A 57671-nucleotide genomic window follows, 5' to 3' on the forward strand; every position below is an offset into this window, starting at 1 on the left:
CTAATCTCAATTTCTTTCCGGAGCTCTCCCGAACAGTTCAACACAACCTGGAAAGCAGGAAACGGGATTTATTGCTTAATGAGGTTAAGTAATCAATCACTTGCTTTTTTGATTATCACACTAATATGGCCGTCTGCTTCCATATAGGCGGCTTTTACTTCATTAAGATCTTCAACACCTCTTTTATGCAAGTTTTCCATCAATTCCTCCAGGGTATACCCAGGGATAAGATGGATCCACGGATGAGCAATTCATGCAGTGGCGATTCAAGCTGAAAGAGTTCACCTAGAGTGCTTACAACATGCTTCATTATTTTCATGGTTAGAATAGGCTATAACGTTCGTGTCGTAGAACTGTTTAAAGCGTTTTAGAAGAAAAATTTTTAAATTCGAACCGCTGAGATTTAAGGAAAATTGTATGGAGGAGTTGTTGAGGGATATTTTAGCTTGTACTTTTTGCAAAGAGCATCTGCAGGCAGGTGTCAGACCAGTCGTCCAGATTGGAAAGTCATCAAAAGTCATCATTATCGGTCAGGCTCCTGGAAGGCGGGTTCATGAGACCGGTATTCCCTGGAACGACGCGAGTGGTAAGACGCTCAGACAATGGCTGAATGTTGATACGGCCACATTTTATAACCCTGAGATGTTTTCCATCATGCCTATGGGCTTTTGCTATCCGGGTAAAGGGAAGTCAGGCGACCTGCCACCCATGCCACAATGCGCAGGCTTATGGCATACCAAAATCCTCGAAATTTTTACTTCAGCCCCCCTTGTTTTACTTATCGGCCAGTATGCCCAGCGTTATTATCTTGGTACCAAATACAAAGGCAACCTGACAGACACTGTACGTTCCTTTCGCGAATACTACCCCGACTTTTTCCCCTTGCCACATCCTTCACCCCGTAATCAGAACTGGGTAAAGGTAAACCCCTGGTTTGTGCAAGATGTCATTCCTGAGCTCAGAGAAAAGCTGAACTCGCTGGGAGTAACAAGGCTTCCGGAGGATGTGCCTGCCCTTACTTCGCAAAAATAAATCTTGTTATTGCGAAATTCGGGCAGTCTCAAGTATTTAGCTGCCGAAGCGCTGTATGCGATATTGAAAAGTTAGCATAAAATAGCGGGCAAGGCGGTTGGTCTGAGAATCTACGATGACATTATCAAAGACGTCCCTGGAGATAGCTGTATTTTGGTTAAGCAGGTCATAACCCTGAAGACGGATGTTTCCTCTGTTTTGTTTTAGGAATCGATATTCCAGAAACAAGTTCAGCAGGGTGGGGTTGGTACTGTTCGCATTAAAACCGGTGTTCACGGTCTTCGAAAAATCGTAGCCCAGGGTCAGATCCTTTCTGAAATAAGTCCTTCCCGTCAAACCAACACGGTAGGTCTTCGTATAGCGGTCAGACAGCGATCCAGCGCTGTATTGAGTCTGATTGTAAGAGAATGAAGTACTTAGTTCCGCGTTTGTTTTATCCTTAATATCCAGCCTGAACCTAAGTCCCTGGTTGATGTTCAGGTTCTTGCCAACGATCCGGTCATTGTTGGTGAAGGCGATATTATTACTAAAGTTCGATCCTCCGGAATAGGTGATCGTATATTGCCTCTCTGAGAACGGAAGGGATATCGAATAATTAGCCCGGGCATTATAGAAGCCGTCGGTATTTATATAAGATGAAATTTGTTTAATGCTGTCGGGGATGACTACCTTAGTCGTAACAATCTTATCGTTAGTCTGACTCATATCAACCCTCGCATCCATCACATAGCCATTTTTCCAGTCATTTTGCTTGTATTCCATCCCGAAGTTATTCGTGAACTCAGGTTTTAGGTCAGGGTTACCTGTAATAACATTCTGGATATTGGAGTTGTCAGTGATTGGCTGCAGTTGTCTAAATCCCGGCTGGTTACTTCTTCCGTAATAACGCATTGTAAACGACTGCTCTTTCGAAAACTTATAAACCATTCTTGCGCTGGGTACCCAGTTTAGCGTTTCTTTTTTGGTTTTGATATCTCTGCTGAGATCCTGACCATTTAAAACAGACGGCATCACCGCTATCCCGGCGAAGTAATTGAGTTTTGGAGCGATGTGCCGATAGGTTAATCCTGCCCTGTTGGTGACGAACTGATAATTGTAATTATTGCTGAGGTTTGTATTCAGGGTTTCTTCCTCTGTTAAAGGATCAATGTCCCGCGTATCCCTTACGGTTTTAGTCGATGTCCGGTTCCATTGATAGTTAAACTCAAGCATCCCTTTCGCACTTATTGGCTCGATGTAGGCTACTCGCAAGCGGGTGTTGGTGTTGCGATTGTCATTGTTGCGGTACTGGTACTGTTGTTCAATAGAACGGTTATTCAATGAGTCGGTGTTTGTGTAGTCGTTTCGTATATCCGAAAGGTGGTCGCCCGTAGAGGTGTTTACTATGGCACTCGCACTCAGATTGCGACCCTTTTTTCTAAACTTATGATGGTAATATAGTTCGTTATCGGAGTTAAAAGAAGATGAAGACGTGTTGTCGATCCGTTCACGTACCGAATTGGCTAACAGTAATTCCGTCAGCGTAGAGCCGGAACTGATCGTATTTCCGGTATTGTACGATACCCGCGGCTTGAATTTGAAATAATTCATGCTGTCGGGTCTGAATTCCAGGTTCCATGAGAAGTCCTGCTCAGTGGTCTTGTTGTTGTTATCACTACGGTCATTCTCGTATCGCGTGTAACTGTCAAAGGCACTCTCTGTAACCGTCCTCTCTAGCGAATGGTTGTCATTTCTCTGGAATCTGTAACTACCATAACTTTCCAATTTTTCCCCCCAATTGTCGCGATAATGGATTCGGGCAGATGTACGGTCTGTAGTCCCTTTTGATCGGTTGGAAATATTGTTGTTTGTCGCGTCGAAAGAGATCTGCTGATCGCCGTTAAAGCGATTCGCTCTGGCGCGCCCGACATAACGGTCCATAGATCCGAGTCCTCCTTCAGCGCGACCAAAATAGCCTATCTTCTTGTCTTCCCGGGTATTGATGTTCAGGATCTTTTGTGGTTCGCCACTTTTTATGCCGGTTAAATTTGCCTCTTCTCCGTAGTCATCTACCAGCTGGATATTTTTTACGATATCTGCGGGCAGGTTTTGCAACGCAGCAGCGGCCTCATCACCAAAAAAATCTTTGCCGTTAAGGCGGATCTTGGTAACCGGCTCTCCCTGTGCTTTTACATTCCCTTCGTTGTCCACTTCCATGCCAGGTAAGCGCTTAACCATTTCATCAACTGCATCGCCTTCTCTTACGGGATATGCCCGCGCGTCATATTGTACGGTATCTTCCTTCACCACTACGGGTGTGATGATATTGATTACCACTTCATTCAACTGATTGTTCGCATCCTTTAATCGGATAGGAGCGAGGGTCGTAGACACAGTTTTTGGATCTACGGTATACTGCTTGCTGAACGTTTGGAAGCTGATGGAACTTACTGTGATACTAAACTTTGGAGACTTTACCGATGGAAAGCGAAAAGCTCCCTCCAGATTGGTGGCGGTTGAAAGGGTATCGAGGCTGGAAACGAGCCTAACAGAAGATCCTGGTAGGGTGATCCCTGCGGAGTCTTGTACTACACCCGTAATTACCCGGGCGGACTGAGCGGTCGCAGAAAGCTGTGCAATAAATATTATTACACAATAGAGGAGAGCTTTTTTCATTATTGGTTAGGGCAAAAAGCAAATAACCAGTCGCTCTCGCGGCTGGTTATTCTATCATTGATTAAACTAAAACTTTAAATTTTGACTGGCTTCACTTTAGCAACCTCTACCAGGCTGTTCAGATAAGCCTCAATATTGGTGTAGCCATCGTTCCGGTATTTGGCAGCATCGCTTGCATCTTTCGGATTCAGGCCATTTTGCTTTTCCCAGGCATCTGGAATACCATCTTTGTCGGCATCCTGATAAGGTTTACCCTTGTATTCCGGGTAGCCACCCACCTGACTGATGTCGGTAATGATACCACCCTTGTAAGAGTCCTTAGGTAGTCTGCGGTGTTTGAAATCCGTTTCTGGCAATTTCACATTCTTCAGCGCATTGATTTTGCCGGTTCTAACCTGCTCTACAACCCGTACGTCTACCGGATCACGCTTTGGTAATGTAGCACCGGCGTTGGCCAGTACATAGCTGTAAGCTTCTTGCGTAGGAAGGATCGTGATGGGCGCCATAGGGAAAGGCTTGTCTACCTTCATAGCAGCAAAGTAAGGCTGTGATTGTTCGTAAGACATCAGGTTACCTTTTTTATCTTCTACCTGTATACCACCGTCCCAATTATTGTCGGTCACCTTCTTGTTGCCTTCGATGATATTGCCTGTAACGTGTGCTCTTCCGAATACTACGTACGGAAGCTTGCTACGACCCGACTCCGGTTTAAGGATTCTGTAGCTGATAGGCTGATCAAGCGGAGTAAGGGGTCCTGGCTTATAGTAGTTATTGATGATGTTGTACAGAGCAGTATAATCACCACCGTCGGTTGAACGGTGTACCCAGTTGAACATCACGTTGTTGGCGAAATTGAAGATGCCGTTCCAGCCAATAGATGGGTTACGTGCTGCATTATTTGCCCAAAGGTTACGCATAAATGTCGCGTTCTCTCCACCCAGGGTACTGCCAAAGGCGTGGTTCCAGGTATCGAGGGCTTCAGAGAAAATGGAGTTCTGGATAGTCAGGTTTACTGTCGCCAGCTTATCTTCTTTCTTGCCTGTGCTGTCATTATACATATGGCGGTACATGGACATATTCTCATCCAGCCCCCAGCTCGCCGACACGTGGTCGATCATGATATTCCCGATTGGGTTACCTCCGATAGCGTCATCCCTGCGACCTACGTAAGTTTCTCCGCGGCGGAAACGCATGAAGCGAATTACCACGTCGTGAGTATTAATCCAAACAGACTCTCCGGCCACACAAACGCCGTCACCTGGAGCAGACTGTCCTGCAATCGTAATATAAGGAGCACGGATGATCAGCGGTGTTTTCAGGCGAATGATGCCGGAAACGTTAAAAACGATCGTACGTGCGCCACCTACCTCACAAGCTTCGCGAAGCGTACCAGGACCGTTATCGGCCAGGCTGGTCACTACAATAACCTTACCTCCACGACCACCGAAAGAATAGGCACCTCCACCTTCCGCACCCGGGAAAGCAGGGATTTCTGCCTGAGGCAGATCAGTTGGCCTGCCAGCCCATGGTACATAAGGCTTACCTTCTTTAGCTTCTTTTTCAATAACCGGAAGTGCCTTCTGCCAGGCCTCATCTGACTGCTTGCGGGCAGCCTCCATCATATCGTTGGTAGCTTTCTGTACGTCCTGCGGGATTTGAGGGTACTGGGCAAAGCCCGGCGTGTTAACGCTGAAAGCAGCTGCAATGGTCAATGCCAAAACTGCCTTTAATGTTGTGTGTTGTTTGGTCCTTTTCATTCAATAACAGGGTGTAATTTCCATAAAAAGACGATTTGAAACCCACAATACAAATAGATTACGGACATAGCTGGATATTTTCATGCCCGAACTGGAAAATACAGGGATGAAAAGGATTCACTGATCCAGCCAGATCTTAAACAGAGGGGTTCGCTGACTACTTACGATAACCTCGTCTTCCAGGGGCGGATGGAGAATTAGTTTCATTCTTCCCTTGAAATAAGGGTGGATTTCTCGGGCGGCATCAATATGGATAATGAGTTTCCGATTTACATGGAAAAATATTGCCGGATCCAGAAAATTAATCAACTCATCCAAAGCATAGTCAATAGGGAAGCTACCTCCGTCTTTGGTCACTAAGAGTGTTAGCTTGTTATGTGAATGAAAATATGCGATATCCTCTGTTTTGACCGCTTTGATCCGGTTACCTATCTTCACCATAAAGCGCGATTTGTAGGATGTTTCGCGCTTTTTAATAAGTCCCATCAGGTCATTTACCTGAGCGCTGATCTCTGTGCCTGTTCCTTGTGATCGGTGCAGTTCTTTCATTTTTTCCAGACTCTTCTCGAGTTTTGCTTGCTGAACAGGTTTAAGCAGATAATCAATGCTGTTGAGTTCGAAGGCTTTTAGGGCATATTCATCGTAGGCCGTGCAGAAGATAACTGGACATTTAACCGGCACCTGCTCAAATATCTCGAAGCAGAGACCGTCAGCTAAATGAATGTCAAGCAGAATAAGGTCAGGCAGTTTGTGCGACTTTAACCATTCTACTGTACCTTCAACGGAGCTCATCACCCCGAGGATCCTAATCTCGGGATCATATTCCTTTAAAAGGCTGATGAGTCTTTCTGCTGCGGGGTTCTCATCTTCTATAATTAAAACGTCCATGTATCTTATTCTTCTATTTCCAGCAGGGGTAAACTTACTACAAAAAAAGAATCATCCTGATGGATTTTTAAATTCAAAGCCGACAAATATGCGTACCGTTTCCTGATATTTTCCAGACCCATCTTACCGCGTTTAACACTTGTCCCTGCACGTGGAGCATAAGAATTACGCACGGTCAGCCAGGTTTTATTTTCTACGAAAATGGCTATATGTAAGGGCTTTTCAAGCGAAAGCTTGTTATGCTTTAGCGCATTTTCAATCAGCAGCTGAATGGAGAGTGGGGGAACAAAAAATGAATCCGTAAGTTCAGCGGGTACGTTGATATCAATGCGCAACTGGTCTTCAAATCGTTTTTTCAACAGATATACGTACGCATCTACAAAAGCCAGTTCTTCACCTACTGTAACGAGCTCTTCTTTGTTAAACTCCAGCACGTAGCGGTAAACATCGGCAAACTTATCCAGGAAATGTTGCGCGGTGCGCGGATCTTTCTCTATCAATGACGAAAGTACATTCAGATTATTGAACAGAAAATGAGGATCCAGTTGCATCCTCAGCGAATTCAATTGAGTCCGGAGATTTTCTTCCTGCAATTTGTTCGACTGGGCGTGCGCGATTTTCCATTGCTGCATGAAATACACGCTGAAGTTAACGAGCAGCACGGGAATCAGAAAAAGCAGTCCATATACATTCAAAACCACAAATTGCGACAAATCAGGTGAGGTCAGTGTAGTTTGAATCTTGAAAAGGTAGTAAGAGCCGTTGATGCACAATAGCGAATATACGCAGCTGATCAGCAGCTGTAAAAAGAAGCGCTTGGAGGGATGATTAAGCCAGGAGATTTTTGAATTCAGAAAATCGAAGATCCACTTGTTGCCGTACCACAGAAGGATTACCACAGTAAAGATCCACAAAAAGGCAGCGAGATAGGTGAGCTGTACATCTGATTGGTACAGATTATAGCCGCTCCACATGAGCAGAAGCGCCACCGTTATCAGTAAATAGATTACTATATTGCTTTTCTGCCCAAACGCCTTCTTCATTATCTGAATTGTACTTTATTTATCTCTTCCCAGGGAAGATACTGGTACTTCGAGTTTTTCAACCATATAATCAGTCCCCAGTTCAAAGCGGAAACGTCATTTTCGTTATTCAGGGTTAAAGATCGCTGATCTTTTAGAATAACGTTGGACTGTTTTTCATTCTGCGGCGTTATACCGGAAATATTGCTGAAAGGTATTTTATAGTGTATGCGGTTCCTTGTTCCCTCAAGCATCTCAAAATTCCATTCTTCATCCATGTCAAAGGTACAATTGCCCTTCAAAATACGACCTTCTGAACCAAACGCCTGTGCGTAGATTCTTCTTGGCCGGGCAAACGAATTATAGTTAATCGCTTCAGCCTCCCGCTGATGAAAGTCTGCAGATTGAAACGCTGACCATTGCACTATCACCTGGCCGCCTTCAGGATCTGCAATAACGATCCCCCGATTGGAGGCGTTCACATCGCGACTGTCTTTTAAAAAGACTTGTTTTCCTGAAAGAAGTGTTATAACGGCCCCCTGATCTTTCTTAGAGATTTTTTTTATCTGGCTGAAGTTAATTCCGACAGTTCGGTCAGACCTCTTCCCATAGACGGCAGCTGAGGAGGCAAACTTTGACTTGTCCCACTTAATTAAGCCGCTAACCGGCCCATTCACTGTCTGAACGGTACCGTACAAAGGTTTGCCTTTCCAGGGAAGAGTGCTTTCACCCGTTTCCCTGAAGTTAATCCGGCTGATGTCTTTCCATGCAATCTTTTGCGCCTTGCTACTATACACAAGAATATCCTTACCCAGATCGCTGATTTCCGATCCTCCGCTAACCCGAATTTTCGATCCGCTCTTGAAGAATATCTGAGCATTCTGGCTACCTGTAACATGGATGGAAACTATGTCGCCAAAGCGGCATAGCGTTTCCTGACGCCTTTTCGGGAGTTTATCCGTCCAGAGGTTCATGAACTCCCAGTTTATCCCATCGGTATTATCTCTGCTGCCTGGAAGCTTGTCCAGCTGATACTTTTTTAAGTATTTAAGCGCCAGTACATCTGTTTTTGAAACCTGTAAAACGTCCGTCCAGAAGATCTGGCCGCTGCTCCATCGGATAACTCCAGTGACCGTCGTCTTATTTTTTAAGACCACATCAGCATAAATGTAGCTCGCGTCTTGTGCACGTGCAGAGTCAAGGCAAGTATACCAGGTGATTAAAAAAACGAATAGCTTGAAGTGAATATTCATTTGCCTCACTTAATTGGAAAGTTGAAATGTATCACTTTGTTCGTTGCTAATCAACCATTGTAGAATGAAAAGAGATATTGTGATTCTCAACCGGGATATTATTGGGCTGAGATCTCAAGTTCTTGCAGGGTTTATCACCGCTCAGGTCGAGTTCGTTTCAATGCAAGCTTAACCCGCTCCTGAATTATACGGGATTCTTGGCGCTATAATGTCGACATAAGTCCGACTTGTGTTAGTGTAGGTCGGACTTATGTCGCGATTATAAGGGTTGAAATAGGGTGTGATTTAACAGAGGGTGTTTGCTATTTGCTATCTTTGCGCCTTTGTAACTACTATGAAGAGATTTTTGATGCTGGTTTTGCTTTTAAGCTCGCCACCACTATTGCATTTAACAAATTCTGTAAAAGCCGGTACGGTCGTCGCCGGCAGTCCGGTCGAAAATATTTCAGACGCAGCACGTTTGCAATCAAAAATCATCGAATTTGCACGTTCCCTAACTGGTGTCAAATATAAGTATGCATCGGCTAATCCCAAGACCGGGTTTGACTGCTCTGGATTTATCCACTATGTTTTCAGGAATTTTCAAATTGCTGTGCCGCGCAGCTCAGCCGCCTTTGCAAAAGCGGGCAGGACGATTGATCTAAAAAGCGCGCTCCCCGGCGACTTGATCTTGTTCACCGGCACGAATCCTAAAATCAGGAATATTGGACATATTGGAATGGTTGTGTCCGACCCCGGCGAAACGCTTCGTTTTATACATTCTACGTCAGGTAAAGCGTATGGAGTGACGGAGACCGCACTCAACGAGAAATATCTCAAGAGATACATAAAGGTCGTCAGGGTGATTGCTCCTGCTGAATCCTGATCTTTTTCCATTTGCGGATTCTTATAGTTGCATTAGTGTAAGGAGACGACGTGTTGAATTGAATCATTCTTCCGAGCGGCCATTGTTTATACCACGATTTGACATACAGCTGTTCATTGGTTTTGCTCTCGATAAGCAGCTGAACGCACTCTACGGTTTCATCAAGTTTCCTGCATAGCGTAAGATAATCGTCAGCTTCGTGATCAGTGTAGAATTTTTGAGCTAGAAGACCCAGTTGATTCCATTTGTAGCCAGTCTCCGGTAAATGCACAGTTTCTCTCTTGTCTGTTTTGTCAATCCACTTTAACACCAGCTGTCCCCAACCATTCAGATAGGCCACCAGATTGTTCAAGCTCATCTTTGTTCCTTTAACATGGCCGTCAAGCTCTGGCAAATCACTGATTGGAGCGAGATCTTGACCTAACTCGGTTCTGAGTTGTGCATAGTTTTTTCGAATAGCATCCTGAAGGGAGTGTTTATTTCGTGGTATCATCGTATAATATGAAACATCATCCGCTGTATAAGGGTTTTCGTGGATATTTAAGAAATTATTGCGAAACGATACAAAATTGTGGGGGAAATGATATTTTTGAATAACATAACTACTTCTATGACCATGAAAATAATTATCGGATGCGGCCTGCTACTTCTCAGTCATGTATCCACGCAGGCGCAAGTATGGAAAAAAATGCAGCGAACGCTGGAGGATAAGGCGAATAAAAAAATCGAGGAAGTTCTCGATGGAAAAAGCTCAAAAACTGTGAACCAGAGCGCAGGTGATCCTTCTGCTCAGAACGTGCCTGTAGTAGATGAAGTGTATGCATTCACTCCTGGTAGTGCCGTTATATTTGAATCGGACTTCAAGACGGATGCTTCGGGAAGAATGGCAAAGAAGTGGAAATCAAGTGGCTCCGGAAGTATCGTATCCATTCCGGATATTCCAGGTAAATGGCTGGCTCTCTCAGAAAAGTCAACATACAAAATCGACAGTTTGTTCAATACCCCCGGCGCCTTCACCATAGAATTCGACCTGATTACCAGAAGTGCAGAAGCTGCAGATATCGGCAGTATGTCTTTTGGATTCGCCAGAGACAACTCTGTTAAAAATCATCTGACAGATGCTTATAACGGAAATGCTATTGCCAACATTCAGCTACATTTTCATAACAGGGAAGTGACCAGCTCAAGCAGTGATACGAAAGTCTTTAACAACCTGAAGTATCCATTCGCTAATTATGCAAACGCCTTAATACACGTTGCGATCGAAGTGGAGGGAGAAAATATGAGCGTATATATCAACAAGTCAAAGGTCCTCGACACAAAGATGTTTAAAACCAATGTGCCTAAATTCTTCTACCTGACCGCTCCGTTTTCTTATGATCAGCAATCGAAAGTGTACTTTGGAAACTTTGTTATGGCGCAAAAGTGATGAAACCTATTGGGAAAGCTTTAACTTTACTGTAGTGGTCTTATTCCGCTCCACCACTATGTTGTTCAATGTTTTTTGTGTGAGAAGGTTGTTGGCCCCGTCGTAAGCAACTATAGTGGCATTCACCGATGTTGCGTTAGCTGAGTTTGTAAAGACAAAGTTTTCATAGCTCCGGTCTATATAGGTCTGCTTGGGTACGCTTACCCCGTTAACGCTTTCAAACGATGTTAGGTAGTTCTTTAAAATTGACAGACTGATGTCCTTTTTTTGGGCGAGGTTGTCGCTTTTTGGATAGAATAAGGTATATCCGTTAACCAGCATCTCTATTCTTTCAAAATGAGCTGTCGTATCGTCTTCGATAATCACTTTGAATTTACCACCAGGGCGTCTTAATGCGACGTCGATTTGGGTGTCCTTATCTTTAACTTCAAATTCTTGTGAGCTATAGAACAGATCGCACACTTCCCTTGGGATAGAATGGGCGAGGTATGGGTTCCCCTGGTCGTCTCCGAAGTAAATTTGAGCAGAATGTCCATTGCTCTTTTCCCGTCTGCCTAAAAAAACTACGGTGTACGTTCCTGATGGAAGACTGATAGTAGGAATTTTAAAACCAATAGCTGACTGGTCCGCCTCCATATTTTGATTCGCAAGCCTGGTGCCTCTTGAATTGTACAGGTAATATTCCAGTTTGTCAAAATAGTCGGAAAGCTTCGCTACAGTTTTGGGGTCAGCAGCAGGCGGAAGGCTCGTGGACGATGGTTCGAGGATATTTTGGTCTGATATCGACATCGTAAATTTCACACCATGGAAGTCCTTAGTCGGATCTCCTTCGAACTTAGTTTTTTTGCAGGATGTCAAGACCAGGAAAAGGCCAATAACGGGAAGTAGAATTTTCATCATAATTTAAGTTCCTCCACAATCTACGCGCAGTTATACATTTTTTTTTAATTTCTAAATCCCGATTTTACCAGGAAGCATGAGGCTATCAAAACAGTCCAGATGGCTTTCAACCAGGAGATGTTTGATGGTACACGTTCGTGTTCTAAGTGCTTTTCGCTTATCATATCAACATTTCTGGGGAGCATCTGAGTGAAATGCTGTTCTGGTAGGAGTGCAACTTTTGACTTGTTTAGTTCAAGAGATATCATATGAGTGTAGTTTATCAACGGTTAGGAGTTACTATAAATTTAAGCAGCCTTCGCGGCATGTATGCTACACAATCGCCGCCACAGAATTATACACTGATCGGAAAGAAGATTACTAATTTGTTGCGAAAATCTGACCGGGATGTATAGTAATCCTGGCTTAACAATCACTTTACAAGCGAAGCGGACATTTGCCGCATCAACCGGAAGCTACCATCGAGGTGCCCGGTCAAAAAGGTTTGTAAAGAAGTATAATGAAAAGCACTTTTCCACGTAAAAATCGAGTTAGCAAAGGAGTCAGACTGATTGCTTTTTCAGTGTTGGCGGCATGCGCACAAAGTCTTCAGGCTGAAAGTTTCGGCACGTTCAATGCGTTGAACGTTAGGGAGCAGCAAGAAATTATCACCGTGAAAGGTACGGTAAAGGATGGTCAGGACGGGTTGCCGTTACCCGGAGTAACGATTACGGATCAGACGCGGAGAGCGCTTGGTGCCACCGGAGCTAATGGTGAATTTAATTTGAGGGTGCCTAAAGATGCCGTATTGTTTTTTAATATGATCGGGTACGCCACAGCGAAGCATGTGGCAGCTGCGGGAAACCAGAGCCTTATCATTAGCATGAGCTCTAACAGCAATGCGCTCAACGAAGTGGTAGTAACCGCCTTGGGTATAGAGCGTGAGGAAAAATCGTTAGGTTATGGAATCACGAAGGTGGAGGGCGAAGCGATTGCCGACGTTCCATCCAATAACTGGTCTGACGCTTTAAAAGGAAAGGTTCCGGGCTTGACACTTACGCAGGGTGGTTCCGGACCGTTTAACAGTACCCGTATTAACCTGCGGGGCGACCGCTCATTGAAACCTAATGGAAATGACGCATTGATCGTTATTGACGGTGTCCCGATGACCTCGGGCACGATTACTTCCGGCGTGAATGACGCGTACGGCGCAGTTTCAGCGGGTGGCGACAATGATGTGCCGGTTGATTTCGGAAACGGTGTTTCAGATCTTAATCCCGACGATATTGAGTCGGTGACTGTTTTGAAAGGGGCGGCTGCGGCAGCACTCTATGGTAGCCGGGCTAACAACGGGGCCCTCATCATCACGACCAAGTCTGGGAAAGCCAGAAAAGGTGGTCTCGGCATATCATTCAACTCCAATTCCAGCTTTAACGATGTCTTGCGCTGGCCGGATTATCAGTACGAATATGGGCAGGGCAATAATAACAGAAATGCTGCTGGCGAACTTTATTACTCTTATGGCGCATCAGAAGATGGTGTCAGCACAGGCGGCACCTCCAGTGCATGGGGACCAAAGTTTAATGGACAGTCTTATTTTCAATACGATCCGGCAACAGGAACTCAGGGACTTACACGAACTCCCTGGATCCCCTACGAAGACGGGAGCATCAAGGATTTCTGGAGAACAGGATCGACTTTTCAAAACTCATTGTCTCTGGATGGAGGAAATGATCGATTTACTGCGCGCGGGTCGTTAACGCATACCAAGAATGAGTGGATAATGCCGAATACCGGATTTGAAAGAATGGCGGCATCTCTAAATACCAGTATGGAGCTATCAGATAAGCTGCAGTTGAATGGAAAATTTTCCTATACCAACAAATCAAGCGATAACGTACCGGGGACGGGTTATAATAACCAGAGCGTAGCTTACTTTATGATTCTTCAAAATCCAAGTATTCCGGTTAAATGGTATGAGCCGCGGTGGCAACAAGGCCAGGAGCAAATTCAGCAGATTCATCCCTTTAGCTCCTATATTGAGAATCCGTATCTCATAGCGCATGAAATGACCAATGGTATCAACAGTCATAATATTGACGGAAACCTGCAGGGGATATATACATTCAATGATAAATGGAACGTGATGTTCCGGTCGGGGTTAAGCAGCCGTCAGGATCAGAGAGAAATGCGCAGAACTTTCGATACGGCTAATTTTCCGCTTGGTTACTATAAGCAGCAGGACGTCAGCTTTTTCGAATCGAACACAGATGCGATGCTGACCTTCAAAGATAAAATCGTTCCAAAGCTGGGTATACAGGCCTCCCTTGGGGGGAATTTAATGAGCAGGAGACTAAAGGAGAACGGTGGTATCGCAAGGGGCTTGTTGCTGCCGGGTGTGTATAAGCTGTCCAACGCGCTAACTTCCGCGGTTGCTGAAAATGAGCTGATAGAGAAGAAGGTGAACAGCGTTTATGGACTGATGAACTTTGGATGGGACGATAAGGTGTTTGTTGATATTACGGGGCGTAATGATTGGTCATCGACTTTGCCTGACGGGAACAATTCTTATTTCTATCCCTCTGTGAGTTCTAGCTATATAATAAGCGACATCTTTACTTTACCAAGAGCTATTTCCTTTGCTAAGCTTCGCCTGTCCTGGGCGCAGGTGGGCTCAGATACAGATCCTTATCAAACGCGCAAATATTACAACACTTCGGTGTTTCCAGGTTCGGCAGACGCTCCGAGCGTATTGCATAATGCAAATTTGAAGCCTGAGAGAACAGAATCATGGGAAGGTGGCGTTAACTTCGCTTTATTTAATAGCCGGATAGATGCTGATGTTAATCTTTATCAAACAACAACCAAAAACCAGGTATTGTCTGTCCCTCTTGATGTAACAACGGGCTTCAGTCAGGCCTGGATTAACGGAGGTGTCATCCGTAACCGGGGCGCGGAGGTCATGTTGAATGCAAGACCTGTAGTAAGTAAGGATTTTGGATGGACATCGACCATAACGTGGTCTATGAATCGCAACAAAGTGTTAAAACTTAGTGAGGATGTGGAAGGCTATCAGCAGATCATTGCATCCAGCGGTGCTGGGGCGGTGCAGACTATCGTGACGAAGAACGGTTCGACAGGTGATTTGTGGGGATTCGGCCTCGTCAGAAACGAAGACGGTCAAGTTATCTTCAATCAATCGACGGGCCTTGCTCTGAGGCCTACAGAAAAAGTCAAAATCGGGAATGCGTACGCGGACTGGAAGGGGGGCTTTAATAATGAATTCAGATACAAAAACTGGAAGCTGAGTGCTTTGATCGACGGGCAATACGGCGGCATCGTCTACTCGCAGACGCATCATAAGCTTACTGAGACCGGAAAGCTGAGACATACGCTGGCAGGCAGAGAAGAGGGTAAAGTGGTAGGTGAGGGTGTTGTGTTAAATGCAGATGGCAGCTACTCGCCAAATACCACAAAGGTCAACATCAATACCTGGTATTCGGATTACTACCGCAGGGCCAATGTAGAAACTAACAGCTTCGATGCATCTTATCTCAAGTTAAGAGAAGTCCGGCTGGAGTTCAACCTGCCAAAAAGTATCCTGGACAAGGCCAGGATAGCGGGTGCTAGTGTTGCCTTATACGGAAGGGACCTGGCGGTAATTTCTGACTTCCCGATCTTCGATCCGGAGACGGCTGCCTTCAATGGGTCGAGCATCATGCCGGGTGTTGAAATGGGTCAGATGCCGAGCACACGAACCTTCGGATTAAACCTCAGACTTACGTTGTAGCAGTTTTTAGCTAATTAAAATTGTACGATCGCGCTTGAAGAAGCCACTAAAAATATAATAATGAAACGAATTATAATCGCAGTTTTTACATTCATCCACATCATGGTACTTTCTTCTTGTACCAAGGATTTTGAAGACTTGAATACCAATCCGAACCTGATTGAGAAGGTAACTCCGGGTAGTTTGCTTACACCTACTATTTATGGAATGAGTAACTATTTTACCGTGAGAAGTTATGACTTTACCTGGCAAATGATGCAGGTAGGCCTCCCCAATCCAAGTGTGCAATTGGGGGCTCATCGTTATGATGTTTCAGAATCCGCAGGTAATGGTACCTGGAACACGACTTACAGATACCTGCGTAATATCAGGGAAATGGAAGCAGCTGCAGATGTATACGCCCAGCCTGCGTATCGTGCTGTTGCGATCACTCTGAAGGCTTACATTGGCGGTATCCTGACCGACAGTTTTGGGGATGTCCCATTTTCTGAAGCGCTGAGAGCTGAAGAGAACATCAGTCAGCCAAAGTTTGATACGCAGGAGGAGATTTATACCAGGCTTATTGCCGAGCTCGAAGAAGCAAACACCATCTATGCAGGTGAAGGCGTAATGTCTGGCAGCGATTTGCTTTACAACAACGACAAGCTGAAGTGGAGAAAGTTCAACAACTCTCTTTTGATGCGTATGCTTTTGAGGGTTTCCAAAAGAACGGAATTTAATAGCTATGAACGCCTGAAGGCCATGATTGCTGATCCTTTGAAGTATCCGGTGTTTTCGAGTAATGCGGAAGCAGCGTTAGTTAAAATATCGGGGATTGCTCCGTATGATTATGCCTGGAGCCGTCGTCAGGACTATGTGAATTCTGAGGCAATGAGCGAGTTCTTTGTTGACATGCTGAATGGCTTGCAGGATCCGAGAAGAGCCTTATTCATGACGAGGGCTAGTCAGATTGTGGATGGTAAGCCTGTTGATATCGGTTTTAGAGGCATCCCGTCTGCGCATTCGGGAGACGTATCTCAGTTCAACTATACACCTAGTAGTCCTAATGGGGACCTGATGTATCCTAGTGCTGTTGGAACGGAAATCTATGAAGTCTTAATGACTTATGCAGAAGTCGAATTTATTAAAGCAGAAGTTGCTTTGATGACAGGAGATCAAACGGCTGCGAAAATGGCTTATGAACGTGCGGTAACGGCGGCAGTTACTCAATGGAAGAACGGTATAATGCCCGCCAATTATTTCCAGAATCCGGTGGCGGCATTTAATGGTACTCTTGAACAGGTCATGAATCAGAAATACATCGCGTTGTTTTTTAATGATTACCAGCAATGGTTTGAATATAGAAGGACGGGTTTTCCTAAGTTGCCAAAAACGCCTTATATGCTTCATGACGGGATGATGCCTACCCGTTTTATGTATCATAGCGATGTCCGCCAGTTCAATCCCGAGAATTATAAGATCGCCGCGGATCGAATAGGCGGAGATAATATCCATACAAAGGTTTGGTGGGAAAAATAAAGTGTAGATCAGAAAATATTAGAGGCCGGTCATATTCATGACCGGCCTCTAATATTTTGAGAAAAAGAATTGTTATTTAATGTCGATCTGTCGGCGCACAGATTTTGCTTCTTCTCTTTTAGCAATACTGATCTTCAGTACGCCGTTAACATACTCTGCTTCGATGCCATTATCGTCTGCGCTTTCGGGCAGTGTGAAGGATCTGACGAAGGAATTATAACTGTACTCGCGCTTGCTGTAATTCTTTTGATTGTCTTTATGCTCAGAACGCAGTTCAGCAGAGATGCTCAAAACGTTTCTGTCGAGATTGATATTGAAATCTTCTTTCTTCAGACCAGGGGCAGCCAGCTCTATGTGGAAGTTGTCTTCTGTTTCGCTGATGTTAGCGGCCGGTACACGCATTACGGTACGGTCTGTGAAAAATGTGTCGTTAAAGATAGAATCGAAAACATCATTAAAGCCTGGCATTAATGCGTTGTTTTTCTTGTCGGAATTAAATTTAACAAGTGTCATCTTGATTTTCCTCCTTAAATAATTAATGATTCAACTAGAGTTAACTTATAATTTTTAATACACAAGACGATGTACAAGAGGTATGCCAGCGGGGATTTTAATACTTTCTACTGAAAAAAGTTCAGTTTGCTTGAAATTTTTTCAGTAGAAAGTGTCAAATTTTCATCGATTCAATGCTTAGACGGCCTTGAATACGACGATTCCATTGTGCCCACCAAAACCAAACGTATTGCTCATGGCTACTTTTACCGGAGCATCGATAGTTTCTCCAAGCACTACACTAAGGCTATCGTGGACTGCGGGGTCAAGTTGTTGGGTGTTTATGGTAGGTGGAATAACCTGATCACGCATTCCTAACAGACAGATTACTGCCTCGACTGCACCAGCTGCACCGAGGAGGTGTCCGGTCATAGATTTTGTTGCACTCATTTTAAACTTCAGTTTTTCTCCCTGAGTAAGTTTAAGCAAGGCATTAATCTCCGAAAGGTCTCCTACTGGGGTAGAGGTAGCATGCAGATTGATATAATCGACATCTTTGATTGACATAGATGCTTCGGCGAGCGCTTTTTCCATCGCTTTTGCCGCTCCAATACCTTCAGGATGTGTGGCGGTCATGTGATAAGCATCTGCTGTCATGGAGGCTCCAACGATTTCGCCATAGATGTGCGCGCCACGTTTAACGGCTTGTTCGTAATCTTCCAATACAAGCGCACCTGCGCCTTCACCCATTACGAAACCATCACGCTCCACATCAAACGGACGAGATGCTGTTTTAGGATCGTCATTCCGCGCAGACATGGCCTTCATGGAGCTGAATCCTCCGAAAGAAGCGGGTGTAATCGGAGCCTCGGAACCACCCGTAACGATCACCTTGGCCTGGCCTAAACGGATATAGTTGTAGGCGTCCATGATTGCTGTATTCGAGGTTGCACATGCTGATACAGTAGTATAATTGATACCCATATAACCGTTGCGGATGGAGATCATTCCGGAGGCCATGTTGGCGATGAGCTTTGGTACAAAGAAAGGACTGAACCGGGGTTTTCCATCGCCATTGACATATTCCGTTACCTGGTCTTCAAATGTCTGCATGCCTCCCTGGCCTGATCCCCAGATCACTCCGGCATCAAAAGGGTCCATGTCTTTCAGGTCTATGCCCGAATCTTTTATAGCTTCGTCAGACGCGATAAGGGCATACTGAGTAAACAAATCGGTTCGTTTTATGTCGCCTCTATCCAGATATGCTGAAGCGTTAAAATCCTTTACTTCGCATGCAAAACGTGTGCGAAATTCTGAGGCATCGAAATGAGTAATCGGTGCTGCCGAACTTTCGCCTGCTACTATCGCCCGCCAGAACGCTGAGGCGGTTGCACCTAAGGGGCTGATGACGCCCATTCCTGTAACTACAACTCTATTGAGCATAAATTAGATTTAAACTTTCTGCGAAAGTAGGCAAAAATGCACATCAACCGCATAACTAAAACTTATCATCCTTATTGTAGTTAGTAATATCTGGTATCTAATCACCCAAAATACTTTCCCGACTATGGATGTACCCAATGCATTGTATTCGCTGACAGAGGCTTCTGATCAACTGTATTTTTCTTATCATGTGGAAGAAAACCGATTCATTTATCTGAACCCAGCTTTTATCGATTTTTTTGATTTAGATGTACAGCCCACTATTCCATTATTATTGGCAATGGTTCATCCGGAAGATCAGAAATATGTTGCTTCGCAATGCGAAGCCTGCTTATCGGGCAATACAGTCGGTAATTTAGAATGCCGGATCGTCCGCCGAGAGTCACAAAGATACATCCGTATTTTTCCATATCTGATCACGGAAGCATCTGGGCGTTTACTGATGGGGTGTGCAGAAGATATAACGACCTATAAAAGCCAGCTCAATGTGATCAGTAAGCATAATGCTAAAAAAGACTCCATCCTCAATATCGTCGCCCACGATCTGGCAGCACCCTTAGGCTTTATTCGGAATTTATCGACTTTGTTAAGTAGAGAGGCTTCAAACCGGGAAAATGCGAAGGTGAGAGAATACTCAGAATTGGTTAATAAGTTCAGTCTGAGGTGCATCAAGTTGATAAAAGATTTTATGGACCACGAGTTTTTGGAAAGTGCCGGGGTAAAGCTTGTGAAGAAGCGCATTGATCTTATCGAGAAGGTCAAGATTCAGACAGAAGACTACCTGAACCATCAGGCGGAACTCAATAAGCAGATCTATTTTACTTCGAGCCGGACGCACATTTATGTGGATGTAGACGAGGATAAATTCCTTCAGGTAATCAATAACCTGGTATCAAACGCGCTAAAGTTTACGAGGGAGGGTGGAAAAATCACCATTGGTATGGAAGAGCAGGAGCACCATGTTCTGGTTACCATTGCTGATGATGGTATCGGGATTGCTAAAAAGTACCATGCAACATTATTCGAAAGATTCAGTGACGCCCGCCGAACCGGCCTTAAGGGAGAACCCTCGACTGGTCTGGGGATGTCAATTATCAAAACGATCGTAGAATGGCATGATGGTACAATCTGGTTTGATAGCGAGGAAGGTAGAGGCTCCACCTTTTATATTCAGCTTCCGAAATAAATTTTTTTTGACTTTCTTTTAAATTAAACGCCTTGATATTAAGGCGTTTGCTGTTTTATGTCCCGCATTAACAGCTCTGACTTGCAAAACTTGACGGAAGTCATATTTTTAGAAAATATTAAAAGATATTTTTGTCTTTAACTCCACGCAAGTCAGTTTTTATTCAACTCGCTTTAGAATGACCAGGTGTGGTATTTATCAAGCCCGATTATGAAACGGACCCCAACCCTGAGAAAATTGGATAGTTCCTGACACCGATTGATGACCGATGGCCACAAATAGAAATCACAATAAATAAATAGAAATGAAAAGTTTGAAAGTATCAATATTAGGAGTTCTTCTCGCCGTCATCTTAGTGATGTATGGATGCGGAGGAAACAATTCAGAAAATTCTTCCTCGGCGAGTACTTCTGAAAGTATTGCCCCTGCGGCCGCACAACAAGTTTCGGTTGATCCCAAACTGAAGAGCGACAGTAAGGGTGTTGGTCGTTTCACATCAGTAGAAATGGGACCGATTGATAAGAAGCTCGCAGAGAAAGGTGAGGCGATCTTCGTTTCCAAATGTTCAGCCTGTCATAAAACAACTGAAGAGAAGGTAGTAGGCCCGGGCTTAAAGAACATTACAGAAAAGCGTGCACCGGAGTGGATCATGAACATGATTACTAATCCGGAGGAAATGACGAAGAAAGATCCGGTAGCAAAAGCGTTATTCGAGGAGCATCTTATTCAAATGACGTTCCAGAACGTTTCCGACGAAGAGTCAAGAGCAATCCTGGAGTACTTCCGAGTTAATGATTCCAAATAAATAAACCTAAAACCATGAAATCAATTACTAATCTAAGCAAGGTGCTCTTGCCAGCCATTCTTGCCTCGGTTGCTTTCACAGCCTGTAAGCCAGGAAAGGCAGTGGATTCGGTAGATGGCGATGCATCTAAAAAGGTGTATGTCGCTCCCGGAAAGTACGATGAGCTGTATATGTTCGCTTCCGGAGGATTCAGCGGACAAGTTGCTGCGTACGGACTTCCGTCGGGACGCCTGCTGAAAGTCATTCCTGTTTTTTCTCAAAATGCAGAAAACGGTTATGGCTATTCGGAAGAAACAAAGCCTATGCTGAATACCTCACATGGCTTCGTGCCATGGGATGATGCCCACCATACACAGTTGTCAAAGACCAATGGTCAGGATGACGGCCGCTGGCTGTTCATCAACGGCAACAACACTCCACGAATTGCGAGAATTAACCTCTCCACGTTTAAGACTGAGGAAATCATCGAATTACCTAATGTGGGCGGGAACCACGCATCTCCATACTGTACAGAAAATACTGAGTATATTGTGGGGAATACGCGTTTCAGCATTCCCATGGACGCTACACAAGACGTTCCAATCGATTCTTACAAAGAAAATTTCAAGGGGGCAGCGACCTTCATCAAGGTTGACAAGGAAAAGGGCACCATGAACGTCGCCTTTCAACTGATCGTTCCAGGCTATAATTATGATCTGGCAAGAGCCGGAAAAGGTGTTTCAAAAGACTGGATGTTTTTCTCTACCTACAATAGCGAACAGGCAAACACATTGCTGGAAGTAAATGCAAGTCAGCGCGACAAGGATTTTATTATGGCCGTGAACTGGAAAAAAGCCGAAGCTCTGGTAGCACAGGGTAAAGGAAAGCGAGTTCCGGCAAAATACGCACATAATGTATGGGATGAGAAAACGCATTCTGCCACCTCTACCATGATGAAGGATGTGCTGATGCTCAACGTGCAAGACTATCCGGGACTGGTTTATTATATCCCATGTCCTAAGTCCCCACATGGCGCTGATGTTAGCCCCGATGGCGAATTCTTTGTTGCCAGCGGAAAGCTAGCGGCCGTTATTCCGGTATTCTCCTTTAAAAAGATGCTAGCCGCGATCGAAAAGCAAGACTTTGAAGATCAGCGTGCGGACATGGGTATCCCTGTGTTAAAGTACGCTTCCGTACTAGAAGGTGAAGTAGAAAAGCCGGGTTTAGGACCTTTGCACACGGAGTTTGATGACCAGGGGTATGCCTATACCTCCATGTTCGTTTCTTCTGAAATTGTAAAATGGAAAGTTTCTACTCGTGAGATCATCGATCGTATTCCCACTTACTATTCCATCGGCCATTTATCCGTGCCGGGAGGTGACAATAAAAAGCCGTATGGTAAGTACGTTGTAGCCTTGAATAAGATCACCAAAGACAGATACCTCCCAACTGGTCCGGAACTTACTCAGTCTGCTCAGCTGATTGATATAACCGGAAACAAGATGAAGCTGTTGCTTGACTTCCCGACAATCGGTGAGCCGCACTATGCACAATCGATTGCAGCGGATTTAATAACGAAGAACCAGGTGAAGTTTTTCAAGCTTGAAGAGAATCACCATCCTTATGCGGTAAAATCGGAAAAGGATACGCGGGTTGTGAGAAAAGGAAATCGTGTGGATGTCTACATGAGTGCTATTCGTTCACATCTTGCCCCTGATAATATCGAGGGAATCAAGTTAGGTGACGAAGTTTACTTCCACTTAACTAACCTCGAACAAGACTGGGATGTGCCGCACGGATTCGCGGTTAAGGGGGCGAATACTGCTGAGCTACTGGTTATGCCGGGCGAAACAGCGACGTTGAAATGGACACCTGACCGCAGCGCGATCTTCCCGTTCTATTGTACGGATTTTTGTTCTGCCCTGCACCAGGAGATGGCAGGATACGTTCGGGTATCGCCAGCAAATTCAAATGTTCCTATCTCATACAAGATTGGAAATAATCCTTTAGCTAAGAAATAAACAATGGCCGGGACATTGTCCTGGCCATTAATCTTTTGAAATATGCAAGTCAGATCCAGAATCATCGTTGCAATAAGTGCTGCGCTAATGATCAGCGCCTATTTCTTACCCTTATGGCAAATAATTCTTGAAGCACCTCAATACCCTGAGGGGCTGGGTATGAAAATTTGGCTAAACAACATTACGGGAAATATTGATCAGATCAACGGCCTGAATCATTATATCGGAATGAAGCATATCATCGTGGATGACTTTGTTGAGTTTAAAGTGCTGCCCTATGTGTTTGCGTTTATCATAGCGGTAGGCTTGTTCGCTGCCTACGACGGGCGATTAACCTGGTTAAAGATCTGGTTTGGCCTCTTGGTAGTTTTCGCGGTAGTAGGACTGACAGATTTCTATCTATGGGAATATGACTACGGACATAACCTCGACCCGATGGCTGCCATAAAAGTACCCGGTATGAACTATCAGCCTCCTCTTATAGGATACAAACAGCTTCTGAATTTTCTGGCGGGCTCGCTGCCTGATATCGGGGGTGTAATCGTCGTGGCCGCCGCTTTAATGGCAGGCGGAGTCATGGTTCATGAAATGAGATTAAAAAATAAGAAGATATGAGAAAGCGCTATAGCCTGTTTTTGATTGCTTTGGTTCTGATTATTTCGTGTACGCAGAACCCTGAACCGATCGCTTACGGCCGGGATGCTTGTGATCATTGTAAAATGACGATAATGGATCAAAAGTACGGGGCCGAAATAGTGACAAAAAAAGGAAAGATCATAAAGTTTGATGCTGCTGAATGTATGGTTGACTTTATCAAAAGTCCTGATAGCAAAGTTGATATAGCGTCAGATAAATTTATGACTACGGACTTCGCACATCCCGGGACATTGATAGATGCTGATAAATCTTTTTTTCTGATAGATAGGGCTTATCAATCGCCGATGGGAGGTAACCTGGCGTCTTTTACATCTATGCAGCTAGCCGAAAATAACCTGCAAAGCGCTGATGGAAAAGTCCTGAGCTGGAACGAGCTTTTACAGCAAACGTCTAAAAACTAACGGCATGAAAATCCTGGCGTCCTCTTTATGTCTTTTACTGCTTCTGCAGGTGTCAGTTATGGGAGAAACTTTGATTGTTGGACCGGGTAAGACGTATTCGTCGCTCAGGGCAGCAGTTGCGATTGCGGATAAAGGAGACACCGTTTTGGTACTGAAGGGAACATATGTATCGCTAAACACGATCATTGATAAAGAGATTACCGTCCTGGGAAAAGGTTATCCTACCCTGGACGCGCAACAGAAGGAAGAGGTGGTGACGATAACAGCGAATAATGTAAAGCTTGACGGCTTTATCATCAGGAATTCAAAGTCAGGTGATATGCGTGACTTCGCAGGGATTCGCTTGCATAGAGTGCATAACGTAACCGTATCCAATAATAGGCTCATCAATACTTTTTTTGGCATATACCTTTCGGATTCAAAAAATATTCGGGTAAGTGGTAACACCGTTAAGGGGAGCCGGGAAGCGATAAATTCGGGTAACGGCATTCATTCATGGAAGTGCAGCAGGGTAACTATCAGCAATAATTCGATATCGGGTCATCGGGACGGGATATACTTTGAGTTCGTGAATAATAGCTTGATTAAAGGGAATACAAGTGCCAATAATCATCGCTATGGTTTGCATTTTATGTTCTCTGATGATGACACTTACAGAAACAATACTTTTAAGAATAATGGATCGGGAGTGGCCGTAATGTACTCCAAACGGATCACTATGCTGCATAATGTATTTCAGGAAAACTGGGGTAGTTCCATATACGGACTCCTGTTGAAGGACATCACGTCGAGTCAGATAAATGGCAACCGGTTTGTCAGGAACACCACGGGTGTCTATATGGAGGGCTGCGAGAATATTTCGGTGCATCAGAACGACTTCAGCAACAATGGTTGGGGGCTAAGGGTTCTGGCCAACTGTGTAAACAGCACTTTCGAGAAAAATAACTTCAAGTCAAATTCATTTGACGTGACAACAAACGGTTCATTAAGTCTGAATCGTTTTAAGGACAACTACTGGGACAAATATGAGGGTTACGATCTGAATAAGGATGGGAAGGGAGATATACCGTATCGCCCGGTTAGCTTATATGCCCAGATTATCGAACAAATACCGCAAAGCGTGATGCTGATGCGAAGCTTTATAGTGAGTTTATTAGACAAGGTAGAAAGAGCTATTCCATCTCTCACTCCAGAATCGGTGAAAGATGAATTTCCAAGTATGAAGCAATGGACGAGATAATAGAAATAAGAGATCTGAAGAAATCCTTTGGTAAGCTGGAGGTATTGAAGGGTATTGATTGTAAGTTTCGAAGAGGTGAAGTAGTATCTGTACTGGGTCCGAATGCCTCTGGTAAGACAACACTGATCAAATCTATTTTGGGAATGGTTTTGCCCGATGCAGGAGAGCTTCTCTTCAACGGCCAGCCGGTAACAAATACGTTCGAATATAAAAGACATATCGGATATATGCCCCAGATTGGTCGATATCCGGAGAATATGAAGATGGGTCAGATCTTCGACATGATGAGAGATTTGCGCCAGGAGCACGCACAAGATGAAGACCTTTTAAAGACATTTAAGCTGGAGAGCATGTTTCATAAACCGATGCACACTCTCTCGGGAGGGACCAGGCAAAAGGTGAGTGCGGCATTGGCGTTTATGTTCAATCCGGAAGTATTGATTCTGGATGAACCTAGTGCAGGCCTGGACCCTCTCGCTTCTGAGCATCTCAAAGAGAAAATCAAGGAGCAAAGCGCGAAGGGGAAACTGGTTCTGTTTACATCCCATATCATGAGCGAGGTGGACGAGATAGCCGGATCTATACTTTATCTGTTTGAAGGGAAAGTTAGATTTTTTAAGGAGTTGGACGCGATTAAATCCGAAGCGGGAGAAGTAAGACTCGGGAAAGCCCTGATAAAAACATTAATCTGAAAGTTATGTGGAAGATTGCGAAATACATCATTTTTGATATCATAAAGAGTAAAGTATTGATAGCTTATACCGCTTTACTTGCTCTAATATCGGTTAGCATCTTTATGATGGACACAGATGTAACGAAAGGGCTGGTCAGTATATCTACGGTTGTAATGATTATCGTACCGCTCGTAAGCGTTGTTTTCGCCACTACATATATCTTCAATGCGAGCGAGTTTACGGAGCTACTTGTTTCGCAACCTATCAGCAGGAAAGATATTCTTTTGGGTAAATACGTGGGAATAGGCGCATCTATTTTAGGTGCTTTCATTTTGGGAGTATGTGTTCCCGTCAGCTTGTTTGCTTTTTCCGTTACAGCCCTGGTTTTGATGTTGGTCGGCTGCTTGCTCAGCCTTTCGTTTGTATCCCTGGCGTTTTTAGCTGCTACCATGACCAGTGACAAGGCGAAGGGGATAGGACTGTCTTTGATGATTTGGTTTTACTGTGCGATTATTTTTGATGGGCTGGTGCTTCTGTTCCTGTTCAGCTTTAATGATTATCCGTTGGAGAAAGCCATGATTATCCTGACATCATTAAATCCGGTTGATTTGGGCAGGGTGATGATCTTGCTCCAGCTTGATATTTCTGCTTTGATGGGATACACAGGGGCGCTCTATCAGAAATTCTTCGGTAGTGGGTATGGGATGCTGTTTGCTACTGTTTTCCAGATGGTATGGATTACTGTGCCCCTGCTGCTCGCTTTGAGGATCTTCAAAAGGAAAGATCTTTAATTACCATAAAGGCCCGATACAACTGTTCGCTGAATTTGTTTTTAAAATATTTAATACATCCTTTTACTATATTTGTCTATGACAAAAAAGGTCGTGATTATTGAGAGAGATAGGGATATTCTTGAAGTCGTATCCTACATATTAGTTGATGCCGGTTATGCCGTAAGTGCCATTGGGCCGGAAGACGTGACACTCGAATATATCATAAGCGAAAAACCGAACCTCATTCTTTTGGATGTTATTAATATATCAAAAGAAGGAACCGCGTTGTGTAAGGCGATTAAAGATAATCCAGAGCTGGGAAAAATTCCTGTTGTTGCGCTTTCAACTCATTTGAAGCCACAGTTGATAAAAGAAACCTGTGCTGACGACGTAATGAAAAAGCCATTCGATATAGATGAGCTTCTGCAGATTGTAGAAGAGCACATATAGACCGATTAGTTCAACCGTCTTTGGGTAAGGAAAAGCAGAATCTGCTGCCTTCTCCAGGGGCGCTTTCTACCCATATCTTTCCACCTTCAGCTTCTATGAAATCTTTGGAGATGGCCAGGCCGAGACCTGATCCCGACTTGTTGTTTCCGTCGGTAGGAACCTGGAAATATCTATCGAACAGACGTTTCTGGTAGCGCTCATCTATTCCTTTTCCAGAGTCCCGGACGGAGAACTCGATGTTACTGCCTTTTTCGAGAATCTGAACCCATTGACGTTTGGCAGATCATTTCTGCTTACGAGTTCGAGTTCAATTAATTTTTGCTCTGCCTGAAAAGATACCGTATCCATAGCGTAAAGAGCTATTTCTTTTGGGTTGGCTTTTGCAAAGTTGAGCTGCAGATTTCCTGTTTCTACCTGTGCAAGATTCAATGCCTTTTGCTCTTTTGGTGTGGGTTGGCTCAAACGCTACAGTTAAAGAGGTAATCATGTATTGTCGTCATTTGATAGCTGATTAAAGATTTCTGTAGTATTTTTTTCCCCCGGTAGAAAATTGCGGGGTTTTCCTTAAGAATGGTGCCTGGTCTGAGCTACTGTTCTATTAATAATTAGCTTTTAATTTCATTAATGTTTACGTAGATGAGATATTTGAATTTACACAAACTAAAATCAATAAGATCAATATGCGAATGCCAATATTATTTCTATTTCTATTATTTTTTTCTGTTCTGGTTCAGGCGCAGGAGTTTATACCTCTATGGCCTGAAGGTCGCATGCCGAATTCGAAGGGGCTGAAATTGCAGGACAGCATAGCCAATGAAAGGATTTTCCAGGTAGGCACTCCGGGAATGTATGCGTTCTTTCCTTCTCAAAGCGAGAATAAAGGCACTGCCGTCGTGATATGCCCAGGAGGCGGATACGAAAGGCTTGCTTACGTTATCAGCGGCACGCAGCTTGCGAAATGGTTTAATACTATCGGTGTCAGCGCGTTTGTCCTTAACTATCGTCTTCCCAATTCTCCGGATTTACAAATACGGGAAACAGGCCCTTTACAGGATGCACAGCGAGCCATCAAGCTGATCAGGGCAAATGCCTCAAAATGGGCAATAGATCCTCAAAAAGTCGGTATCCAAGGATCATCTGCCGGCGGACATCTGGCAGCCTTAGCTAGCGTTAGCGGGAAAGATATCTCCGCAATCGGCGACACCCTGGATCAGATATCGCCAATGCCTAATTTTAGTATCCTGGTGTCTCCCGTAATTGACCTGGGCGAGTATGCGCACTTGGGAAGCAAGAAAAATCTGCTCGGTGCAAGCCCTTCCAAAGCCTCTATCGAACGCTTCTCACCACATTTGAACGTCAGCCCTTCCACGCCTCCCTCTTTTCTTGTGCACGCTTTTAATGATAAATCTGTCAGCGTTAATAATTCCCTTCTTTTTTATAAAGCCCTCGTGGATAATAACGTGCGATCCAGTCTGCATGTCTTTCCTCAGGGAGGACACGCCATCGCCTTAAGAAATAATCCGGGCTCCACAGAGCACTGGACGCATTTGTGTGAAGGCTGGATGTCGGAGATGGGATTTACAGCAAGACAGTCATCCGACAAGTAAGGTTTCGTCCCGGTCGGGAGATTTTCATGATGTCCAGATGTTGGAAATAATCCTCATCGAAGAGGTTCTCAACGCTCAGGTTGATCTTCAGTTTGGTCTGTTTTGACAAGCTGAATTGTTTTCCCATGTGGAGGTTGAGAATTGTCGATTCGGGAGTCATCGTTTCGCCATATTTCTGAGTACTTACATGTTTCTGCGCTGCGTTAGTTACCCCTTCAATCCTGAAAAAGGTTTTGCGGAAATTGTAATCTACCGCATTGATGGTTTTAAATGGAGCGATCAGCGGTAAAGCGGAACCTTCGTTGTCAGATCCACGGGTAAAGGTATTCAGACTACTTACAACCAGCCGATTCATCGGTTCCCACTTAAGGGCCACTTCTCCTCCATACAGGCGGGCTGATGCGACGTTTATATATTGCTTTACACCGCTTGCACCAATAGTCATCGTGCTATAGCCATCCAGTATTGTTCCCGCGATATAATCCTGAATGAAATACCCAAATACATTTGTAGAAATCTCTAATGAAGAGTTTCGATAAGTAGAGCCAAAAGACAGGTTGAGAGATGATTCCTGACTAAGATCCGGGTTTCCCAGGTAGTCAAAAGCATCCAGCCTGTTATAGATGTAAAAAGCATAAGCTTCCTGTAGCGAGGCTGCCCTTCCACCCCTGGCTATAGCAGCATTTAGCAACCAATCTTTATCTGGCTGGAAGCTTGCAGCAATACTAAGATTAGCAACCATCCTGTTCCGTGAAAGGGCACCTTCAAAAAGACCGGATAGTTGCTCTTTAGCGTCACTTCCCGAGATCGCATCATGCATGTACTCCAAACGGGCCGAAGGTGTTAGCGTAAGCTTTTTGCTGAGTGATATGGCGTCTGATATATGTAGTCCTAAATCGCTTCGAACCGGGTTCGCCAATGTGTACATGAACATAGGAGAACCATCGGAAGGATACATCGTCATGGTTGCCCAAAGCCGGTTATGATAGCCGTCTACCTTCACTTTCATGTGGTGGCTGTCGCTCAGGTGCAGATCAAGCACTGAAAATGCACCAAAGGTAGTAGAAGTTCCGGGCATGTCCATATGCATGGGTACGGTCTCCGGAGGCCTTCGTGTATCGTCCATGGCGTGATCAATATAGTTGTAATATCCCTTGGTCTCCCAGCGTACCATTCCCGCTCTGCTGTTTCGAACAAATGAGAGAGCGGCAATTCGGGCCTTCGCGAAGGCGACATCCATCGTTAAAGCCGGATAGCCGATGTCATAACCTTCATCCTGAAGGTAGTCAGCCTTCAGATAGCCTGATTTTCCGGACCTGACCATCATCGAGACACTTCCATTCCATTTTCGGTATTGGGAAAATGGAATTTCACGGCCTCCGGATGCCCTGTAATTGCTGCTTCTGCGGAAAATTCCATTTGCCTGGAAAGCAAGATCAGCATTACTGTATTCGACGCCCGCTAATGTTTGCACCGCAGCACCGTTTGTTTCGAAGCCTGAGCCGAAGCGGCCAGACCATTGCTGTACATCTGAAAATGATGGTTGCTTAAGCCGGAAATCAATGCCGCCGCCTATACCGCTTCCCGCTGCATTCGCTCCGGGATCGTATGAAACAGAAAAGCTTTCCAGATTATTAGGCTCGACGTAAGAGCTTATTGGATCCATTTTGTCGGTGCAGGCACCAAAGATGCGCATGCCGTTGATGCTCATGGTTATCTGCCCCCCATTTAGGCTACGCAGGCTGGGCTCCATGGCAAAATTACCCCTGCGGATCATGTTGATCCCAGGAGTATACTCCAGAATCTTGTCAGTCAGCTCCTGCAAATTATTCTGCCTGATTTCCCTGGCTGCCTCTGAAATATTCTTCGATGGACTTACAGGCACTTCCTGCAAGAGTAGTGTCCTTAAGGGAAGCTGCCGGTCCAGGGAGTCTGAATTCTGCGCCCGCAATGTGGCCGAAAAGGCAGACAGCCCAAAAAAGGCCGTCCAGATTTTAAATTGCCTTTTCATACTAGAATAGCAAGTCTAAGGTTATATCTTCAACAATGACCGCGTTCCCTCTCTTCAGTTTGAAGTGTAACCGCCAGTCACCAGTCATGGTAAAATTGACTTTACCGCTGTAGTGTCCCTTTCCGGTATGAACAGGGTTTACATTATTGGGCGATCCGTGTCCCATTGAAGGCATTTCAGGCTTTAGCTCAACGCTAAGGTCTTCAACGGCAGGGAAGTTCATCATATCCTGACGCTTGTTGATCAGAATTTGCAGATCATTAATGCCTGTCTTAGGCTTGAATGGCTGAATAAGAGCTACTGTGTAGCTAATACCATCACTGCCTACGATTGCTGCTGTGTGCTTTGTATTAGCTGCAGCTGGTTTTACTACGATATCAAAAACAACAGGTTCATTGTTGACAGATACAGTCAGCGTCCAGCTTCCCATCGTGCCCGACGGCATGGAAAACACGACTGCCCCCTCGTACAAGGACTGTTCCGCATTATAGACAGGTTGCTCGGCGGGACTGGAATGTGCCATGGTCATCATGTCCATGACAGGTTTATAGGTGACGGAAGCGTTGGTCAGATTTGCACCCGAGCTGGTTTTAAGCGATACGTATAGTTTGTTCCACGAAACCCTCAGATCTTCGCTATCTGCCCATAATTTTACCCTTACACCACCGGGGGTGGTCTTTTCGTCAATCAGCGCCTTCTTTAGCTCCTGATCGGTGTTTATATCATTATCCTTGCTGCACGAGGCGAACGCAAACAGCGCTACCAGCAACATCATTAATTTAAATGTATGGTTCATTTGAGTAATAAATAAAGGTGATTAAAGGCAGGAGATTGCCATATGTAGAAATACTAGCGAATTCCACATCATAAAAAAACTAATCTGTAAAGTTTATTTTCAGACTTTGGGGGGCTGAAACAAGATGCTGGAGTATCCCGACGGAGTCAAATGAGGATAGGGGGTATTTATGGTGGTTGTCAATTCACAACCAAAAAAAACAATGAAATTCTCCGGCATAAAGGAATCCTGCAGGAGCTGCTTCTGCACTTCTCTTTCTTGTTTGCTTTCCTTTTCTTCCACTTGTTTCAGCTTCTTAGAAAGATAACATTTGCCTTCACAATTCAACCAGACTTTATCCTTGTTCTCGCAAAGATTTGAAGCAATGTAGTCGCGGTTCAATTCAAAGCCTGCAAAGACGGCCATCCTCGACAGGCTTACGCCGAGCAGAAGCGGTATCATAAGGAAGGCCGTGAGACGATAGAACATCGCATCAAAGTTAAAGAAACTGACGATATGCTCCGGTACAAATCTTTAAACTTTATCAAAGTCAACCTGTTCCTCGCGGATCTTAACGAGCAACAATTTGGTGACGGAACTAAAGGGGGACACTAAAAAAGCCCGATCTCTTTGTTTGGAGGAATATGAAGCGGTTCGGTATCCGAGAGTAAAAATCGGCGGAAACAGCTGCCAGGGATATAGAATCCTTCAAAAAACTTAGACAGATCCTTAATAGTCGCAATCGCAACAGGATTTTTTACCCAATTCTCGAACTATGGGTTAATGTACGTTTTTTGATATAGTGGGGAGGTACAGGACAGTGGTAAGAGTAATTTTTCACACCTTTAGAGACTAAGAAACCAAATTATTAACTTTCATGTTCAAAAAGGTATCACTTATTTTTTCTGCTGTCTTTTTCGCTTCTATATGCGCGGCGCAGCAGCCGGAAAAAATTGACCGTTACGCGCTTGTGGAAAGGAACAGTCCTAAAATAACAGCCATATCGGAACTGTCTTCCCTATCGGTCGGAAATGGTAATTTCGCATTTACAGTCGATGCTACCGGACTACAAACATTTCCTGAACTTTATTCAGCAGGCGTGCCCCTGGGAACACAATCTCAGTGGGGGTGGCATAGTTTTCCAAATACGCATAATTATAAACCGGAGGAAACCCTTAAGAAATATAACTTTAGGGGTCGCGACGAATTATATTCCGTTCCGGTAAATGAAGAAGGAAGACATCGAGATGCTGCGGAGTATCTCCGTGTCAATCCACACCGTATGCATCTCGGTTATATCGGACTGGAACATGCTAATGGCCGCCTGAGATCGGAGCAGATCAGCCGCATAGATCAGAAACTCGAACTTTGGAACGGAGAGATAAAAAGCAATTTCCATATCGGAGGAACTCCTGTAACTGTCAGAACCGCTGTTCATCCCAAGTATGACGAAGTAGCCGCGACAATAGGTTCTTCTTTGCTTGAGAAGGGGAAACTGAGCATCAGCTTTCGGTTTCCTTATCCTTCCGGTAAACACGCGGATGACGCTTCAGACTGGACGCTGCCTGAAAAACACTTAACAGAAGTTGTATCTCACAGGAACGGCTCGTTAATTTTCAAAAGAACGGTAGATACTACGGTCTATTACGTAACGGTAAGATATAAGGGGAAGGCTTCCTTATCAGAAAAGGAACCTCACTATTTTGTCTTAACCCCGAAGAGTCGTGAGTTTTCATTTACTTCCGAATTCACAGAAGAGGTTCCTGTTCAAATTCGTGGCGGTGCCAAAGAAACATTTACTGCATCATCTAAGTACTGGCAGGGGTTCTGGACAAAGGGAGGGGTGGTCGATTTCTCGAAGTGTACGGACACGAGAGCGAAAGAGCTGGAGCGCCGGGTTATCCTTTCGCAATATCTGCTCGCCATTCAATCAGCGGGAAAGTATCCACCACAGGAGACCGGACTCACTTACAATAGCTGGTTCGGGAAGTTTCACCTCGAGATGCATTGGTGGCACTCGGCAAACTTTGCGCTGTGGAACCATACTGACCTGCTGGAACGTAGTCTTGGCTGGTATAGTCAGGTAGCCCCTGTGGCAACAGAGATTGCTCGTAGGCAAGGTTTTGATGGCCTCCGCTGGATGAAAATGACCGACCCCTCAGGCATCGAGGCCCCCTCCAAAGTCGGCTCCTTTCTGATTTGGCAACAGCCGCATTTTATTTACATGGCAGAGCTTGTATACAGGAATAATCCTTCCCCGGAAGTGATCAGAAAATATGGAGAGCTGGTCAATCAGACTGCAGAATTTATGGCTTCCTTTGCCACTTACGATGAAGCAAAAGGCCGCTACTTGCTTAAGGGAGCCATTGCAGCTCAGGAAACGCTTCGGGCATCCGAGGTTATTAATCCTCCTTTTGAACTCTCTTACTGGCATTACGCGCTGTCTGTAGCCCAGCAATGGAAGGAGCGGGCGGGTGAAAAGCGGAATGCTCATTGGGATGAGCTGATCGCTAAGCTTTCTCCTCTGGCGGCTGCAGATGGCTTATACCTGGCTTCTGAAGATGCTGTAGACACTTACAAAGATGTCAGGTTTACCTCAGATCATCCTGCTATACTTGGGGCGTTGGGGATCTTACCTCAAAACAGGCTGATTAATCCGGATTATATGAAAAATTCGTTGGATTGGATCTGGGACAACTGGAACTGGCCAAAAACCTGGGGTTGGGACTATCCGATGACGGCCATGGCTGCCGCCAGGTTGGGCGACCCCGAGAAGGCGGTAGGAGCCCTGCTGATGGATCAGCAGAAAAATACCTATCTGGTCAACGGCCATAATTACCAGGATGCCCGCCTCCGGGTTTATCTCCCCGGAAACGGCGGGTTGCTGACAGCCATCGCGATGATGTGCGCGGGCTGGGACGGAAATGAAACCCCAAACCCAGGCTTCCCTAAAGACGGTAAATGGAACGTACGGTGGGAAAACCTCCAACCTATGCCGTAAAAATATTGTATACACCACTTAAATAATGATTAAAATGAAGTATCTATTTCCTGCCGTTATGCTTATTCTGACGGCTTTTGCCGTTAGTTCGTGTACGAACAGTAAGTCTGAAAGTAAATACGAATACCTGTACAAAGACCTGCCTTTTGACATGCCCGTTATATCGGCTCCTACATTCGTCGATAATGATGTTAGGATAACTGATTTTGGTGGAGTCGGTGATGGAATATTTCTTAACACACAAGCATTTGCCAAGGCTATAGATGCACTGTCGGAAAAAGGAGGCGGAAGGCTGATCGTTCCTTCGGGCGTTTGGTTTACAGGACCTATAGTCTTTAAGAGTAATATTAATCTGCATCTGGAAGATCAGGCAATCATCCTGTTTTCCCCAGATAAATCGCTGTATCCGCTGATCGAGACATCTTTCGAAGGGCTGGATACACGCAGAAGCCAGTCTCCTATCTCCGGTACGAATCTCGAAAACATAGCGATTACTGGTAAGGGAGCAATAGACGGTAACGGTCATCACTGGCGTCCGCTTAAAAAGGAAAAGGTTTCTGAAAACTTCTGGAAACGTGCTACAGCCAATGGAGGAGTTTTTAAGCGCCCAGATTACTGGATGCCATCTGCTCAGTATTTGTATGGCGATTCCATAAGTGATATGAATGTTCCAAAGAACCTGAAGACCGACGAGGAGTGGGAGTCAGTGAAAGATTTCCTTCGCCCGGTTATGGTAAGCTTCAGAGAGTGCAAGAATGTATATCTCCAGGGGGTGATCTTTCAGAATTCCCCGGCATGGAATATTCATCCACTGATGTGCGAGAACGTCATCATAGATGGCGTGCAGGTGCGCAACCCTTCTTATGCTCAAAATGGGGATGGCCTTGATCTGGAATCTTGTAAAAACGCCATCATCGTGAATAGTACCTTTGACGTAGGGGACGATGGGATTTGTATAAAGTCGGGCAAGGATGAAGATGGCCGAAAAAGAAATCGCCCATGCGAAAACGTGATTGTAGATAATTGTACCGTGTTCAAAGGTCATGGTGGCTTTGTGGTCGGCAGTGAAATGTCGGGCGGAGTCCGTAATGTTTCGGTCACCAATTGCCAGTTTCTCGGAACCGACGTTGGTCTTCGTTTTAAAAGCAAAAGAGGCCGTGGTGGGGTAGTGGAAAATATCTATATATCAAACATAAGCATGTTTGATATCGCTACAGAGCCGTTGTTATTTGACCTTTATTACGGAGGAAAGTCTGCAGTAGAGGTCCTCGAAGAGGGAGCTGAGCCGGTGGAGACCAAGTTTGAGCCGGTAGATGAGACGACACCTTCGTTTCGTAACATCTACGTAAAGGATATTTCCTGCAGCAATGCCCGGAGAGCGATGTATTTCAATGGACTCCCGGAGCATAACATCGATAATATCAATATTGAAAATGTCATGATCCATTCTGAAATAGGAGCGGAGCTTATTGAATCAGAAAATATAAAACTGAAAAATGTACAGATCTATGCGGCCAAGAGCCCTGCACTCTTCTTGAAAAATGTGAAAAATGTACAGGTTGAGGGTTTTAAGGCCGACAGTACGCAAAGCAATATATTCGAGGTGGCAGGAAGCAGGACGAAAGATGTAGCCATTACATCTTTATATAATGCCGAAGCGCTGAAAGTCGGATCAGAAACAAAACGAGAAACGGTGAAAATGTCGAATTAGGCAATTTATATTCTCAAAATATCCAACCAGGAGGCTGTATCATGTAAATGATCAGCCTCTTTTCATTTCGGCCCGTCTGCCCATCTTCCGATAACCGCCGGTATTAATCTTGTAGAAAAGCTGAATTCAATTTTGATAAGGAAATTTCATTTAAAACAAATGCAGTAGAAAAACCGCTTGTGCACAAAGTTTTTTTGGAGGAATGACCGCAATCAGAGCTCTCAATTAAAAAAAACAGATAAACATTATGGTTCTTAATTGGAATTATTCTAAATAGGTCTATATTTGAAATGAAATAAGCCGCACAAGTACCAGTTGTGCGGCTATTATCCGGCAGAGCCGGTTCACCTTTAACGTTACTTAAAAGTCATGCAAATTACGAAATTTTTGCTTGTGGGCATGCTGTGTGCCTGCAGAATTGTTGCCTACGCGCAAATCAACCCCTCAGGAAGTATCAGTGGATACATCAAAGACAGCAATGGGAAGCCTGTTATTGCTGCTACCATCAAATTACTGAACACATCAACCGGTACCATCACCAACGGTCAGGGTTACTATCGCATCGGACCCCTAAAGCCGGGTAATTATGTCCTGGAGGCCCACTCTGTAGGGTTGGGCAAAATAAGCCGGAAAATCCAGGTGAAGCCCGGTACGGATCTTATCTCTGACATAGAGCTGAGAGAAGTCAGTCAGCAAATGGAGACAGTTTCGGTGATCGGAAGATCAGAAGTTCGGGAGCTTAATCGTCAGGCTTACAACGTGGTAGCAGTCGATGCCAGGAGACTGCATAACTCAACGCTTGACATCTCTCACGCACTTGATCGCGTATCAGGAGTAAGAGTAAGGGAAGCGGGGGGACTAGGTTCGCGTATGGATTTCTCGCTAAACGGTTTTACCGGCAGACAGGTGAAATTCTTTATCGATGGGGTGCCTATGGATAACTTTGGTTCGTCTTTTCAGCTTAACAATATTCCTATCAATCTGGCGCAGCGCGTGGAAGTTTACAAAGGCGTGGTTCCCGTGTGGCTGGGCTCTGATGCGCTCGGTGGTGCAATCAACATTGTTACAGTGAATGATACCAGAAGCTACGCCGACGCTTCGTATTCTTTGGGGTCATTCAATACTCACCGCAGCTCACTCAACGCTGGTTACACCACACCTTCTGGTTTTAAACTAACTCTTAATGCATTTCAAAATTACTCAGATAATAACTACAAGGTCACAACTGATGTAGCAAGCTTTTCCGGTCAGTATTTTCAGCATCAAAAGGTCAGGAGATTTAATGATACCTACCATAACGAGACGCTGATAGCCAGTGCGGGCGTTGTTAATAAGCCTTTCGCTGATCAGCTGATGTTTGGTGTTACATTAGGTCAAAACTACTCGGAAGTTCAGACTGGTGCGAGAATGGTTAGCGTATTTGGCGACTGGCACCGTAAAGGTAGCATCATCATGCCCAGCGTAAAGTACTCTAAAGAAGATCTGTTGATAAAGGGTCTTGATTTAAGGATTACCGGGAACTACAATCTTGGAAAGGAGCAGAACATCGACACCGTGTACCGCAGATATAACTGGTTTCAGGAGTATAAAGAATACCCCGGACAGGGTAGTGAACGTGAGCGTTCGATGTACAAATACAGTAATAACAATGGTCTTGGAACGGTTAATCTTAGCTATGCGGCGAGTGAGAAACATTTGTTGACATTGAATAACGTTTACAATACATTTAACAGGAAAGGTTCAGATGAGCTATATCCCGAAAGTGATAAATACGAGCAGCCAAGAAAAAATGTAAAAAATATCCTGGGATTAGGCTATCAGTTCAAAACTTCTGAAAAGTGGAATACTTCATTTTTCGCCAAACATTTCTACCAGCATAACAAGTATTCTCAGAGTTACAATCCTAGTGGAAGTTGGGGAGACCTGGCCTATTTGGTGCAGGAAAACAGCCTCAATAGAATCGGATTCGGCCTTGCGTCTACCTACTTTATTATGCCTAATCTGCAGGCAAAGGCGTCCTATGAAAAGAGCTATCGATTACCCGAAACAGATGAGCTATTTGGTGACCTGCTGAATTTGGAAGGAAACATAGATCTCGATCCTGAACACAGTCATAATTATAATTTCGGACTAAGCTACCAGGCCCAGATCGATAAGAGCCACAGACTCAACTTTGAGGGCGGCGTGTTGTATCGCAACGCGAAAGATTTTATTCGCCCGAGCCTCAACAATAATCAGACGAAGCAGGTGATGGATAATCTTGCCGACGTAACCAATCTGGGCTTCGAGGGAGAGCTGAGGTACTCGTTCAGGCAGCTTTTTACAGCTGGTATCAACATGACTTACCAAAATCTTCGGAATAATACAAAGTATGAAGAGAACCAGACGATGGAAAGCCCTCTTTACCGCGACAGGATTCCCAATATGCCGTATCTCTTTGGTAACGCCGATGCTTCCGTGTTTTTTAACAATGTAGGAAAGAAAGGGAATACGCTAACATTAGGCTATAACGTGCTTTACGTTCACGCTTATTACCTCTCATGGCCAAGTCAGGGTACATCCGACCAGAAATATGACATCCCAAGGCAGTGGATGCAAGACGTAAATGCTGTTTATTCCTTAGGAAAAGGCAAGTACAATATTGCACTTGAATGTAAAAACCTCCTGGACAACAGAGTCTACGATAATTTTTCCCTGCAAAAGCCCGGGAGGGCGGTCTACGCTAAAGTAAGATACTTTATCAGCAATAACTAAATATCCGAATCACCAGGGTTCATCAACCTCAAAAATCAAAAAAATGAAGACTTCATATCTACACCTATTGGTAGCATTCTTTGTGTTCAGCCTTTTCACCGCCTGTGATCCGGAGCTGGAATACCTTAATGTCGATGACACCGACACTGAGCTTACGGGCGTAACTAAGTACATTATCTCTGCTACCCCTATTGGTACCACAGGAATCGCAGATTACCTGCTCACCGCGAATAGCCTCAAAGAGGGTGTAATCACGACACAGGGAAACGGCCTCGAACAGGATGGTTCTTATCGTTACTACATAACACACAAGAACAGGTTCTTCAGTATGCTGTATGGCCAGGGTAATCCCGGTGCAGTTACAAGTTATCGCCTCGATTCTACCGGGACTTTAACTAAGCTCAGCAATTTTCAGAGTGAGACAGTACAAGTTTTTGCACCGGTGATGGATGATGTTTTAACTATCAAAGTGCCAAGATCCGGAAACGAATTTGCCTCGATGTTTCGCGTTGATGCGCGGAAATATCAGATCGTGGGAGAGAAACAAGTCAATATCGTTCAGCTTGCGGGAAACGGAGAGCGGGCACACTTTACCTGGGCAACGCAAGTCGGCGACAAGTTATTTCTGCCGTACATGAGCATAAAGGGAAAAGCTCCTGATGCATTTGGGACAGCATATCCGGACAGCTCCTGGGTCGCGGTCTTCTCTTATCCTGAGCTTGAACTTGAAAAGGTCATAAAAGATAACCGAACAAGCTATATCGGCGCCTATTTTAATAATGGTCTGGTTGAAACGGAGAATGGGGATGCCTATGCTTTTTCTCCTGCGGCAGCAACTAACAACAACGTCCCTACATCTACCAAACCCTCGGCTATAATCCGCATTCTGAAGGGTACAAACGAATTTGATCAGAGCTACTTTTTCAACGTAGAGCAGGAGTCTGGTGGGCATCATATTGCTGCCCAGTCTTATCTGGGCAATGGCATATTCATTCTGCAGATGTATCCTAAGCCTAAATCTCTGGAAGGTGTAGCCAGGAAGTTTGCCATAGCGGACGTGATCAACAAGAAATTTAAATGGGTAACGGGTCTTCCGGAGGATATTACCAAAACAACAACCATTAATAACTACTCACCGGGCGACGGAAGAACGGGGTATATCGGTATCACGACCGCCAGTGAAGGAAGCTATGTTTACATCTTCGACGCAGAGATCGGTGCTGCGAAGCGGGGATTGAAGGTTGAAGGAGGAACAATTACCGCGATTAACGCTCTCAAATATTAGCTACCATGGCAACTTCCAGATTTAAAAAGGTAAACAACTGGCTGCATCTCTGGCTGGGACTGATCTCAGGGATTATTGTATTTATCGTCTGCATAACCGGGTGTATCTGGGTATTCAACGAGGAAATTATGGCGCTGCTGGAGCCCGAAACCCGGATCGAAAAGCAAGATAAACCTGTTTTGAAACCTTCGCAACTTAGCAGCATCGCCCTCCGGCTTCACCCGGATAAAAGAGTCTCATATGCCATGTATCAGCAGGGGCGTACTATTAATGTCAATCTGAGGTCTGAAAAAGAACAAGGAAGACGGGGCGGGGGCACTACACTGAAGCTGAACCCTTATACAGGGGAGGTGCTGAGTCAGCAGATCCATAAAAAAGGAGAGACGGATTTCTTTCGGTTCATCCTGAACGGTCACCGTTTTCTCTGGCTACCCTTTGAAATCGGAAGACCTATAGTAAACTACGGTACGTTAATCTTTGTCGTGCTGCTGATAACCGGGCTTATCTGGTGGTATCCAAAGAAGTGGAACAAAACCGCAAAGGAAAAAAGCTTCAAAATTAAATGGGGAGCTTCTTTCAAGCGTGTGAATCTGGATCTGCATAATGTGTTGGGATTTTATTCGCTGCTTTTCCTTTTGGCTATCTCCTTAACGGGAATGGTCTATGGAATTAAGTGGTACAGTGAAGGATTATACTGGGTAACCTCCGGGGGACAAACGCTGGTTCCGTATGAGCGACTGCAATCTGACTCTTTACAAGCGAATAAACACTACACTCCTGAACAAGCAATGGACATTGCCTGGGATAGAGTCATACGCAAGCATCCGAAGGCTGGCGGTTTTTACTACAGTTTCGCTGATGCTGCAAGGGCTAAGGCGACCATCGACATCACCATCTATCCCAGCGCAGGGCAGTTTTACAACAATAAGGGTTACACGTTTGACCAGCATACACTCAAGCAGCTGGAACGCAAAGACGTTTATGCTGCCGATTACCAGGAAGCTTCATTCGGCACCAAGCTGAGGAAAATGAATTACGACATCCATGTAGGAAGCATCCTCGGGTTTCCTGGTAAGGTGCTCGCGTTTCTGGCTTCTCTTATAGGCGCTTCCCTCCCTGTTACCGGGTTTTTGGTCTGGTGGGGGCGGAAATACGGGAAAACGAAGAAGCCCGGCAAAAAAGTAGCTGATAAGCGAACGCCGGGTTCTTTCCGTGTTGCCGGTAACCGGGGGGCAACTAAGCCGCCCGTCCCGGTGCTGCAAACAGCATCTGGCATACCTGAAAATGACGAATAATCAAATTATAACATAAAGCAAAATGAACAATCTCAAATCATTATTATTACTGCTGATTTTCTTAAGTGTAGGTGCAGTAGAACTCCACGCTCATGCCCTTTGGATCGAAACAGCTAGTACGGCAAAGAAAGGACATGCACAATCAGTAAAAGTTTTTTATGGTGAGTATGCCACCAAAGAATTGGAAGAAATTGGAAAGTGGTACTCTGATGTGAAAGATTTTACGCTGTGGCTCACAGTGCCTGGGAAAGAAAAAGTGAAGTTAAGTACAGTAGCGGGAACTAACTTTTACTCCGCCAGCTTTACGCCTGACGAAGATGGCATTTATCTGTTAACAGTCAGTCACGAGGCAAAAGATCTTGGCGGAACAACCAAGTATGAATTCTCGTCAGTCGCCGCAGTGGCGGTGGGTAAATCAAATGCTGTTGATCATGCGTCTATTCCAAATTCAATCAATGTGGCTGCAAATGAAGCAAAAAACTATAAAGTGAATTCGCCCGTGCAGCTTAAAGCTGTTCTTAACGGCCAGCCTGTAGCTAATAAACCGGTATCAATATTCTCTCCCGAAGGTTGGAGTAAAGAATTTACGACAGATGACAACGGCAGTATTTCGTTTACTCCGCAATGGCCTGGGCGATACGTTTTGGAGTTAAGTAACTTCGAAAAGGTGAACGGAGAGCATAACGGTCAGAGCTATACTGCCGCATGGCAGGGGGCAACTTCAAGTTTCGAGGTTGTTAAATAATATCAATCCTGATTATCCAATCGAACTAGTTTAAGATTCATCTGCCGGTTTCCGTCAGGATAAAAACTGGCACTGCATTTGACCCGATTATTATCATGAAAACAAAACAGCTTCCTAAAATCTCTTTTCTTTTGCTGGCCGCAGCGACGCTTGCATCGAGCTGCGGTAACACCAATAATGGCAAAATAGCTCTGACTTCTGATTCGACATCTTTAGAAGAACCTCTCAAAGGCTGTTATATCGCAGTGATCAAACGAGATACTATTCAGCTAGCCATTACCGACGTAAAAGGAGATCAGATTGAGGGGAGCCTTATTTATGACTTCTGGGAAAAAGATCGGTCGAGAGGAACATTTTCGGGAGAATATAAAGATAGCGTACTATCAGCCAACTATGTGTTCAATGCCGAAGGAACCACATCCGAAAGACCGGTTCTTTTTAAGAAGGTAGCCGATGGTTTCGTAGAAGGGTATGGTGAGACTAAAACAGAGCAGGGCAAAGAAGTATTTTCAGATCCGGATGCTATCCAATTTGAGCAGAGCCATGCCTTAAAACGTACAGATACTTGCTTGCCTTAAACTCACGTACAGTATAATAAATCATAAGACATGAAAATTGCGATAACCGGAGCTACGGGTCAACTAGGACAACTGGTAGTCTCCAAGCTTAAAAATCAGGGAGCAGGAGAAAACATTGTAGCCCTTGTTCGTTCAAGGCAGAAAGCGTCGGGCCTGGGCGTAGAAATTCGTGAGGCTAACTATGACGATGCTGAGACGCTCGAATCGGCTTTGTCTGGAATAGACACACTGCTACTCATCTCAGGAAGTGAGGTAGGGAAACGGGCAGTGCAGCACCGCAATATAATTGATGCTGCGAAGAAGAATGATGTGAAGTGGATAGTGTATACCAGCCTTCTTCATGCGGATACATCCACGCTTAGTCTTGCTGCAGAGCACCTGGCTACAGAAGCTGCGTTAAGAGACTCGGGTATTCCCTATACGTTATTAAGAAACGGGTGGTACACCGAAAATTATACAGGTTCTATTCCGGGTGCACTTGCGGGTGGTGCATTTATCGGTTCTGTGGGAGAAGGGAAGATTGCATCTGCAGCACGGGCGGATTATGCAGATGCGGCTGTAGCAGTGCTAACCACTGAAGGTCACGAAGCTAAGATATACGAACTCGCTGGAGATCAAGCATGGACGCTGAGTGATCTGGCTGCTGAAATATCCAGGCAATCTGGAAAAAATATACCATACGTCAACATGCCGGAAGCTGAGTATGCTAATGCTCTTAAAGGGTTCGGCTTACCTGAGGGCCTTTCTCATGCTATTGCCGGATGGGACGTATCTGCATCCAGGGGCGATTTGTTTGATGATGGTCGAGAGCTGTCCCGCCTGATAGGGCATCAGACAACACCGCTTTCTGAGGTTGTGGCTGCAGCACTTAAGTAAACTTAAACTTCGCAAATGCGGAACTTACATTAATATCAGTCCCGCATTCCAGCCAATCCAAGCTCTTACCTTGTCAGAAAAGGATCGGCTGTATCGAGGTGCTATGTCTGTTTTATATCCCTCTCCGGCTATCCCAATAGCCTTGCTGTAGTAAACAGAGTAAGAAGGGCCGGCAAAAACCGTGATAAATTTCGTAGCCTTAAATTGCAGGTGTGTTTGAGCTTTATTCAGGTAATGGTTATTAACAGGCTTACCAAGATAGAGAAACTGTGACAATAGCTCTGCAGCTAAAGAGAGGCGATGATTAAAGATAAAGTCGTGACCCCAGCCTATCCCTGCGGAGTAGACCTTTTTGGAATCGGACACGTTCATCCCTCCGATCAGCATCGTGTATAGCTTTGCATTTCCCGTCTTGATGCTGATATTGGTATTCAACACCTCGTTGCTGGAGATACTCACCTTATGGTAACCTTTTCTTACCAGATTTAGCAGGCCGAAACCTACTCCTGAAGAGGTGTCGGCTACATTGACCAAGCCGATTTGCGTGCCATGCATATTTTTGGAATAGTTAAGAATACCGGCAATCTGCGAACCTTTAAGGCTCCCCCCATTGATATTCGCCATGCCTGCAATCTGTGTTCCGCGAACTGACTTTGCAGCAAGGTTTACGATGCCTGCTACTTGTACTCCGTACAGCTTGTCTAAACTGGCGTTGATAATTCCGGCCGCCTGCACACCGTGAATAGACCCTCGAACGGTGTTGGCTAGTCCAGCCGCCTGTACCCCGTCGGTACTGTCTAAAACAAGGTTTGCCAGTCCTCCGGCCTGTACCCCATTCACTGATCCGCCTACGACGTTCAGCATACCTGCAAGCTGCACTTTCTTTACGTCCTTTTTGGTGACATTAAATATTCCGCCAAGTTCGACACCGTCAACACCGGCAGTGTAACCACCAAAGAGATTCAGCGACCCTTTGTTCACAATCTGGGAACTCAGCATTCCATGAGAACTTAATCCCGGCATCAGGGATGCTTGAAAGGGACTGTTCGCAATAAAATCGGGAATATTCAAACTCTGTATCCGTTGACGCGAAGAGGTGAGGAAGCGCCCGAAACCGAAACGTTCCACCCGGTTTGAAGGTCCTGCGTTTGAATCATCATCCACATAACCTTGCGCACTAACCGTAATTGCTGACAGAAATTGCAGGCTGGTATCGCGAAAATTTTCTTTGCTCACTGTCAGAACTATTCCCTCTTGTGCCTTTTTGAATTTTAGCTTGAAAAAGCCCTTCTCGTCTGTAAGGGTTGATCTTAGTAACTTTTTCTCGTAGACGCTTGCCTCTTTTACAGTTTCGCCGCTTCGTTCATCGTAAACATATCCTTCAATTTCGTAAAGCTTCCTTTGCGTGTAGATGTTTTCAGGCACTACCGAGAATCGCCGGGATGTAGGTCGCAGAATGATGTAATTCCCGCTTTCTTTGAACTCCACGTCTCCTCGAAACAGCTGCTCGAGAACCTCCCTGATCGTTTTGTTTTGCGCTGAAAATGAGATAATGCTATCTTTTTGCAGAATCGCTCCCGTATAGGAGAAGTTGAAGCCCCCTTGTTTGCTGATCGCGTTAAGGACATTCTGGAGCGGCTGCCTGTTTATGTTCAATGAAATTTTCCGCGACAGATTGGAACGATAGACTGGAGAAGTGTGCTGTCCAAACACTGGTACAAGAAAGAAAGCAAAGAGCGTAAAAATGAGGTTTGCCTTCATTCTGAATTATTTGAGAATGTAGGAATTACCTCGCCTGATCACCTCGCAGTTTATAGTCTCTCCCACTATCTGGAGTATTCTGTCGAGTGATTCATTCTGGAAGCGCGTTGTGAGTGTGACGTTCCTCAATGCAGGGTTTTCTATCCTGATCTCTGCCTGATAGGCTTCATTAAGCACTTCTACAAGCCGCCAAAGTGGCGTATTGTCGGCTACAAACTCGTTGCTGCGATAGTAATTATAAAGCAGGTCTGTGTTTTTGAGCAAGGTCAGTTTCCCTTCTCTTGCAGTAACTTTCTCACCTTTATGCAATTCTACCACCTGCTCACCTTTGCTTACCTTTACAATGCCTGTTTCCACAATAACTTCTGTGAGCGATTCAGTGTGTTTAACGTTAAAGGAAGTTCCGACCACCTCTATGTTCAGCCCGTCTGTCTCTATAATAAACGGTCTTTGTTTATCAGGCGCAACATGGAAGAATACCTCTCCTCTTTCCAGCTTAACGTTTCTATCGCCACCATCAGCATCAAACGAGTAGGAGAGGACTGAGTTTTTGTTTAATATAACACTGGAGCCATCGGGCAGTGACTGATTAAGAGTCTGCTGATAGGCGGTAAGCGTCTTGTTTTTATTTCCCATCAGGTTAAACATCATCCATGCTCCGCATACCAGCACAAGGGCCGCCGCTATTTTCATCCATCCATAGCGTGCCCAAAGCTTTACAGGTTTCGTTTGAGGGATACTCACTGTCTTCGCCTTGAAGCGCTCCCAGGCTTCGTCTTCATTAATGGTGCTGGCCGTTGCCAGTTTCTTACTGGTATTCCATATCAGCTCCAGATTTGAAAACTGCTTCCGGTGGCTTTCGCTGGCTGCAAGCCATAGCTCTACTTTCCTGTCTTCATCCTGACGGGTTTCTCTTAAAAGATACTTAATTAAAAGTTCGTCGTCCATGTCCTTATAAATATTTGTCGACCAACCAAAGTATTACCAGCGGCAGAAAGTCTGCCAGCTTTACCCGCATTATTTTTAGGGCCTTACCCATCTGGTTTTCCACGGTTTTGACCGAGATCCCCAGATGGATAGCTATTTCCTTATATTTTAACTCTTCAAAACGGCTCATCTGAAAAATGGTGCGGCACTGCTGAGGAAGCTCATTCAGAGCCTCCGCAATATGATGTTCAAGCTCTCCTAGTTCGAGCTTGTGGGTAGCGCTGTATGCTTTTCCTTCCATAGCATAGGCAGCATAAGTCTCGTATTTCGCCTTTATTTTATTATGCTTAAAGTAATTGAGGCAGTCGTTATGTACCATCTTGTATAGGTATGCCTTTACAGAGATCTGCACGCTCAACTGCTCCCGGCGCTCCCATAACCTCAGAAAAACGTTCTGTACCATTTCTTCCGCCAGCGCTTCGTCGCGCAGCATGACGTTGGCGTAAGCGTGTAAGGCTTTAAAATGTTCCTTAAACAAGCGCTCAAACGCATTTTCGTCATCGAACGGTGCCTGGGATACTGAAGCAGCAACTGTTGATTCCACTTTGTAAGTTTCGTCCCAAACTTAGATATTTTTCGCAAAATATTTCATTTCAGAACATGAAACGGAATCAAATGACGGTTAAAATTTCACAACCTTGCCGCTTCCGGTAACTTTGGAATCCAGCTGAGGGTTACCCCTGTAGAAAACCTGTCCGCTGCCACTGATGCGGGATCTTAGATGCGCAGACACGCTAAGCCTTACATCGCCGCTACCTGAAATATCAATATCTGCGTTTTCCGCCTGCAGGTTCTCAAGTCCAGCTTTTCCGGACCCTGACAGATCGATGTCTGCGTTTTTAGCTTGCAGTTCATCGTGCAGAACGATATCTCCGGAACCACTGATGCGCAGGTTAAATTTGTCTTGTGCAGGGAATTCTCCGCGTATACTCATTTCTCCACTCCCGGTCAGGGCAAGAAATTCCAATTCAGGCATGGTAATGAAGACCTCTATGTCGTCGTCGCTAACGCTTGCGTTTCTATAGCCAAGCTCAAGCGTGTTTTCTCTCACTTTTGTTTCGAAGCTGCCTATGAGATTAGAAGAGCCTCTCAGCTCTACACGGAATTCCGTGCCCTGGTTGATGTATACCCGGTTTGATCCGCTGCTGGATACGCCATCAAATGTGCCTGGAGTTCGTAGTTCTGTAATCTTATTGCCATTGGCTTCTAATCGCTCTTTTGTGCATGAAGTAATAACAGCTGCAAATAAGCCTATAAATAATAAAGTTTTCATAGATGTTTTTATGTGATTATTGATTGTTAAAAAGTAAAATGTAGTCCGCCTGCGTAACCGATATATAAGCCATGAAAATAGTCTCTGTTAGAACGGCTCTCTCGCTTCCATAAATAGTCATTTACCAGGGTTTCGCCCCACAGCGTATTGGTGTGGACGAGATTAAGAGTAGGGCCGCCGAAAATTTCTATGGTTTTACCCAGCTTCAATGCAGGGAATATTCTCAAACTCGACTTGAAATACTCACCCGTGTGAAAGTTGTCCAGATAGACTGTAGCAATTTCTGTGTTTAAGCGCAGTAAATTACTTAGAAAGAAATGCGCGCCGAGTCCCGCTTCAAATGCATACATCTCATCATCGATATCCTTCCAATTGTAGCCCGCGCCGATAATTCCGTATAGCTTTTTACCTCCGGAACGAAAGGATAGGAGGGAGGTCTGAGTTTCATCCGTACTTAACCCGATGCTCTTTTCTCCGTTTCTGATGATGTTGATGATACCAATCGGATGATCGCTGCTGTCGGCAACATTAATAAAAGCAGCAAGCTGGATGCCCTTAACTTTTCTGGCAACGTTCGCAAAGCCACTGATCTGAGAACCGGAAACATCTTCTCCAATATTGGCGAAGCCAGAAATCTGTGAACCTCTGACGCCCTTCGCAACATTGGTAAACCCTGCAACCTGGGTTCCCTGTACCTGCATTGCGACGTTGGCGAAGCCGGCAAACTGCGCACCTTTTATCTCTTTTGCCAGGTTAAAAAAGCCGGCAAACTGTGCGCTTTCCCCGTTGCCAACAGCCACATTACCAAAGCCCGCAAACTGCAGTCCCCTTGAATCTCCATAAGTATTTAGAAAGCCAGCGAAAAGTAAGCCGTTTGCCTTATTGCCGATATGATTGGAAAAGCCGGAAAAAGCTAAGCCATGTACGTTATGCTTGACGAAGTTTGACAGGCCCGCGAAAGCGAGTCCTTTCTCCTCAGCGGAAACACCAGCAATCAAGTGCAATGAAAAATGATTGGTATCGGCTGGTGCATCTGTTCCATTCGTGCTAAGCGGATAAACAATGCCAATGTGTACCTTATCGAATTTAGGTAACTGAGCTGCGCTTTCAGCTGCCTGAATAGATAACAACGCCGCAATCGCGGTTCTAAAAATGGGGGTATATTGTCTCGTCATTCTTGTGATTTTAAAGTGTGACAACGAAAAGGATATTCACCCCTACGCAATACTAAAAAATATTTCTGCCACTATATTGCAATACGAAGACTAGATCTTAACCCTGAGATAGGGAAACGTTTATCACTATTACAGACTGACTATGAAAACAGAGGAATTATTTGACGCAATCATCATTGGAGGAAGCTACGCGGGACTGTCAGCTGCGATGGCCTTGGGTCGTTCTGTAAGAAAGGTATCGGTTATAGAAGCGGATTGCCGTGTAACAGGCAATCCGTGTAGACTTTATGCAGAAAACGGCTGTTCCGGGAGTGTACGCTTGTGGTGATAACTCATCTCCAATGCGTTCTGTTGCAAGTGCCGTTAGCACCGGCGCTACCGCCGGCGCTATGGTAAATATGGAATCGGTAAACGAGGAGTTTTAGCTTTTATCCTTCGGCTCCTGTTGTTTACCCATTGTTTCTGAGGCTACGCTATCAGGCAGGACGTTAGCCATCGCGACCTGTACTTTGTTCTTCATTCCGGAGACGATTTTATCGTCGCCGGACATTAATGCGTCATAGCCGTCTTTGGCGACATCTTCCGGGTTGGAAAGCTTGGAGTCCAGGATCTTAGAATCCAGCATATCCGCTTTGTTGAAGAAATCGGTGTCCGTAGCCCCTGGCAACAAAGCGGTAACGGTTATATTGGTGTCTTTCAGTTCGTTTCGTATGGCTGCCGTCCAGGAGTTCACAAACGCCTTCGTGCCGTGATAGACAGATTGGTATGGTCCGGGTGCTTCTCCTGCTATCGAACCCACGTTTAATATCCTGCCGTCATTCATCAACAGCATGTCTTTCAGGAACAGCTTGGTCAGCGTGATACAAGAGATAACGTTTAATTGGATAATATCAATCTCTTTTTCCAGGTCGGTATCCTCGAATTTTCCATAGTATCCCTGTCCCGCATCATTGACCAAAATGTCGATGTGGATACGGAGGGATTTGACTTCATCGTAGATCTCCCGGGCACTCTCTTTTAAAAAGAGGTCTTTAGCGATGGTATGCACTTGTATTCCCTCGCTGCGTAATTCTGAGGCGGTACGCTCCAACGCACTTGAATCCCGTGCTACAATAACAAGGTTGTATTTATCCTTTGCAAATAATTTTGCCAGCTCATATCCTATGCCGCTGGTGGCGCCTGTTATTAACGCATGTCTTTGATTGTTTTCCATTGGTTTTTATTTAGTTAGATGATGTTTAGAGTGTAGTATAATACAGATAATTTTTACTATTGTTCAAACGGAAAACATTATAAGGCACGGCACAGACAATAGCGGCTTTAATACCCGAATCGACTGGTCACGAAATACAATCCCAGGGGAACGGGCTGTATCATGGAAAATGAGCGGCTTTTTTCTTGAAGAGTATAACTTAGCGTTTGGAAGAAAACGAAATCCGCTCCCTGATCTGGAATTGTACCTTGTCATCGCCATCTTCCGTTCGATGTTTAGTAGTTGCTTTCTTTTTCATTGCCGTCGTCGTTGTTTCCGTTATGTTCTCGTTCCTTCGTTTCAAATCCCTTAGCAGTCTGTTGCCTTCGTAACACATATTATTAAAGGATGCTCCCCGTGTTTGCTGCGCCTCATTGAGTTTCATATTCACCGGACCCGTAGGGTATTCTCCCGGTTCTTCCGCGTGGAAAGCAGCGACAATTGAACAGGGACTGAATTCCTTGCTATTGAGCAATACATAACCTTCTTCCATCCGGGTTTCACTATAGGCCAGCAGTGACACGCTGAGCATCAGCAGCTGATCGGGTTCCGGCCGGGTTTCAAAGCGGATCTCCCGGGCCTCAAGCTGAGCCTGCCAACGAAACTCCAGGTCTTTCACTTCCAGATATTCGTAGTACTCCTTCCTGAAATTGAAGCCGATCAGACTGAAACGGATCTTGTACTTACTCACCGGTTTACTGATGCTTAGCGGTACCCTCAGGTCGGTTTTGGCGTTCAAAGCTCCCATGAACACGCTTAGGCGACCCTCTTCATCCCGCTCTACCCGCTGACTGACCTGTAGTACTTCGCTCAGCCGGCTCTTCATATTGAAGTCCATCCCGATGAGGCTTTCCAGGTCCGCGTCATGCAAGTCGCGCTGACCAACGCTTCCGCGTAAGCTATTGCGAAGACCCCGGTACACCAGCTGCGTGCTGCGGCTTACCGCTTCGCCATCCCGGTGCACGTAGGCCGGCTCAAAGGCCTGACGGATTACTGCCGCCGTGGTACTGGAAAGCCCGAACTCCGTGGAGGCCCGGATGCTGGCACTGGTCTGTTCGAATTTACGGGGTTTCCCCTGGATGATGTTCATTTCGCGGTAGCCGCGATATACAACGGAACCTGCTGTTCCGCGTACGATTCCTTTCTTGTCTACTTTTGCCATAACCTTGTTTGATTTGGAGAACAAGGTAGCGCGGCAGAAAACCTGTGACGATTTTTTCGCCAAAATCGACAAAATTTTATGGAATTTTTAAAAAAACGTACTTCAAAAGCAGTCAAGCCTCGCTTAGGCTGAGCTTAGTACTTCTTTATATGAAAGACTATATGTCCACATAAAAGGCAGTGAAAAGTCCCACTTCAAGCTCCTCAGGTGGGACTTATCGCGGAACAATGAGTGCCTGTTACCGGCTTGATATAAGAGCGGTATTAGACAGGACTAAGAAAATGATACCCCCCCTTTCATATTTGGACTTTTACGCTATGCTCTTTTTTCTTTCGCCCCATGCTGTAAAGGCAGCACCCGATTGGAAGCGTAGGATAATAACTGTTATTTCAGTTGATATTTAATGCTATTTTTAGGCATACCAATTAACCATGATCAGAAAATTCAAAAATCTAAGAGTTGCTCTCTTCTTCTTTTTAGGATACTGCATTTCAAACGGCGCGATGGCGTCCGATCAGCCGGACTCGGTTTATCTTTTCGCTTACGGCACAAATGGTTTACGCTTCGCCTGGAGTCAGGACAAGCAAAACTGGACTTCCATAGGCAACGGACATCCCTACGTAAAGAGCGATTACGGTGCATGGGGGAGCGAGAAAAGAATGTATACGCCTTATTTAATCGAGGGAAAGGACGGAAGATGGCAGGCGGTATGGGGTCTCAACGATCGTACTTTGCAATTTGCTCATGCAGGTTCGAATGATCTGATCAGCTGGGGTCCTCAAAGTTATCCCTATCTGGAAAAGGGAAAAAATGTATTGAAGCCGGTCATCTCTTATGACAAGATTTCTCAAACCTATCGCATAACCTACACGGATTCTCAGAGTAAATACTTTCAAACCACAACCCAAGATTTCAAGAAGTACAGCTCTGCAGAGGAAGTTCCGCCTGCCCAATATAAAAATCAAAGTACTACCATTTCCCTGGGAGGGGAGAAGGTCGAAGGACAAGTACATCGCGTTTCATGGATACTTGTTGACGGTCTCCTTAAAAGCTACCAGCTGACGCAATATAATGCGGCGCTGAACGCTGAAACAACCAGTCAGGATGCACAGCGTTTTGCCGGCTTGAAAACAGTTGATGCTAAGATTGTCCTGCAACCACAAGCGTCCAAGCCAATCAGTGACATGTTGATGGGAGTATTTTTTGAAGATATCAACTATGCTGCTGACGGGGGTCTATATGCGGAGCTTATTCAGAATCGTGGCTTTGAGTATCATCCGGCGGATAAAAAATATAATGATAAGGCCTGGACCAGCACTCACGCATGGAGTGTTAGAGGCGAAGGCGCCAGCCTACAAGTGGATTCAGTACAACCTTTGCATGGCAATAATCCCCGTTATGCAATGTTCACGACCGAAAGCAGTAGAGCCGCACTGATAAATACCGGCTTCGATGGTATTGTCGTTAAAAAAGGCGAGGCCTATAATTTTTCAATGTTCTCCAGGCAAATTGCCAAAGCGGGCGGTAAGCTCGAAGTGAGATTGGTAAGCGAAAAACAAGGTTTGCTGGCTAAAGCTACGATTGCGCTTCCTTCTTCAGAATGGAGGTCCCTCAAAACCACTTTGACCGCTTCAGCAGACGCTTCCGATGTGAGGCTTGAACTGCAGCCCTTGCAAGCAGGAAGCTATGGATTCGATATGGTCTCTCTCTTTCCTCAAAAAACTTTCAAAGGGCGTAAAAATGGCCTGCGTCCCGATCTCGCAAAGACCATCGCTGATCTCCATCCCCGTTTCATTCGCTTTCCAGGCGGATGCGTAGCGCACGGAGACGGGATTGACAATATCTACAAATGGAAGAATACGATTGGGCCATTGGAAACACGCGTCCCTGATCGCAACCTCTGGAACTACCACCAGAGCATGGGGCTCGGTTATTTCGAGTATTTCCAGTTCTGCGAAGATGTAGGGGCAGAGCCCGTTCCTGTACTTGCTGCCGGGGTACCGTGCCAGAACTCATCTCATGGGGGCGGGGGACAGCAGGGTGGCATCCCAATGAGTGAAATGGGTAAATATGTTCAGGATATTCTCGATCTGGTAGAATACGCCAACGGAGGAGTCAACACCACCTGGGGAAAGAAGCGTGCTGAAGCCGGCCACCCCAAGCCTTTCAACCTCAAATATATCGGCATCGGAAACGAAGATCTGATCACTGAAGTGTTCAGGGAACGTTTTGAAATGATCTATCACGCACTGCGCAAAGCCCACCCCGAAATAACGATAATTGGTACTGCCGGTCCTTTCTTTGAAGGAACGGATTATGTAGAGGGATGGAAGATTGCTTCTGAACTGGATATTCCGGTTATCGACGAGCACTACTACCAGTCGCCCGGTTGGTTCATCAATAACCAGAATTTTTATGATAAATACGACCGCTCCAAATCCAAAGTCTACCTAGGTGAATATGCTGCCAGTCTGCCCGGAAAGGTCAGGACGAACCTGGAAACCGCTCTTGCGGAGGCGGCATACCTCACATCACTGGAACGAAACGGAGATATTGTGCACATGACTTCCTACGCGCCACTGCTGGCTAAAGAAGGACACACCCAGTGGAATCCCGATCTGGTGTATTTCACCAACACGGAAATAAAGCCGACAGTCGGTTACTATGTGCAACAGCTTTACGGACAACATGCCGGCGACCGCTATATTCCCGCAACGATCACCCTGTCTGAGCAGGCAGAAAATATCCGCAAGCGGATTGCTTACTCTGCGGTAAGGGACAGCAAGTCAAACGATCTCATTATCAAAATGGTGAATATCCTTCCAGTGTCGGTGAATGCTGAGCTTGACCTGGCGGGGCTCAAACTCGGGAAAAAGATATCCAGAACGGTACTAAGCGGTGATCCCGCCGGCACAACAGCTAAGCCTCAAACGATTGATGATGTGATTTTGGAGAAGAACACGCTCGAACTTCAGCCATACTCCCTCACCGTTTTACGATTCAGCAACAAGTAACTATGAAGAAAAGAGATTTTCAGATACTCCTGGCAGGCTTATTGGCCCTTTTGTTCACTGTCGATCTAAAGGCGCAGAGTGCCGGATACCTGTTTGCCTATTTTACCGGCAATAAGATGGAGCAGGAACAAATACACTTTGCTGTCAGCAAAGATGGATTCACTTATTCCGCCCTGAATAACAATAAACCGGTTATTGATTCAAAGGCGATCAGCTCCAGTGGGGGAGTCCGCGACCCGCATATCTTGCGAGGCGAAGACGGAAAGACCTTCTATATGGTCGTTACCGATATGGCCTCATCAAAAGGCTGGGACTCCAACCGTGCGCTCATCCTGATGAAATCGCGCGATCTGATAAACTGGACTTCCCATGTGATTGATATTCAGCAAAAGTATAAAGGCCACGAGGATTTGAAACGTGTTTGGGCGCCTCAAACGATCTACGATTCCGAAGCCGGTAAATACATGGTGTACTGGTCAATGAAACATGCTGATCAACACGATATTATCTATTATGCCTATGCGAATAAGGACTTCACGGATCTGGCTACTGAGCCTAAACCCCTGTTCATTCCCAGGTCGCCTGCCTTCAACATTGATGGTGACATCATTAAAAAGGACGGTGTCTATCATCTGTTCCGCAAAACCGGCGGTTCTGACGGTGCAGGCATAAAGGTCGCCACAACCACCTCCCTTACTTCAGGCAACTGGCAGGAAAACGACCGCTACCTGCAACCCACGAAAGAAGACGTAGAGGGTTCGTCGGTTTTCAAGCTGAATAACTCAAACAGCTATATCATGATGTATGATCTCTTCAAAGCACATAGCTTCCAGTTCTCTCGTAGTGAAGACCTGCAAAATTTCCGGGTAATTGATAATGAGGTGAAAATGGATTTCAAACCACGACATGGTTCTGTAATTTCCCTGACAAAAAGAGAGCTGAAGTCCCTGACAAAAAAATGGGGCAACCGCAATAAAAGTTGATTTTTCGCATGGACGATCTTAGGAGCGACTGATATGTTACATATTAGTCTATAAAGTTAGTAGATAATTTACTATCTTTGTAATACAAGCCCGGATGGCCGAGTGGTAGGCGGAGGTCTGCAAAACCTTTTACGGCGGTTCGAGCCCGCCTCCGGGGTCTGCATTCTTAAACGAGATCCGTCCGGCAATTACCAGACGGATCTCGTTTCAACATTAAAGCGGAAGCACTTTCTTGCCCCAAACCTCATTCAGGACCTGTGCTGTAGCGGTGTAAATAGCTATGAGTCCGCAAATAATCCCCTCATAACCCGCAAAAGTTTTTATTCCCTCATTACCCGTATAATCGCCAACGGCCAGCAAGATAAATAAAAGGGTTAAAGACCCAAAAACCATCTGTAGCGCTCTGCTTTGCTTTAGCGTTGCCAGAAACAGAAGAAAAGTAAAAAGGCCCCACATAGACAAATATGCAACCAGTCCGTTTACAGAAACAGGAGTGGCCCAGCCCAACTTTGGTAAAACCAGCAGGCCAACAAACGTCAGCCAGAAAAAACCGTATGATGTAAAAGCCGTAAATCCGAAGGTGTTGTTTTTCTTAGCTTCGATGATCCCTGCGATCACCTGTGCTATGCCGCCGTAAAAAATTCCCATCGCCAGAATCATGGAATCCAGCGCAAAAAATCCTGCGTTATGAATATTTAACAGCACAGTGGTCATGCCGAATGCAAACAGTCCCAGGGGTGCAGGGTTCGCATATAAATCTCTTAGAATTACTTCTCTTTCTTCTTTCATTTGTCAATTACTATTCTCGTGCGAAAATAGAACTCCGTAGATTACAAAAAAGGGATCTGCGTCACAATTCTCTCATAATTTATAAACTCTACAACACCTATAGATTATTCTCTATATTTGCAGCTTTATTGGTCTTCCCACTACTTACCCAGAAAGATGGAGGGAAAGACCCTATGAAATCTTAGCAACATGCTACACACAGATACACATACAAACACATCTCTTACTTTTTAATACTACTGAATTGAAACTTTTCTACTTGCTCAGGAGCAGGTTGCTGTCTGCACTTCTCCTCACTACTTTGCTTTTACTAAAATCCTACAGTGCTTCTGCCCAGCAAAGCCGTATAAGCGGACGGGTAATTGAAGCAGGCACATCAGAACCTCTTCCCGGAGTAAGCGTTACCATTAAAGGTTCCACGAACGGAACGCTGACGGACGTGGACGGCCGCTATAATATTCAGGTAAGCTCAAATGAAGATGTTCTACGCTTTACCTTTATTGGCTTTGAAACCAAAGAGGTTCCCGCCCGGCAGGCATCTGCAGTGATCGAGCTCAAACAGGCGAATAATACCCTGAACGAAGTGGTGGTTGTTGCCTATGGTACGGCTAACAGATCTAACTTTACGGGTTCTGTTTCTTCCATCAAAGGCGATCAGCTTGAAAAACGTCCTGTATCCAATATAGGCCGCGCCCTCCAGGGTGTAGCTCCCGGAATACAGTCAACGGCTCAATCGGGACAGCCCGGAACGGATGCCACGATCAGGATCAGGGGAATTGGCTCTGTCAACGCTTCAAGTGCGCCTTTATACGTTGTTGATGGCAATCCTTTCAGTGGTGATCTTGCCTCCATCAACCCGAATGATATAGCCTCTGTGAGTGTCCTGAAGGATGCAGCCTCCAGCGCCTTATACGGTTCAAGGGGTGCGAATGGTGTGATCATCATTACCACCAAACAGGGTAAAAGGAGCGGTGAAACCCGCGTGGGAGCTAACTTCTCTCAGGGTTTTTCGTCTCGCGCAGTTAAAGACTATAATCACTTAAGTACCAATGAATACTTTGAACTAACCTGGGAGGCCATCCGGAACAACCAGCTTGCTAACGGTGTATCGGCAGCCAGCGCAGCAGAGACAGCAAGCCGCAGCCTTGTGCCCTCACTTAGTATCAATCCTTATGGATCAGCATTCCCGCAGCCGGTAGGTACCGATGGAAAGATTGTATCGGGAGCCACTCCTTTATGGAATGACAGCTGGGTGGACGAACTGACAAGGGTAGGAAAGAGAACACAGGCAGATATCAACTTCAGTGGGGGTAACGATAAATCGCAGTATTATATCTCGGGGGGTTACCTCAATGATGAAGGAATGGCTATTGGTTCAGGCTTCAAAAGGTATAATGCTCGTGTAAATGTTAGTACACAGGCTAAGAA

General features: G+C 45.2%; 52 protein-coding genes and 1 tRNA gene (2 of these 53 running past the window's edge). 30 read left to right on the top strand and 23 right to left on the bottom strand.

All coding sequences use genetic code 11. From position 1 onward, the window contains the following. On the top strand, nucleotides 1-92 hold the final stretch of the coding sequence (locus tag B0I27_RS00735) for a DNA/RNA non-specific endonuclease (RefSeq protein ID WP_106290400.1). Its footprint begins 733 nt before the window's first position; the window shows 92 of its 825 coding nt (coding positions 734-825); the start codon falls outside the window, past its left edge; the stop codon is at nucleotides 90-92. Here the strand turns inward: B0I27_RS00735 and B0I27_RS17855 are convergent, their stop codons facing one another. Then, a complete protein-coding gene (locus B0I27_RS17855) occupies nucleotides 93-251 on the bottom strand; it encodes a YetF domain-containing protein (protein WP_425428101.1) in 159 nt (52 codons plus the stop codon). A 166-nt stretch (nucleotides 252-417) separates the two neighbouring features. Between B0I27_RS17855 and B0I27_RS00745 the strand changes: the two genes are divergently transcribed. Continuing rightward, nucleotides 418-1032 carry a uracil-DNA glycosylase family protein gene (locus tag B0I27_RS00745; RefSeq protein WP_106290404.1) on the top strand — a complete coding sequence of 205 codons (615 nt, stop codon included), beginning with the start codon at nucleotides 418-420 and terminating at the stop codon, nucleotides 1030-1032. Between the two features lie 36 nt (nucleotides 1033-1068). On the opposite strand, the gene B0I27_RS00750 is transcribed toward B0I27_RS00745, so the two are convergent. The 5 genes from B0I27_RS00750 to B0I27_RS00770 all read right to left on the bottom strand — a co-directional run bounded on the left by B0I27_RS00750 (nucleotide 1069) and on the right by B0I27_RS00770 (nucleotide 8607). Continuing rightward, nucleotides 1069-3687: an outer membrane beta-barrel family protein gene (locus tag B0I27_RS00750; RefSeq protein WP_106290406.1), complete on the bottom strand. Its 2619-nt coding sequence runs from the start codon at nucleotides 3685-3687 to the stop codon at nucleotides 1069-1071. Between the two features lie 74 nt (nucleotides 3688-3761). Further along, nucleotides 3762-5444 (bottom strand): pectate lyase family protein, encoded by a 1683-nt coding sequence (locus B0I27_RS00755; RefSeq protein ID WP_245925386.1) that lies wholly within the window; start codon nucleotides 5442-5444, stop codon nucleotides 3762-3764. A 117-nt stretch (nucleotides 5445-5561) separates the two neighbouring features. Further along, nucleotides 5562-6332, bottom strand: coding sequence for a LytR/AlgR family response regulator transcription factor (locus B0I27_RS00760; protein WP_106290408.1), 771 nt, complete (start codon nucleotides 6330-6332; stop codon nucleotides 5562-5564). Between the two features lie 5 nt (nucleotides 6333-6337). Beyond that, on the bottom strand, nucleotides 6338-7375 hold the full coding sequence (locus tag B0I27_RS00765) for a sensor histidine kinase (RefSeq protein WP_245925387.1): 1038 nt from the start codon (nucleotides 7373-7375) through the stop codon (nucleotides 6338-6340). Then, a complete protein-coding gene (locus tag B0I27_RS00770; protein WP_106290410.1) occupies nucleotides 7375-8607 on the bottom strand; it encodes a hypothetical protein in 1233 nt (410 codons plus the stop codon). Before B0I27_RS00770 ends, B0I27_RS00765 begins: the two co-directional genes overlap by 1 nt. A gap of 334 nt (nucleotides 8608-8941) precedes the next feature. Here B0I27_RS00770 and B0I27_RS00775 point away from each other — a divergent pair, with 334 nt between their 5' ends. Next, nucleotides 8942-9472, top strand: a complete 531-nt coding sequence (locus B0I27_RS00775; RefSeq protein ID WP_106290412.1) for a C40 family peptidase — start codon at nucleotides 8942-8944, stop codon at nucleotides 9470-9472. On the opposite strand, the gene B0I27_RS00780 is transcribed toward B0I27_RS00775, so the two are convergent. Beyond that, a complete protein-coding gene (locus tag B0I27_RS00780) occupies nucleotides 9444-9965 on the bottom strand; it encodes a ClbS/DfsB family four-helix bundle protein (protein ID WP_106290414.1) in 522 nt (173 codons plus the stop codon). The genes B0I27_RS00775 and B0I27_RS00780 overlap by 29 nt on opposite strands. A 123-nt stretch (nucleotides 9966-10088) precedes the next feature. Between B0I27_RS00780 and B0I27_RS00785 the strand changes: the two genes are divergently transcribed. After that, complete coding sequence (locus B0I27_RS00785) at nucleotides 10089-10901, top strand: hypothetical protein (protein ID WP_245925388.1); 813 nt, start codon at nucleotides 10089-10091, stop codon at nucleotides 10899-10901. Between the two features lie 6 nt (nucleotides 10902-10907). Here B0I27_RS00785 and B0I27_RS00790 read toward each other — a convergent pair whose 3' ends face one another. Continuing rightward, nucleotides 10908-11801, bottom strand: coding sequence for a FimB/Mfa2 family fimbrial subunit (locus B0I27_RS00790; RefSeq protein WP_106290418.1), 894 nt, complete (start codon nucleotides 11799-11801; stop codon nucleotides 10908-10910). A 499-nt stretch (nucleotides 11802-12300) separates the two neighbouring features. Between B0I27_RS00790 and B0I27_RS00795 the strand changes: the two genes are divergently transcribed. Together B0I27_RS00795 and B0I27_RS00800 are read left to right on the top strand one after the other, a co-directional pair. Beyond that, nucleotides 12301-15570: a SusC/RagA family TonB-linked outer membrane protein gene (locus tag B0I27_RS00795; protein ID WP_106290420.1), complete on the top strand. Its 3270-nt coding sequence runs from the start codon at nucleotides 12301-12303 to the stop codon at nucleotides 15568-15570. Nucleotides 15571-15630: 60 nt separating this feature from the next. Then, nucleotides 15631-17088 (top strand): SusD/RagB family nutrient-binding outer membrane lipoprotein, encoded by a 1458-nt coding sequence (locus tag B0I27_RS00800; RefSeq protein WP_106290422.1) that lies wholly within the window; start codon nucleotides 15631-15633, stop codon nucleotides 17086-17088. Nucleotides 17089-17160: 72 nt separating this feature from the next. Here B0I27_RS00800 and B0I27_RS00805 read toward each other — a convergent pair whose 3' ends face one another. Together B0I27_RS00805 and fabF are read right to left on the bottom strand one after the other, a co-directional pair. Then, a complete protein-coding gene (locus B0I27_RS00805) occupies nucleotides 17161-17601 on the bottom strand; it encodes an Hsp20/alpha crystallin family protein (RefSeq protein ID WP_106290424.1) in 441 nt (146 codons plus the stop codon). A 177-nt stretch (nucleotides 17602-17778) separates the two neighbouring features. Next, nucleotides 17779-19023 (bottom strand): beta-ketoacyl-ACP synthase II, encoded by a 1245-nt coding sequence (gene fabF, locus B0I27_RS00810; protein ID WP_106290426.1) that lies wholly within the window; start codon nucleotides 19021-19023, stop codon nucleotides 17779-17781. Between the two features lie 124 nt (nucleotides 19024-19147). On the opposite strand from fabF, the gene B0I27_RS00815 reads away from it, so the two are divergent. From B0I27_RS00815 to B0I27_RS00855, 9 genes are all read left to right on the top strand, one after another. Next, nucleotides 19148-20209, top strand: coding sequence for a PAS domain-containing sensor histidine kinase (locus B0I27_RS00815; RefSeq protein WP_106290428.1), 1062 nt, complete (start codon nucleotides 19148-19150; stop codon nucleotides 20207-20209). Nucleotides 20210-20513: 304 nt separating this feature from the next. Then, nucleotides 20514-21014 carry a c-type cytochrome gene (locus B0I27_RS00820; protein ID WP_219904952.1) on the top strand — a complete coding sequence of 167 codons (501 nt, stop codon included), beginning with the start codon at nucleotides 20514-20516 and terminating at the stop codon, nucleotides 21012-21014. Nucleotides 21015-21028: 14 nt separating this feature from the next. Next, the gene (nosZ, locus tag B0I27_RS00825) at nucleotides 21029-23014 is read left to right on the top strand and encodes a Sec-dependent nitrous-oxide reductase (RefSeq protein WP_106290432.1); all 1986 of its coding nucleotides are present in this window, start codon (nucleotides 21029-21031) and stop codon (nucleotides 23012-23014) included. A gap of 42 nt (nucleotides 23015-23056) precedes the next feature. Further along, nucleotides 23057-23629 carry a hypothetical protein gene (locus tag B0I27_RS00830; RefSeq protein WP_106290434.1) on the top strand — a complete coding sequence of 191 codons (573 nt, stop codon included), beginning with the start codon at nucleotides 23057-23059 and terminating at the stop codon, nucleotides 23627-23629. Next, on the top strand, nucleotides 23626-24072 hold the full coding sequence (locus B0I27_RS00835; RefSeq protein WP_106290436.1) for a nitrous oxide reductase accessory protein NosL: 447 nt from the start codon (nucleotides 23626-23628) through the stop codon (nucleotides 24070-24072). The genes B0I27_RS00830 and B0I27_RS00835 overlap by 4 nt, the downstream gene beginning before the upstream one ends. A 4-nt stretch (nucleotides 24073-24076) precedes the next feature. Then, on the top strand, nucleotides 24077-25312 hold the full coding sequence (locus tag B0I27_RS00840) for a nitrous oxide reductase family maturation protein NosD (RefSeq protein ID WP_106290438.1): 1236 nt from the start codon (nucleotides 24077-24079) through the stop codon (nucleotides 25310-25312). Continuing rightward, nucleotides 25300-26004, top strand: coding sequence for an ABC transporter ATP-binding protein (locus B0I27_RS00845; RefSeq protein ID WP_106290440.1), 705 nt, complete (start codon nucleotides 25300-25302; stop codon nucleotides 26002-26004). The genes B0I27_RS00840 and B0I27_RS00845 overlap by 13 nt, the downstream gene beginning before the upstream one ends. Nucleotides 26005-26009: 5 nt before the next feature. Next, complete coding sequence (locus B0I27_RS00850; RefSeq protein ID WP_106290442.1) at nucleotides 26010-26777, top strand: ABC transporter permease; 768 nt, start codon at nucleotides 26010-26012, stop codon at nucleotides 26775-26777. Between the two features lie 78 nt (nucleotides 26778-26855). Next, a complete protein-coding gene (locus B0I27_RS00855; protein ID WP_106290444.1) occupies nucleotides 26856-27209 on the top strand; it encodes a response regulator in 354 nt (117 codons plus the stop codon). 10 nt (nucleotides 27210-27219) lie between these two features. Here the strand turns inward: B0I27_RS00855 and B0I27_RS17690 are convergent, their stop codons facing one another. Further along, entirely contained in the window at nucleotides 27220-27468 is a 249-nt protein-coding gene (locus tag B0I27_RS17690; protein ID WP_342751866.1) for a sensor histidine kinase, read from the bottom strand. Next, nucleotides 27411-27671, bottom strand: a complete 261-nt coding sequence (locus B0I27_RS17695) for a hypothetical protein (RefSeq protein ID WP_245925389.1) — start codon at nucleotides 27669-27671, stop codon at nucleotides 27411-27413. The genes B0I27_RS17690 and B0I27_RS17695 overlap by 58 nt, the downstream gene beginning before the upstream one ends. A 224-nt stretch (nucleotides 27672-27895) precedes the next feature. Here B0I27_RS17695 and B0I27_RS00865 point away from each other — a divergent pair, with 224 nt between their 5' ends. Then, entirely contained in the window at nucleotides 27896-28816 is a 921-nt protein-coding gene (locus tag B0I27_RS00865) for an alpha/beta hydrolase (RefSeq protein WP_245925390.1), read from the top strand. On the opposite strand, the gene B0I27_RS00870 is transcribed toward B0I27_RS00865, so the two are convergent. The 3 genes from B0I27_RS00870 to B0I27_RS00880 all read right to left on the bottom strand — a co-directional run bounded on the left by B0I27_RS00870 (nucleotide 28788) and on the right by B0I27_RS00880 (nucleotide 32091). Continuing rightward, the gene (locus B0I27_RS00870) at nucleotides 28788-30827 is read right to left on the bottom strand and encodes a TonB-dependent receptor plug domain-containing protein (RefSeq protein ID WP_106290448.1); all 2040 of its coding nucleotides are present in this window, start codon (nucleotides 30825-30827) and stop codon (nucleotides 28788-28790) included. The genes B0I27_RS00865 and B0I27_RS00870 overlap by 29 nt on opposite strands. Nucleotide 30828: 1 nt before the next feature. Next, a complete protein-coding gene (locus tag B0I27_RS00875) occupies nucleotides 30829-31623 on the bottom strand; it encodes a FixH family protein (RefSeq protein WP_106290450.1) in 795 nt (264 codons plus the stop codon). A 99-nt stretch (nucleotides 31624-31722) separates the two neighbouring features. Continuing rightward, a complete protein-coding gene (locus B0I27_RS00880) occupies nucleotides 31723-32091 on the bottom strand; it encodes a hypothetical protein (RefSeq protein ID WP_106290452.1) in 369 nt (122 codons plus the stop codon). Nucleotides 32092-32479: 388 nt separating this feature from the next. Here B0I27_RS00880 and B0I27_RS00885 point away from each other — a divergent pair, with 388 nt between their 5' ends. The 8 genes from B0I27_RS00885 to B0I27_RS00920 all read left to right on the top strand — a co-directional run bounded on the left by B0I27_RS00885 (nucleotide 32480) and on the right by B0I27_RS00920 (nucleotide 43847). Then, nucleotides 32480-34603: a hypothetical protein gene (locus tag B0I27_RS00885; protein ID WP_106290454.1), complete on the top strand. Its 2124-nt coding sequence runs from the start codon at nucleotides 32480-32482 to the stop codon at nucleotides 34601-34603. 34 nt (nucleotides 34604-34637) lie between these two features. After that, nucleotides 34638-36314 (top strand): glycoside hydrolase family 28 protein, encoded by a 1677-nt coding sequence (locus B0I27_RS00890; protein ID WP_106291186.1) that lies wholly within the window; start codon nucleotides 34638-34640, stop codon nucleotides 36312-36314. Nucleotides 36315-36683: 369 nt separating this feature from the next. After that, nucleotides 36684-39068, top strand: a complete 2385-nt coding sequence (locus B0I27_RS00895; RefSeq protein WP_106290456.1) for a TonB-dependent receptor — start codon at nucleotides 36684-36686, stop codon at nucleotides 39066-39068. Between the two features lie 43 nt (nucleotides 39069-39111). Next, complete coding sequence (locus tag B0I27_RS00900) at nucleotides 39112-40353, top strand: DUF4374 domain-containing protein (RefSeq protein ID WP_106290458.1); 1242 nt, start codon at nucleotides 39112-39114, stop codon at nucleotides 40351-40353. A 5-nt stretch (nucleotides 40354-40358) separates the two neighbouring features. Then, the gene (locus B0I27_RS00905; RefSeq protein ID WP_106290460.1) at nucleotides 40359-41648 is read left to right on the top strand and encodes a PepSY-associated TM helix domain-containing protein; all 1290 of its coding nucleotides are present in this window, start codon (nucleotides 40359-40361) and stop codon (nucleotides 41646-41648) included. Between the two features lie 22 nt (nucleotides 41649-41670). After that, nucleotides 41671-42393 (top strand): DUF4198 domain-containing protein, encoded by a 723-nt coding sequence (locus B0I27_RS00910; RefSeq protein ID WP_106290462.1) that lies wholly within the window; start codon nucleotides 41671-41673, stop codon nucleotides 42391-42393. A 95-nt stretch (nucleotides 42394-42488) separates the two neighbouring features. Continuing rightward, nucleotides 42489-42971 carry a hypothetical protein gene (locus tag B0I27_RS00915; protein ID WP_106290464.1) on the top strand — a complete coding sequence of 161 codons (483 nt, stop codon included), beginning with the start codon at nucleotides 42489-42491 and terminating at the stop codon, nucleotides 42969-42971. Between the two features lie 30 nt (nucleotides 42972-43001). Further along, nucleotides 43002-43847, top strand: coding sequence for an SDR family oxidoreductase (locus B0I27_RS00920; protein WP_106290466.1), 846 nt, complete (start codon nucleotides 43002-43004; stop codon nucleotides 43845-43847). Between the two features lie 24 nt (nucleotides 43848-43871). On the opposite strand, the gene B0I27_RS00925 is transcribed toward B0I27_RS00920, so the two are convergent. From B0I27_RS00925 to B0I27_RS00945, 5 genes are all read right to left on the bottom strand, one after another. Continuing rightward, nucleotides 43872-45608 (bottom strand): STN domain-containing protein, encoded by a 1737-nt coding sequence (locus B0I27_RS00925; protein WP_106290468.1) that lies wholly within the window; start codon nucleotides 45606-45608, stop codon nucleotides 43872-43874. A 6-nt stretch (nucleotides 45609-45614) separates the two neighbouring features. Then, nucleotides 45615-46556, bottom strand: coding sequence for a FecR family protein (locus tag B0I27_RS00930; protein WP_106290470.1), 942 nt, complete (start codon nucleotides 46554-46556; stop codon nucleotides 45615-45617). A 4-nt stretch (nucleotides 46557-46560) separates the two neighbouring features. Continuing rightward, on the bottom strand, nucleotides 46561-47139 hold the full coding sequence (locus B0I27_RS00935; RefSeq protein WP_106290472.1) for an RNA polymerase sigma-70 factor: 579 nt from the start codon (nucleotides 47137-47139) through the stop codon (nucleotides 46561-46563). A 78-nt stretch (nucleotides 47140-47217) separates the two neighbouring features. After that, on the bottom strand, nucleotides 47218-47868 hold the full coding sequence (locus B0I27_RS00940; RefSeq protein WP_106290474.1) for a head GIN domain-containing protein: 651 nt from the start codon (nucleotides 47866-47868) through the stop codon (nucleotides 47218-47220). 26 nt (nucleotides 47869-47894) lie between these two features. Further along, nucleotides 47895-49043 carry a hypothetical protein gene (locus B0I27_RS00945; RefSeq protein WP_106290476.1) on the bottom strand — a complete coding sequence of 383 codons (1149 nt, stop codon included), beginning with the start codon at nucleotides 49041-49043 and terminating at the stop codon, nucleotides 47895-47897. 208 nt (nucleotides 49044-49251) lie between these two features. Between B0I27_RS00945 and B0I27_RS17860 the strand changes: the two genes are divergently transcribed. Together B0I27_RS17860 and B0I27_RS00950 are read left to right on the top strand one after the other, a co-directional pair. Then, nucleotides 49252-49371: a hypothetical protein gene (locus tag B0I27_RS17860; RefSeq protein ID WP_425428102.1), complete on the top strand. Its 120-nt coding sequence runs from the start codon at nucleotides 49252-49254 to the stop codon at nucleotides 49369-49371. Continuing rightward, nucleotides 49331-49468 carry a hypothetical protein gene (locus B0I27_RS00950; protein ID WP_181276641.1) on the top strand — a complete coding sequence of 46 codons (138 nt, stop codon included), beginning with the start codon at nucleotides 49331-49333 and terminating at the stop codon, nucleotides 49466-49468. The genes B0I27_RS17860 and B0I27_RS00950 overlap by 41 nt, the downstream gene beginning before the upstream one ends. Here B0I27_RS00950 and B0I27_RS00955 read toward each other — a convergent pair. After that, complete coding sequence (locus tag B0I27_RS00955) at nucleotides 49465-50256, bottom strand: SDR family NAD(P)-dependent oxidoreductase (RefSeq protein WP_106290478.1); 792 nt, start codon at nucleotides 50254-50256, stop codon at nucleotides 49465-49467. The genes B0I27_RS00950 and B0I27_RS00955 overlap by 4 nt on opposite strands. Nucleotides 50257-50455: 199 nt before the next feature. Continuing rightward, nucleotides 50456-51457: a hypothetical protein gene (locus B0I27_RS00960; protein WP_106290480.1), complete on the bottom strand. Its 1002-nt coding sequence runs from the start codon at nucleotides 51455-51457 to the stop codon at nucleotides 50456-50458. Between the two features lie 431 nt (nucleotides 51458-51888). On the opposite strand from B0I27_RS00960, the gene B0I27_RS00965 reads away from it, so the two are divergent. From B0I27_RS00965 to B0I27_RS00975, 3 genes are all read left to right on the top strand, one after another. Further along, nucleotides 51889-54471 carry an alpha-L-arabinofuranosidase C-terminal domain-containing protein gene (locus B0I27_RS00965; protein WP_245925391.1) on the top strand — a complete coding sequence of 861 codons (2583 nt, stop codon included), beginning with the start codon at nucleotides 51889-51891 and terminating at the stop codon, nucleotides 54469-54471. A 2-nt stretch (nucleotides 54472-54473) separates the two neighbouring features. Further along, nucleotides 54474-55454 (top strand): glycoside hydrolase family 43 protein, encoded by a 981-nt coding sequence (locus B0I27_RS00970; RefSeq protein WP_106290482.1) that lies wholly within the window; start codon nucleotides 54474-54476, stop codon nucleotides 55452-55454. Between the two features lie 88 nt (nucleotides 55455-55542). Beyond that, nucleotides 55543-55612, top strand: a tRNA-Cys gene (locus tag B0I27_RS00975). A gap of 55 nt (nucleotides 55613-55667) precedes the next feature. Here B0I27_RS00975 and B0I27_RS00980 read toward each other — a convergent pair. Then, nucleotides 55668-56243 carry an acetate uptake transporter gene (locus B0I27_RS00980; RefSeq protein WP_106290484.1) on the bottom strand — a complete coding sequence of 192 codons (576 nt, stop codon included), beginning with the start codon at nucleotides 56241-56243 and terminating at the stop codon, nucleotides 55668-55670. A gap of 244 nt (nucleotides 56244-56487) precedes the next feature. Here B0I27_RS00980 and B0I27_RS00985 point away from each other — a divergent pair, with 244 nt between their 5' ends. Next, on the top strand, nucleotides 56488-57671 hold the start of the coding sequence (locus B0I27_RS00985; RefSeq protein WP_245925392.1) for a SusC/RagA family TonB-linked outer membrane protein. It continues 1933 nt past the right edge of the window; 1184 of the gene's 3117 nt are visible here — the first part of the coding sequence; its start codon is at nucleotides 56488-56490; its stop codon lies off the right edge, out of view.

Origin of the sequence: Arcticibacter pallidicorallinus, assembly GCF_003002875.1 — a bacterium.
Lineage (GTDB): Bacteria > Bacteroidota > Bacteroidia > Sphingobacteriales > Sphingobacteriaceae > Arcticibacter > Arcticibacter pallidicorallinus.

Bases quoted from the DNA above. Each gene is read 5' to 3' on its own strand.
- B0I27_RS00880 (WP_106290452.1), bottom strand. From the start codon at position 32,091: ATGTTCTATCGTCTCACGGCCTTCCTTATGATACCGCTTCTGCTCGGC.
- B0I27_RS00800 (WP_106290422.1), top strand. From the start codon at position 15,631: ATGAAACGAATTATAATCGCAGTTTTTACATTCATCCACATCATGGTA.
- B0I27_RS00780 (WP_106290414.1), bottom strand. From the start codon at position 9,965: ATGATACCACGAAATAAACACTCCCTTCAGGATGCTATTCGAAAAAAC.
- B0I27_RS00870 (WP_106290448.1), bottom strand. From the start codon at position 30,827: ATGAAAAGGCAATTTAAAATCTGGACGGCCTTTTTTGGGCTGTCTGCC.
- B0I27_RS00920 (WP_106290466.1), top strand. From the start codon at position 43,002: ATGAAAATTGCGATAACCGGAGCTACGGGTCAACTAGGACAACTGGTA.
- B0I27_RS00815 (WP_106290428.1), top strand. From the start codon at position 19,148: ATGGATGTACCCAATGCATTGTATTCGCTGACAGAGGCTTCTGATCAA.
- B0I27_RS00850 (WP_106290442.1), top strand. From the start codon at position 26,010: ATGTGGAAGATTGCGAAATACATCATTTTTGATATCATAAAGAGTAAA.
- B0I27_RS00830 (WP_106290434.1), top strand. From the start codon at position 23,057: ATGCAAGTCAGATCCAGAATCATCGTTGCAATAAGTGCTGCGCTAATG.
- fabF (WP_106290426.1), bottom strand. From the start codon at position 19,023: ATGCTCAATAGAGTTGTAGTTACAGGAATGGGCGTCATCAGCCCCTTA.
- nosZ (WP_106290432.1), top strand. From the start codon at position 21,029: ATGAAATCAATTACTAATCTAAGCAAGGTGCTCTTGCCAGCCATTCTT.
- B0I27_RS00905 (WP_106290460.1), top strand. From the start codon at position 40,359: ATGGCAACTTCCAGATTTAAAAAGGTAAACAACTGGCTGCATCTCTGG.
- B0I27_RS00840 (WP_106290438.1), top strand. From the start codon at position 24,077: ATGAAAATCCTGGCGTCCTCTTTATGTCTTTTACTGCTTCTGCAGGTG.
- B0I27_RS00875 (WP_106290450.1), bottom strand. From the start codon at position 31,623: ATGAACCATACATTTAAATTAATGATGTTGCTGGTAGCGCTGTTTGCG.
- B0I27_RS00775 (WP_106290412.1), top strand. From the start codon at position 8,942: ATGAAGAGATTTTTGATGCTGGTTTTGCTTTTAAGCTCGCCACCACTA.
- B0I27_RS00790 (WP_106290418.1), bottom strand. From the start codon at position 11,801: ATGATGAAAATTCTACTTCCCGTTATTGGCCTTTTCCTGGTCTTGACA.
- B0I27_RS00770 (WP_106290410.1), bottom strand. From the start codon at position 8,607: ATGAATATTCACTTCAAGCTATTCGTTTTTTTAATCACCTGGTATACT.
- B0I27_RS00745 (WP_106290404.1), top strand. From the start codon at position 418: ATGGAGGAGTTGTTGAGGGATATTTTAGCTTGTACTTTTTGCAAAGAG.
- B0I27_RS00890 (WP_106291186.1), top strand. From the start codon at position 34,638: ATGAAGTATCTATTTCCTGCCGTTATGCTTATTCTGACGGCTTTTGCC.
- B0I27_RS00895 (WP_106290456.1), top strand. From the start codon at position 36,684: ATGCAAATTACGAAATTTTTGCTTGTGGGCATGCTGTGTGCCTGCAGA.
- B0I27_RS00755 (WP_245925386.1), bottom strand. From the start codon at position 5,444: ATGAAAAGGACCAAACAACACACAACATTAAAGGCAGTTTTGGCATTG.
- B0I27_RS00900 (WP_106290458.1), top strand. From the start codon at position 39,112: ATGAAGACTTCATATCTACACCTATTGGTAGCATTCTTTGTGTTCAGC.
- B0I27_RS00805 (WP_106290424.1), bottom strand. From the start codon at position 17,601: ATGACACTTGTTAAATTTAATTCCGACAAGAAAAACAACGCATTAATG.
- B0I27_RS00750 (WP_106290406.1), bottom strand. From the start codon at position 3,687: ATGAAAAAAGCTCTCCTCTATTGTGTAATAATATTTATTGCACAGCTT.
- B0I27_RS00980 (WP_106290484.1), bottom strand. From the start codon at position 56,243: ATGAAAGAAGAAAGAGAAGTAATTCTAAGAGATTTATATGCGAACCCT.
- B0I27_RS00865 (WP_245925390.1), top strand. From the start codon at position 27,896: ATGCCAATATTATTTCTATTTCTATTATTTTTTTCTGTTCTGGTTCAG.
- B0I27_RS00950 (WP_181276641.1), top strand. From the start codon at position 49,331: ATGCAGAAAACGGCTGTTCCGGGAGTGTACGCTTGTGGTGATAACTCA.
- B0I27_RS00835 (WP_106290436.1), top strand. From the start codon at position 23,626: ATGAGAAAGCGCTATAGCCTGTTTTTGATTGCTTTGGTTCTGATTATT.
- B0I27_RS00855 (WP_106290444.1), top strand. From the start codon at position 26,856: ATGACAAAAAAGGTCGTGATTATTGAGAGAGATAGGGATATTCTTGAA.
- B0I27_RS00960 (WP_106290480.1), bottom strand. From the start codon at position 51,457: ATGGCAAAAGTAGACAAGAAAGGAATCGTACGCGGAACAGCAGGTTCC.
- B0I27_RS00940 (WP_106290474.1), bottom strand. From the start codon at position 47,868: ATGAAAACTTTATTATTTATAGGCTTATTTGCAGCTGTTATTACTTCA.
- B0I27_RS00785 (WP_245925388.1), top strand. From the start codon at position 10,089: ATGAAAATAATTATCGGATGCGGCCTGCTACTTCTCAGTCATGTATCC.
- B0I27_RS00945 (WP_106290476.1), bottom strand. From the start codon at position 49,043: ATGACGAGACAATATACCCCCATTTTTAGAACCGCGATTGCGGCGTTG.
- B0I27_RS00955 (WP_106290478.1), bottom strand. From the start codon at position 50,256: ATGGAAAACAATCAAAGACATGCGTTAATAACAGGCGCCACCAGCGGC.
- B0I27_RS17860 (WP_425428102.1), top strand. From the start codon at position 49,252: ATGGCCTTGGGTCGTTCTGTAAGAAAGGTATCGGTTATAGAAGCGGAT.
- B0I27_RS00930 (WP_106290470.1), bottom strand. From the start codon at position 46,556: ATGGACGACGAACTTTTAATTAAGTATCTTTTAAGAGAAACCCGTCAG.
- B0I27_RS00965 (WP_245925391.1), top strand. From the start codon at position 51,889: ATGATCAGAAAATTCAAAAATCTAAGAGTTGCTCTCTTCTTCTTTTTA.
- B0I27_RS00845 (WP_106290440.1), top strand. From the start codon at position 25,300: ATGGACGAGATAATAGAAATAAGAGATCTGAAGAAATCCTTTGGTAAG.
- B0I27_RS00795 (WP_106290420.1), top strand. From the start codon at position 12,301: ATGAAAAGCACTTTTCCACGTAAAAATCGAGTTAGCAAAGGAGTCAGA.
- B0I27_RS00760 (WP_106290408.1), bottom strand. From the start codon at position 6,332: ATGGACGTTTTAATTATAGAAGATGAGAACCCCGCAGCAGAAAGACTC.
- B0I27_RS00765 (WP_245925387.1), bottom strand. From the start codon at position 7,375: ATGAAGAAGGCGTTTGGGCAGAAAAGCAATATAGTAATCTATTTACTG.
- B0I27_RS00915 (WP_106290464.1), top strand. From the start codon at position 42,489: ATGAAAACAAAACAGCTTCCTAAAATCTCTTTTCTTTTGCTGGCCGCA.
- B0I27_RS00925 (WP_106290468.1), bottom strand. From the start codon at position 45,608: ATGAAGGCAAACCTCATTTTTACGCTCTTTGCTTTCTTTCTTGTACCA.
- B0I27_RS00970 (WP_106290482.1), top strand. From the start codon at position 54,474: ATGAAGAAAAGAGATTTTCAGATACTCCTGGCAGGCTTATTGGCCCTT.
- B0I27_RS00885 (WP_106290454.1), top strand. From the start codon at position 32,480: ATGTTCAAAAAGGTATCACTTATTTTTTCTGCTGTCTTTTTCGCTTCT.
- B0I27_RS00820 (WP_219904952.1), top strand. From the start codon at position 20,514: ATGAAAAGTTTGAAAGTATCAATATTAGGAGTTCTTCTCGCCGTCATC.
- B0I27_RS00910 (WP_106290462.1), top strand. From the start codon at position 41,671: ATGAACAATCTCAAATCATTATTATTACTGCTGATTTTCTTAAGTGTA.